Consider the following 57671-nt stretch of genomic DNA (forward strand, 5'->3'; position numbering starts at 1 on the left):
ACAGCAACTCGGCAAAGATCTTCCGCGCCTTCGGCGATGCCGTGCGCCTGCATGCGGCGGCGAAGGCCGGTGCACGCGCGGCGGCGGAATAGCCGAACCCGAGCAGCTCAGTCGCTGGTCGTCGCGTTCAGCGCCAAAAGCGGGGCGGCCGGTGCATAGGATTCGTAGCCGTCGCCATCAGCAACACCGAAGGTGACGATCGGATCGATGCCGTTCTCGCTGAACGCGACCGAGCCGTCGGCCTGCTCGCGCCAGAATTTCACACGCTCGATGCCGGGCATCAGCTTGCTGCAGTTCGGAGCAATTGTCAGCAGCGACAGGCCGTCCGAAACCTCGGCGCCGCGCTTGATTGCGCAGGCCGCTTCGTCGCCATTGGCTGTCAGCCGATAGCTGTTGGAGAGGCCGGCTTGCTCGACCGCGCTTTGGCCGTTGCCGTCGTGCAGGGACTGAACGCCCCCGTATAAGGCGACTGACGCAATCAACCCGGCTAACAGCTTCACTCCGCCTCTCCACATCCTGGCATGCCGTGCCATGCCGGTCTCCAAACCACGCGCCGATTTGGACAACATGCATAACGAAGTATGCAGAATGATGGTTAAGCAGGCGTTAATAAATGTGGCCGGCCTTCCGCTCAGGCGCGTGGCTTGACGTTGATCGTCTCCGGCACCGGGGTCAGCGGCCGGTGCTCGCCGAACCAGGAGATGAGATTGTCGACGCACAGATCCGCCATGGCCCGGCGGGTGTGGTCGGACGCAGATCCGACATGCGGCAGAAGGGAGGTGTTGGGCGCATCGAGCAGCGCTTTGGGCACATTCGGTTCGTCGGCAAAGACATCGAGCCCGGCAGCAGCGATGGTGCCATTGGAGAGTGCGCCAGCCAGAGCCGCCTCATCAACCGTGCTGCCGCGGCCGATATTGACGAAGACGCCGTCGGGACCAAGCGCCGCCAGGACCGCCGCGTTGATGGCTTTCTCCGTCGCGGCCCCGCCCGGCGCGATACAAATCAGCGTGTCGACCGCTTCGGCCAGACCCTTAAGCGTCGCATGGTACTCGTAGGACAGGCCATCGACCTGGCGGCGGTTGTGATAGGCGATCGGCAGGCCGAAAGCCTCGAGGCGACGGGCGACGGCGAGGCCGATGCGGCCCATGCCGAAGATGCCGACGCGGCGGCCGCGCAAGGTGAGCCGGCTCAGGCGATAGTCACCCTTCTTCACCCAGTCGCCGTCGCGCAGCCATTTCTCCGCAGCGTACATTTCGCGCACCGTGTTGATCAACAGCCCGATGGTGGTGTCGGCAACCTCCTCGGTCAGCACGTCGGGCGTGTTGGTGACCATGACGCCGCGGGTCGCGGCATGACGAGCGTCGACGGAGTCATAGCCGACGCCGAAATTGGCGATGATCTCGAGATTCGGCAGCGCGTCGATCATGGCCGCGCTGATGCCGCCGAAGGAGGCGATGCCGCGCACGCTCTCGCGCATCTCGCCGGTGACGAGCGACGGATCGGCGCGCTCGATCCGCACGCGCTTGAACGCCTGGTCGATCCGGCCGATGGCATGGTCGTTGAAACGGCCCGGCACCAGGACGGCGACCGGCGACTTCGCTTCTGTCTGTGTCATTGACGCTCCACCGGCTTGCCGGTGGACTGGCGTACGTGCAGCTCCGGCTTGATCAATTCCTGCGACGGCCGCACGGCCTGCCCGTTCAGCTTGTCGAGCAGCGCGCTGGCGGCGCGGCGGCCGACCTCGCGCTGGCCATTCCAGACCGTGGTCAAGGCCGGCGTTGCTATCGCAGCCTCCTCCAGGTCGTCGTAACCAGTGACGGAGATATCCACGCCCGGCACCAGACCGGCGCGCGCGATGCCGTTCATCAGTCCGATCGCAACCAGATCATTCCAGCAGCAGGCGGCGGTCGGCTTGTCCTTCAGCGCCAAGAACTGTCCTGCAGCCTCGAAACCGGCCTGCTTGGTGCGCGGTCCAGGAATGCGCCAGGACGGCTTCACCTCCAGCCCGGCCGCTTCCATGGCGTTGACATAGCCCTGGTAGCGGTCGCGGCCGGTCGAGGTCTGGTCCGTGCCGCCGATCATGGCGATGCGTTTGTGGCCGAGCGAGATGAGATGGTTGGTCGCGAGTGCGGTGCCATAGGCATCGTCGCCGCGGAAGACCGGCACGTCGGCGCCGGTGACGGTGCGCGCGATCAGCACCGCCGGGAGGCCGTTTTCCTCGGCCATGATGATGTCCTCGGCCGGCGTGCCTATGGCCGGCGACATGATGACGCCGTCGGCGCCGAGCTGCAGCAGCGTGTCGATGAAGGTGCGCTGCTTTTCCAGCTGGTCATAATGGTTGGACAGGATGAAGGTCTGGCGGCTGCGGTCGAGCTCGCTTTCTATCGAGCGCAGAATCTCGGCGAAGAACGGGTTCATGATGTCGTGCACGACGACGCCGACAATGCCGGAGCGTGAGGTGCGGAGCGACGCGGCCCGTCGGTTGTAGATATAGCCGATGGCGCGCGCGTGCTCCTTGATACGCTCGCGCGTCGAGCCCGCGACCAGCGGGCTGTCGCGCAGCGCCAGCGACACCGTTGCCGTGGATACGCCAAGCGCATCCGCGATCGTCGAAAGCTTGATCTTCTGTGCCAGCCTTGGTCCCCGAGGCCTTTAAACTGTTTAAATGGGCTTATGCCATCGATTGAGGGCAAATCAAAGTTTTTTTGCCAAGCCCTCGGCTTCCGTGTCCAAGGAAGCGGAATTGCGCAGGCGAAGCCTGTGCTCGCGGTGGATGATGTAGAGGCCGCTGGCGACGATGATGGCCGCCCCGAGCAGGGTCCAGCGGTCGGGAAACTGGTGGAAGATCAGCCAGCCGGAGATGATCATCCAAATCATCTGCGAATAAGGGTAAGGCGCGAGCGCCGTCGTCGTCGCCAGGCGATAGGCCTGGACCAGGAGCCAATGGCCGCCGGCGCCGAAGACGCCGAGCATCAAAAGGATCACCCAGTGCCAGCCGTCCTGCGGCAGGGACAATGAGAAGGGCAGCATGGGCAGGAGCAGCACCGCCGGCGCCAGCGCCGAGAACAGGATCAGGCTTTCGGATGTCTCCGTCGACGACATGCGCCGGGTCATGATGACGTAAAAAGAGTTCGACAGCATCGAGCCCAGCGCGAAGAGATGGCCCATGCCGAACACGCCGACGCCGGGCCGGGTGATGATGAGGACGCCGACGAAGCCGGTGAGGATCGCCAGCCAGCGCCGCCAGCCCGCCCACTCGCCGAGCAGCGGGCCGGCCAATGCGGTGATCACCATCGGGCCGAAGAAATAGATCGAGGTGGTCTCGGCGAGCTGCAGCGTCCTGAGCGCCAGGATGTTGAACATGGTCGAGCCGAAAAGCAGGCATCCGCGCAGGATGTGCGCCGGCAGATTGTTGGCGCGGAAGCGCGACGGCTCGCGCCAGCCGCGCAGGAAAACGCCGACAAGCAGGACATGCACGACGAAGCGAGCCCAGGCGACGATCAGCGCCGAGACGCCGGCGAGCACTAGATATTTGCTTGAGGTGTCGAGAAAGGTGAAGCAGACATAGACGCAGAGCATCAACAGCATCGCCGCGGGCGGCGTCGCGCTGTCGTCGTAATTTTTGGGAACGCTCAAAATCGGGCCGGAGGAGAGGTAGACGCCGTCCTTTTGCGGCAATCGCCGCCGGCCGGCAAGCCAAAAGCGACTGGCCAACAAGACGTGCCGACAGGCTTAGAGCGCAGTGCCTTGGCGGTCACCAGAACGTTCCTTGTTCGTCCGCCCGAGCGGAGCAAGGAGCGAAGCGACGCGCGCAGACCCCAGGCTGACGAAGCAGGGAGGTCGCGGCCAATCTCGAACGTGCGCGACGTCGTCCGGACGAATGGTCAATCAGCCACCAAGAGCATCCTCCCCGCCACTCAAGCATGCATGCGGGCGCCCTTGGTAATCTTGTCGACCAGCTTCTTTTCGGCGCGCAGCGCGATGCCGACGATCTTGGCGTCGTCCGGCGCGAATTCGGCGAAGACGGCGCGGTTGGCCAGGTCATGGCCGGTGGAGAACATCTCCTCGACATAGGCCGATGTCGTCACGCCGCGCTCCAGGGCCCGGCGGTGGATCGCGGCAAGCGTCGGCTCGTCCGCCGACAGCACGATCACGGGCTGGACCGAGAGCGGATTGAAGAGATTGCCGGCGCGGTCGCGATAGGGCTCGCCGATGATTTGAGGAGATTGCGCGACGATGCCGCTGGTCAGGAAAGCGGTAACGTTGAGCTTCTGCCAGACGGCGAGATCTTCCTTGAGCACGATTGCAAATTTCGTATCGAACACCAAAATGTTTCTCCCGGATGTGGATGAGGGACCATGGCGCACGATCTAGGCAATGAGGCGCTGGGAGGTCTTGAACGTTCGTGCGCTGAGGACGACCGGATCGTTTCGGCGCCCGGCGCCACGGGCCTCGAGCGCATCGAGGCGCGTTTCCACGGCAATGCCTTCGAATTGCACCGCCACGACACCTACGCCATCGGCGTGACACTCGACGGCGTGCAGCGCTTCCACTATCGCGGCGCGCTTCGGCACAGTCTGCCGGGCCAGGCAATCGTGCTGCATCCCGACGAACTGCATGACGGCGGCGCCGGCACCGAGCACGGCTTACGCTACAGGATTCTCTATCTCGAGCCGTCGCTGCTGCTCGACTGCCTTCACGGTTCGCCGCTCCCTTTCGTTAAGGATGCTGTGGTGAGCGACCCTCAGTTGCGCGGCACGCTGCTGTCGGCGCTAACACCGCTCACCGAGGAGCTCGACGACCTGTTCTTGGCGGATTTCATCGCGCAGCTGGCGCAGCAATTGAAACGCCATGCCGGACAGCCGGCAAAATCAGCGGGAAAGATCGCGTGGCGGGCTGCCGCGCTGGCCCGCGACTATCTCGAAGAAAACGCTGAACGGCCGGTGCGTTCCGACGAGCTGGAGGCGGTTACCGGCCTCGACCGCTACGCGCTGTCGCGCCATTTCCGCGCGACCTATTCGACAAGCCCGCATCGCTTCCTGTTGATGCGCCGGCTGCAGCGAGCGCGGCGCATGATCGAAGCGGGAGAGCCGCTTGCCGAGACCGCTGTTGCGGCCGGCTTCAGCGACCAAAGCCATTTCAACCGGCATTTCAAGAAGGCGTTCGGGCTGACCCCGGGACGCTGGGCGACGCTGGTGCGCGACGCTTAGCGTCGTCGCCCTTTCCGCTAAGCTGCCGATGCTTGGTGGTGCCTGAGGCGACGATGCTGTGCATCGCGCTTGGGTCGCTCGAGACGACGCTTACGCGTCGCTCGTGGTCACCAACGCCCAGCGGCTAAGCGACGATGCTGCGCATCGCGCTCGCGCGTCGCTTGAGACGACGCTGCGCGTCGCTCGTTAATCATCCAGCTCGGCGTCGTCGTCGATGAGGATCAGGTCCTCGTTCGACAGGTTGGCCTCGATGCGGGCGAGCAGCTTGAAGAGCGCCTTCTGGTCTTTCTTGTCGAGACCCCTCAGCGCCTGCTTCTCGGTCTTCTTGACCGATTTCTCGATGGCGCGGATAGTTTCGCGGCCGGAGCCGGTGAGGAAAATATGGGCCTGGCGGGCATCGGCGTTGGAGGCGCGCTTTTCGAGAAAACCCTGCGCCTGCAGCCTGTTGATGGTTTTTGTGATCGTCGGCGGACGTACGCCGAGCTTGTCGGCGAGATTGCCGGGTGTCTGGCCGTCTTCGCGGTCGAGCGCCAGCATGATCTGGTCCTGGCCGGCGTAGAAGCCATGTGCCAGAAGCCGCGCAGCAAGCGCCGTGCGCGCCAGCCGCGCTGCCGAATGCAGCCGGCTCATAGTCGCTGTTCTGTCCGCCTTGGCCATGGTCATTCCCTCTTCGGCCGAACCGGCGAGGGCAGCATAGAGGCTGTCCGGCGGCTGGCAAATGACGATTTAACGAGTCCGGCCTGCAAACACTTTGCCGGCAAGCATTGCGGTGCCCGCGCAGGTGATGCCAGATGTTTATTTCAGTTAGATGACAAACGACTTTTGGCCCGCCGGCATTCACAGCGGAACATCCCGGAGGGGCTCTGATGCCGTGCGGCTGCCCTGTTCCTTTAACCCACTGCGGCTGCCCCGATCGGGACCGGCTGGCCCATCGGTTTGGCGCGTGCAAAAGCGCGGCTCACGTCCTATATGAGGGCCGACAAATCCTTCGAGCACAGATTTTTCGAGGCAGGCCATGAGCGATGCACAGACGCAGATCCCCGTAACCGTTCTCACCGGCTATCTCGGCGCGGGCAAGACGACGCTGCTCAACCGCATCCTGTCGGAGAACCACGGCAAGCGTTACGCGGTCATCGTCAACGAGTTCGGCGAGATCGGCATCGACAACGATCTGATCGTCGAATCCGACGAGGAAATCTATGAGATGAACAATGGCTGCGTGTGCTGCACGGTGCGCGGCGACCTGATCCGCGTCGTCGAGGGCCTGATGCGGCGGCCCGGCCGTTTCGATGCCATCGTGGTCGAGACCACTGGCCTGGCCGACCCGGTGCCGGTGGCGCAGACCTTCTTCATGGACGACGATGTGCGCTCCAAAACCAAGCTCGACGCGGTGGTGGCGCTGGTTGACGCCAAGCACCTGCCGCTGCGCCTGAAGGACTCGAAGGAGGCCGAGGACCAGATCGCCTTCGCCGATGTGGTGGTGCTGAACAAGACCGATCTCGTCACTCCCGAAGAGCTCGAAAAGGTCGAGGCGACGATCCGCGCCATCAACCCGGCGGCCAGGATCCATCGCACCCAGCGCGCCGGTGTGGCGCTCGGCGAAGTGCTCGACCGCGGCGCCTTCGACCTGTCACGCGCGCTGGAGAACGATCCGCATTTCCTCGAGGCGCACGACCACGATCACGACCATGAATGCGGCCCGGATTGCGATCACGACCACCACCATCACCACGACGGGCACTATCACCATCATCACGACCATCCTTCCGACATCCACGATGTCACGGTGAAGTCGGTCTCGCTGCGCGGCGGCGAGATGGATCCGAAGAAGTTCTTCCCATGGATCGAGAAGGTGACCCAGATGGAAGGGCCGAACATCCTCAGGCTTAAGGGCATCATCGCGCTGAAGGGCGACGAGGACCGCTATGTGCTGCAAGGCGTGCACATGATCCTCGAAGGCGACCACCAGCGCGCCTGGAAGGACGGCGAGAAGCGTGAAAGTCGGCTGGTCTTCATCGGCCGCGATCTCGACGCCGAGCGCCTCAGGAAGAGTTTTGAAGCTTGCCAGGCGGCTTGATTTCCGGACTTTCAGGCGTTAGCGCTGCCCCTACTTTCCTTCTCCCCTTGTGGGAGAAGGTGGCCGAGCGAAGCTCGGTCGGATGAGGGGTGTTCCAGCTTGGCGATGACGGCACTCCGTCGAACACCCCTCAACCGTCTTGGCGCTACGCGCCAATCCACCTTCTCCCACAAGGGGAGAAGGGGGAGTCACACCTAGCCGCGCCGGCTGGTGAAATCGAATGGATCATCCCCATGCCGACAGTCGCCCCGCTTGATCTCGAAGGCCATTGCGTCGCCGCCGTCTTCCTCGGCGACGTGCCGCATTTCGCTTTGGCCGACGGCGCGATCCATCGGCTCGACAATGGGCATAAGATCGTACAGGCGAATGATGGGCTGCTCGCCGCCTTCCACGATGCGGCGAACGACCGCCTGATCACCGGCGGCGAGGACGGCAAGGTGTTTGCGGTCAAGGCCGGCGGCGAGGCGAGCGAACTTGCCAGCGCCGGCAGAAAATGGATCACCAGCGTTGCGGCGGGCCCTCAGGGTGCGGTCGCCTATGCCTCGGGCAAGACGACGTTCGTCCGTTTCGCCGACGGCAAGATCAAGGAATTCGCCCATTCGCGCTCGGTGGAAGGGCTCGCCTTCTCGCCCAAGGGCATGCGCTTCGGCGTTGCCCGCTACAACGGCGCGACGCTGCATTTTCCTGCGGCGGAGGGCAAGCCGGTCGAGCTCGAATGGGCCGGCGCCCATACCGGGATCAGCTTTTCGCCGGACGGCGCTTTCCTGATTACCACCATGCAGGAAAACGCGCTGCATGGCTGGAAGCTGGCGGACGGAAAGCACATGCGCATGAGCGGCTATCCGGGCAAGGTCAAAAGCCTGTCCTGGAGCGTGAAGGGCAAATGGCTGGCGAGCTCCGGCGCGCCGGCGGCGATCGTGTGGCCTTTCGCCAGCAAGGACGGGCCGATGGGCAAGGCGCCGCTGGAGCTCGGCACGCGCGGCAATACCATGGTGACCTGCGTTGCCTGCCATCCCAGCCAGGAGGTCACGGCGATCGGCTATGAGGACGGCATGGTGATCGCGGCCCGCTTCGCCGACGCCAAGGAAGTGCTGCTGCGCCGTCCCGGCAAAGGCGCCATCACCTCGATGATGTGGGACAGGGAAGAGCGCCGCATTGTCTTCGGCAGCGCGGCCGGCGATTGCGGCGTGATCGACATCACTGCGTAAGGGATTAGGGGAATAGGGCAGCAAGGGAATAGGGAAAACAGAGACCTCCTGCACTTCCTCCCCCTGCCTACTCCCCTACTCCCCTTAATCCCTACTGCCTGAGCCAACGCCCGCCCCCTGCGCGGCCAATTGCGGTTTTGCCGACCGGTTGGCAGAGTGCCGCGCGAGAAAGAGGGGCTTCATGCATTCAATCGACCGGACATCCATCGGCGGCATCGCCGCCGCCCGCATAGCCGAGCTGCGCGAGGCCGAGGCGGCCGCCTTCCGCAAGGCGCGGCCGAAGTCCGAGGCCAAGGTTGGCAACGGCATGGCCGGCTTCCTCGGCGGCGTGCCGATGCATTGGATGACTGACTGGCCGACGCCTTTCCCGATCCTGGTCGACAGCGCCAAGGGTGCCACGATTACCGATGTCGACGGCAACAAGCTCGACGATTTCTGCCTGGGCGACACCGGCTCGATGCTCGGCCATTCGCCGCCGGCGGTCGCCCGCGCCATCCGCCGGCAAGCAGCACGCGGCTTGACCTATATGCTGCCCAGCGAGGATGCGCTGGCGATCGGTCCGCTCTTGCAGCAGCGCTTCGGCCTGCCGTATTGGCAGATCGCCACCACCGCCACCGATGCCAACCGCTTCGCCTTGCGGGTCGCCCGCGCGGTGACGGGGCGCGAAAAGATCCTGGTCTTCAACGGCTGCTATCACGGCTCGGTCGACGAGACGATGGTGCGACTGATCGACGGCAAGCCGGTCAACCGGGCTGGGCTGGCAGGCGAGTTCCGCGATCTCACACGGGCAACCAAGGTTATCGAATTCAACGATATTGCAGCATTGGAAGCGGCACTTGGCGACCGCGATATCGCCTGCGTGATCACCGAACCGGTGCTGACCAATTCCTGCATGGTGCTGCCGGAACCCGGCTTCCAGGACGCGCTGCGGCGCCTCACCCGGGCCGCCGGCACGCTGCTTTTGATCGACGAGACGCACACCATTTCAACCGGGCCCGGCGGTTACACGCGACGGCACGGGCTGGAGCCGGACCTGTTTGTGCTCGGCAAGCCGGTGGCCGGAGGCGTGCCGGCCAGCATCTGGGGCATGAGCGAGGAGATCGCGACGCGCTACGGCGCTTACAATCGCAGCAAGGAGCCCGGCTATTCCGGCATGGGCACCACGCTGTCGGCCAACCCGCTGCAATTCGCGGCGATGCAGGCGACGCTCGAAGAGGTAATGACCGAGGAAGCCTATGCGCATATGGACCGGCTGGCGCGCCGCCTCGACGCGGGGCTCTCCGCCGTCATCGAGCGAAACAAGCTGCCTTGGCATGTCGCGCGCGTCGGCGCCCGCGTCGAGTTCATCTGCGCGCCCGGGCCGCTCAAGAACGGCGGCGAGGCGGAGAAGGCACATGCGCCGGAACTCGAAGCCGCCGTCCATGTCGCGCTGGTCAATCGCGGCGTGCTGATCGCGCCGTTCCACAATATGATGCTGATCTCGCCGGCGACGACCGCGGCGCAGGTAAGCCGCCTGATCGCGGCTTTCGCCGCGGTTGCCGCCAGGCTTACGGCATGAGACAAGCGGCTATGGACAATCCGAGCACAGTTGCGACCTCCCCTTCGGGCTCGACGCCGGCCGAGGCGAAAGCGTTTCTCGCCGCCCATCCCGACATCGAGGCCTTCGACATCGTGCTCACCGACGCCAACGGCATCGGCCGCGGCAAGATCGTGCGCCGGCACGAGCTGATGAGCATTTTCGAGGGCGGAAGGCATATGCCGATCTCGATCCTCGGCCTCGACATCACCGGTGAGGATGTTCACGAGACCGGGCTGATCTGGGACACCGGCGACGGCGACCTCAGGGCATGGCCGGTTCCAGGCACGCTGGTGCCGCTGCACGGCACCAAGCCGCCGCGCGGCCAGGTGCTGATGGCGATGTATCGTCTCGACGGCCAGCCGATGACCTCCGATCCGCGGCTGGTGCTGGCAAGGCAAGTCGAGATCCTGGCGGCGCGCGGCCTGCATCCGGCCGGCGCCTTCGAACTGGAATTTTTTCTGCTTGCCAATGAGCGCGATGCCGACGGCAAGGTGCAGGCGGCGCGCGCGGTGCTCGACGGGCGCCGCTCGGGCAAAACGGAAGTCTATTCAGTCGACCACCTGCACGGCATGGAGCCGCTGTTTTCCGACATCTACGCCGCCGCCAGGGCGCAAGGCATTCCGGCCGAGACGGTGATTTCCGAATATGCGCCCGGACAGTACGAGCTGACGCTCAACTACCGCAAGGACGTGATGCGGGCGGCCGACGACCTGGTCATGCTGAAGCGGCTGGTGAGGGCGCAGGCGCGCCGGCACGGCGTCACCGCCTGCTTCATGGCCAAGCCGATCGAGGCCTATGCCGGTTCGGGCATGCATTTCCACGTCTCGCTGCAGGACGATGCCGGCCGCAACGTCTTCACCGAAGCTGCCGGCGAGAAATGGTCGCCAAGCCTGCTCAACGCGCTTGGCGGCCTGATCCACACCATGGCGGAATCGATGCTGGTGTTTGCGCCGCATGCCAATTCATGGCGGCGTTTCGTGGCGCAATCCTATGCGCCGGTGGCGCCGACCTGGGGCGTCAACAACCGCTCCGTGGCGTTGCGCGTGCCGGCGGGCGATGCGATGAACCGGCGTATCGAGCACCGGCCGTCCGGCGTCGACGCCAACCCTTATCTTGTGGCGGCGACGGTGCTGGCGGGCATCGTTAACGGCCTCGACGAGGCCCTTGACCCCGGACCGGAAACGACCGGCAACGGTTACGAGCAGACAGCGGAAGCCTCCACCATGCCGACCGATTGGCGCGCCGCGATCGAGGCGGCACGTGGCTCCGAATTCCTGAAATCGGCGCTCGGTCCCGACCTGCACCGGACCTTCGTGGCGATCAAGCAGGCGGAATATCTGCGCGTCGCACGCACCGTCAGCGAACTCGACTACCACCTCTACCTCCACGAGGTCTGAGGACTTGGCCTCGCAGACGGAGTGATCACGTTTCGCCGCGACACTCAAAAGTTATAGCCAGGCGACTTTCTGGAACATATCATGAACGCATGGCTGTGCTTTCCGTCCGCGAGAAACTGGCGATCCTGTCCGACGCCGCTAAATACGACGCCTCCTGCGCATCGTCCGGTTCGGCGAAACGCGATTCGCTGAAATCGGGCGGCATCGGTTCGACCGAGGGCTCGGGCATCTGCCATTCCTACGCGCCGGACGGGCGCTGCATTTCGCTGCTGAAGATCCTGCTCACCAATTTCTGCATTTACGACTGCAGCTATTGCATCAACCGCTCCTCCTCCAATGTGCGGCGAGCCCGCTTCAGCGTCGACGAGGTGGTGCGGCTCACCATGGATTTTTATCGCCGCAACTACATCGAGGGTCTGTTCCTGTCTTCCGGCGTCATCCGCTCGCCGGACAAGACGATGGGCGAGATGGTCGAGGTGGCGCGACGGCTCAGGATCGAGGAGAAATTCGGCGGCTATATTCACCTCAAGACCATTCCCGAAGCGTCAGCCGAACTGATCGAAAAAGCAGGCCGTTATGCCGATCGCCTGTCGATCAATGTCGAGCTGCCGACCGACGAAGGGGTGAAGAAGCTGGCCCCGGAAAAGAAGCCGGAAACGATCCGGCTTTCCATGGCCAAGCTGCGCTGCAAGATCGAAGAGAAGGCCGAACCAACGTTGCAGAGCCGCAAACGCGAGCGCTTTGCGCCGGGCGGCCAGTCGACGCAGATGATTGTCGGCGCCGACAAAACGTCCGACGACGGCATCCTGCGCGCCAGCGCCCGGCTTTATGGCAGCTATCATCTGCGCCGCGTCTATTATTCCGCCTTCAGTCCGATCCCGGATTCGTCTGCGGCGCTGCCGTTGCAGAAGCCGCCCTTGATGCGCGAGCACCGGCTTTACCAGGCGGACTGGCTGATGCGCTTCTACGGCTTCTCGCAGCCTGAAATCCTGGCCGGCAGCAATGACGGCATGCTCGACCTTGCCGTCGATCCCAAACTTGCCTGGGCGCTGCGCAACCGCGGCCGGTTCCCGGTCGACGTCAACCGCGCCGATCGGGAGGCGCTGCTGCGTGTGCCCGGGTTGGGCACCAAGGTGGTCGACAGGATTCTGGAGACGCGCCGCCGTCGCCGGCTGCGTCTCGAAGATGTCGGACGGCTCTGCCATTCGGTGGCCAAGGTACGCCCCTTCATCACTGCGGAAGGCTGGTCACCAGGCGCGCTCACCGACAAGTCGGGCTTGCGCCAGATCATCACCCGATCTTGCGAGCAGCTTTCGCTGTTTTGACCATGGCACGGACCCAGCTCAGCCTCGCATCTCATCTCGCCCGTCTCGAGAGCGAGACCGATTTCGCCGGTTGGCGCGATGCGGCGCGCCGGCTGGCCACGAATGATATCCCGCCGGAAGAGGTGGCGTGGCAGGTGGGCCACGACGATGATGATCGCGGCAACGATTTGCCGGCTTGCCGACAAGATGCGCGGCTTGTCGTGCCGCGCGAGTTCATCGAACGTGCAGAGACGGTCATCTGTCATTCGGACCCCGAGCGTTTCAACTTCCTCTATCGGTTGCTCTGGCGGTTGCGCGTCGAACCGAAGCTGCTGTCGATCGCTTCCGACCCGGATACCCGTAAGCTCGAGTCCATGGAAAAGGCGGTTCGGCGCGACATTCACAAGATGCGCGCCTTCGTGCGCTTCCGGAAGATCGGCGACGGCGCGGAGGAACGTTATGTCGCCTGGTTCGAGCCCGACCATTTCATCGCCGAGCGCAATGCCGATTTCTTTGTGCGCCGCTTCGCCGGCATGCGCTGGACGATTCTCACGCCGCACGCCTCGGCCGACTGGGACGGCGAGCGGCTGGCGATCGGCCCAGGCGCCAGCAAGCGCGACGCGCCGGCGGAAGACGACGCCGAGACGCTGTGGCGGACCTATTTCGAGAATATCTTCAACCCGGCCCGCCTCAAGGTGAAGGCGATGCAGAAGGAGATGCCGAAGAAATATTGGCGGAACCTTCCCGAGGCCTCGCTCATTCCAGACCTGATAGCAGGAGCGGACAGAGCCGCGACAGCCATGATCGCCCGGATGCCGACCTCCCCAGCGCCGCGCCACGCCAAAGTGAAGGCAAAACACTGGCCTTCGCCGGAGCCGGCGGATGTGGTGGAGCCCGAAAGTACGGATATTCCGGCATTGCGCGAAGAGGCGAGCGGTTGCCGGCGTTGCCCGCTCTGGCGCGATGCCACGCAAACCGTGTTCGGCGAGGGACCGGAGAATGCCGACGTGGTGTTTGTCGGAGAGCAGCCCGGCGACCAAGAGGACCTTGCCGGCAAGCCGTTCGTCGGGCCCGCGGGCAAGGTGTTCGACAGCATTTTGGACCAGGCCGAGATCGACCGCCGCAAGGTCTATGTGACCAATGCGGTGAAGCATTTCAAGTTCGAGCCGCGCGGCAAGAGGCGGATCCATTCAAAGCCCAATGCCGGCGAAATTCGTGCCTGCCGCTGGTGGCTCGACAAGGAACTCGACCTCATCAAGCCAAATCTTGCGGTGGCGCTCGGCGCGACAGCGGCGCAGTCGCTGCTCGGCAAGGCGGTGCCGATCACCAGGATGCGCGGCGACGTCATCCAGCGCGAGGACGGCTTGCGCGTCTTTGTCACCATCCATCCGTCCTTCATCCTGCGCATCCGCGAGCATGAGGACAAGGAGGCCGAGAGGGAGCGGTTTCTCACCGATATGAGGAAGGTGAAGCAGTTGATGGCTGCTTGACCGATCTGCGCGCCTGAACGGGACCTTGCGCGGACGGATGCTGTTGTACGAGTCGTGCGACTTGGGAGAATTGGGCGAGATGCCCGTCGCCTCGGAGCGACGCGCGCAGACCTGAGGATCATTCCGTTACCTGCAGGCGTCGCAACGATGCACAATTCTGCTCCGCTGCATTCCATGCCCGAGGTCACGGAATGGATTCCAGGGTCTCCGCGACGGAGCTTCGCTCCTGCTTCGCCCTGGAATGACGACTTCGGCGTTTATTGCGCTACCGGACGAGTATCGCCCTTAGATCATTGACGTTGGTCCCGGTCGGACCGGGCACGAACAGATCGCCGACCGCGTTGAAGGCGGTCCAGGCATTGTTGCCGGCAAGCATAGCCTTAGCATCGACGCCTGCGGCACGCATGCGCGCCACGGTCGTGCCGTCGGCGAAGGCGCCGGCATTGTCCTCGGAGCCGTCGATGCCGTCGGTGTCAGCGGCTAAAGCATGGATGCCGCTGACCCCATCGATACCGATGGCGAAGGCAAGCAGGAATTCGGAATTCCGGCCGCCCTTGCCCTTCGCCCGCAGCGTTACCGTCGTCTCGCCGCCGGAGAGGATCAGCATCGGCTTCTCGAAAGGCCGGTTACGGGTCGCCACCTCGCGGGCAATCGCGGCATGCACGCCGCCGACCTCGCGCGCCTCGCCCTCGATCGAATCCGACAGGATGACGGCCTCGATGCCTTGCCGCTTCGCTGCGGCGGCCGCGGCTTCCAGCGAGACGCCGGCCGAGGCGATGAGATGCACTTGATTGCCGGCAAAGCGCGGATCGTCGGAGCGTGGCGCATCGGCTGCGGCAGACTGGATATGCGCCATGACCGCATCCGGCAGGCTCATGCCGTAGGCGGCGATCGACGCCAGCGCATCCGCGCGGCTGCCGGTGTCGGGGACGGTCGGCCCCGAGGCCACCAGCGCCGGATTGTCGCCGGGAATGTCGGAGACGACCAGCGATACGACCCGGGCCGGATGAGCGGCGCCGGCCAGCCGGCCGCCCTTTATGGTCGAGATGTGCTTGCGGATGGTGTTCATCGCCGCGATCGGCGCGCCGGAAGCGAGCAGCGCCTCGTTGACGGCGATCTCGTCGGCAAGAGTCAGGCCGGGAGCGGGCGACGGCAGCAGCGCCGAGCCGCCGCCCGAGATCAGCGCCACGACCAGATCGTCCGCGCTCAGTCCCCGCACCTTCTCCAACAGCCGACGCGAGGCTTCGAGGCCGGCGGCGTCCGGCACCGGGTGCGCCGCCTCGATGATCTCGATGCGCTCGCATCTGGCGCCATAGCCGTAGCGGGTCACGATCAGCCCATCGATCGGACCATCCCAGACCTTCTCGAAGGCCGCCGCCATCTGCGCCGAGCCCTTGCCGGCGCCGATAACGATGGTGCGGCCCTTCGGCTTTGCCGGCAAATGATTGCGGATCGTCTTTTCCGGATCGGCAGCGGCGACGGCGGCGTTGAAGATCGACGTAAGGAAAGTTTTTGGATCGGTCATTTCTCTTCCGGCGGCAACTTGAGCTTGCTCGCATCGACTCCGAGATGGGCGCAGAGCGCATCGACAACGACACCGTGGTCTTCTCGTTCGGGCAGACCGGAGACGGCGATGACGCCGATCACGCCTGCGCCCTTCACCGCGACGGGAAAGCCGCCGCCGGCCAGCACATAGTCGGCAATGTCGAGTGCTTCGCCGACCTTGAAGGTGCGGTCGGGTCGCTGCTGCTCCAGCACCATGCGATAGGTGCTTCTGAGATAGCGCTTGACGACATTGATCTTGCGCCGCGCCCAGTCGGGGTTGGAGGCGTTGGAGCCCGGCATAGCGGCATAGAATAGGGGACGGTCGAAGGTCCTAATATCGACGATAATCGGCAGGTTTTCGTTGAGCGCCCGCTCCCTGATCGCCGCGCCTATCTGGAAGGCCACGGCCTCGTCGAAGGCCGGAAAGACCAGCGTGGCTTCCTGTTTCTTGATCAGAGCGATGTCGTCGGCGGCAGCCATGGCGTTTCCCCTGTCAATGTCGACGCACGCTTTGGCCGATGGCTGACGCGGGGTCAAGCGACGAGCACGTTTAATCTATGCGACAATCGCGCTCTTGGCCGGCCGACCCGCCACATAGACCTCGCTCACGGCGCGGTCGTCGCCCAGCGTCTGCAGCAGGAAGAGCTCCTCCGCCAGGGTCTCCACCGTCTCCATCCTCAGCCGCATGGCCGGCGTGGCGTTGGCGTCGAGCACGACGATGTCGGCATCCGTGCCTTCTTCCAGCGTGCCGATTTTTTCGGCGACAGCCAGCGCCTCGGCATTGCCGCGCGTCAGCTGCCAGAAGGACTGGAAGGGGTTGAGCTTCTCGCCATTCAGCGCGATGACTTTGTAGCCCTCATCCATGGTCCGCAGCATCGAATAGTTGGTGCCGCCGCCGACATCGCTGGCGGCAGCGATGCTGAGCGGCTTTTCGCGGCGGCGGTAGCGCTGGTAGTCGAACAGGCCGGAGCCAAGGAAGAGATTGGAGGTCGGGCAGAACACCGCAATCGAACCCGATTGCGACAGCGCATCGGCTTCGCGCTCGGATAGATGGATGCAGTGGCCGAAAAGGCTCTTTTTGCCCAGCAGGCCGTAATGCTCATAGACGTCAGTGTAGTCGCGCGACCAGGGGTAGAGCTCCTGGGTGAAGGCGATCTCGGCGTGGTTTTCCGACAGATGCGTCTGCATGTGCAGATCGGGATGCTCACGGCAGAGCGCGCCGGCCATCTCCATCTGCTCGGGCGAGGAGGTGATGGCGAAGCGCGGGGTGATGGCATAGAGCTGGCGGCCCTTGCCGTGCCATTCGGCAATCAGCGCCTTGCTGTCGTCATAGCCGGTCTGCGGTGTGTCCAGCACGCCCTCCGGCGCATTGCGGTCCATCATCACCTTGCCGGCGATGTTGAGCATATTGCGGTCGTGCGATTCGGCGAAGAAGGCTTCGGCCGACGATTTGTGCACCGAGCAATAGGCGACGACCGTCGTCGTGCCCTGGCGCAGCATCTCGTCGAGGAAGAGCCTGGCGATGCGGCGGCCATGCTGCGCGTTCGCGAATTTCGACTCCTCCGGAAAGGTGTATTTGTTCAGCCAGTCGAGCAGCTCGGCGCCGTAGGACGCGATGATCTGCATCTGCGGAACATGCACATGCGCATCGATGAAGCCCGGCAGGATGAGATGCGGGCGATGATCGATCGTCTCGACGCCGGCGCCGGCGCGCTTGGCGATCTCGGCATACGGACCGGCGGCAATGATCTTGCCGTCGTCGATCAGCAGCCCGCCATCCTCCTCGTAGCGCCAGGCGGAATGGTCGTCGATTGCTTCGGGCCAGCGCAGGAAGGAGAGCGTGCGGCCGCGCAGGAGTTTCGAGGTCATGCTTACTTTCCGGCGCCTTCGAACCAGGCCACCAAAAGGGCCCGTTCCTGGTCGGTTATCTGAGTGACGTTGGCGGGCGGCATGGCATGCGCGCGGCCGGCCTGGAGGTAGATCTCCCGGGCATGCTCGGCGATGCGCGCGTCGGTGTCGAGCAACACGCCCTTCGGCGCATGGTAAATTCCTTCATAGGCCGGCTCTTCGGTATGGCACATCGAACAACGGCCGAGCACGGTGTCGCGCACGGCCGGGAAATGCGCCGAGGCAATGTAGACCTGGGCAGCAGCGGATGCCGCGGAGGTCTTGGACTCCCCCGTCAGCACCTTGGGCACGGTCGACAGCCAGATGACGACCATGAACAGCACGGCGGCACCCAGCCAGGTCCAGGTCGGGTTCCCCTTCCTCGCGTGCACGGTGTTGAAATAGTGCCGAATCAGCACGCCGATGATGAAGACCAGCGAGGCGATGACCCAGTTGAATTGGGTGCCGAAGGCCAGCGGGTAGTGGTTCGACAGCATCAGAAACAGCACCGGCAAGGTCAGGTAGTTGTTGTGCAGCGAGCGCTGCTTGGCAATCTTGCCGTATTTCGGGTCCGGCTTGCGGCCGGCGATCAGGTCGGCCACGACGATCTTCTGGTTGGGGATGATGACCATGAAGACATTGGCCGACATGATCGTGGCGGTGATGGCGCCGAGATGCAGGAAGGCGGCGCGGCCGGTGAAGAGGTGCGTCAGCCCCCAGGCGATGAAGACCAGCACGAAGTAGAGCACCAGCATCAGGCCGGTATCGCTTTTGCCGAGCGGCGAGCGGCAGAGCAGGTCATAGACGATCCAGCCGACGCCGATCGTTGCCAGCGACAAGAGGATGCCGACGGGTACCGAGATGTTGAGCACGTTGGGGTCGATCAGGAAGAGGTCGGCGCCGGCATAATAGACCACGCAAAGCATGGCGAAGCCCGACAGCCAGGTGGCGTAGGATTCCCATTTGAACCAGGTCAGGTGCTCCGGCATCTCCGCCGGCGCCACGAGATATTTCTGGATGTGGTAGAAGCCGCCGCCATGCACCTGCCACTCCTCGCCGAAGGCGCCGGCGGGCAGGCCGGGACGCTGGCGCAGCCCGAGATCGAGGGCGACGAAATAGAAGGACGAGCCGATCCAGGCGATGCCGGTGATGACATGCAGCCAGCGGACGGCGAAGCTCAGCCAGTCCCAGAAAATCGCAAAATCCATCATCGAGTCGCCCCTGGGAAATCGTCCCTGCCGATCAGGCGACTTTACGGTCTGGAGCGCAAACGAAAAGAGGCGGGGCGCGCGATGACTTTCAAAAAAAAATGGAAAATACTAGGGTCGTCCCACGCAGCCATTTGAGAGCCACGACCGTCGCATGGCCTATCTCGACAACATCGCCGTCTTCGTCCGCGTCGTCGAGCTCGGCAATCTGTCGGCGGCCGGGCGCGACATGCGCATCTCACCGGCGGTCGCCTCCAACCGCATCAAGGAGTTGGAGAAGCACCTCGGCGTGCGGCTGTTCAACCGCACCACGAGGCAGCTGATGCCGACCGAGCACGGCACCGTGTTCTACACCGGCGCCAAGCAGGTGCTGGACGCGATCACCGAGGCGGAGGCCGCGGTCGCAGCACTCTCCGGCCAGCCGCGCGGCACGATCAAGGTAACGGCGCCGCTCGGCCTCGGCCGGCGGCTGATCGCCTCGGGCATTCCGGATTTCCACGACAAATACCCCGATATCGAGGTGCGGCTGAGACTCTCCGACCACAATGTCGACATCATGAAGGAAGGCATCGACGTCGCCTTCCGGCTTGGCATCATCGAGGATTCCAGCCTTCGGATGCGCGGCATCATGGAATGCGAGCGCGTGCTGGTGGCGGCGCCGAAATACCTCGAGGCGCGCGGCGAGCCGGTCGAGCCGCAGGAACTGATCGGCAAGAAACATGATTGCCTGATGCTGCGCTATTCCGGCACGCGCGAATATGTCTGGACGCTGCAGACGCCGAGCGGTCCGCAGAAATTCGAGGTGCATGGACCCTACGATACGGACGATGGCGATGTGCTGACAGGCTGGGCGCTGTCGGGGCGCGGCATCATCAACAAGCCGCGCTTCGAGGTCGAGCCGTTCATCCGCGATCAGCGGCTGAGAGTGATCCTGGCAACGACGCCGCCGACGCCGGTGCAGTTCGCTGCCGTCTATCCGCACAAGAAGCTGCAGGATCCGAAGGTGCGCCTGCTGCTCGACTTCATGGCCGATCGCTGCCAGCGGCTGATCAAGGACATACTTGCCGGTAGGTAGGGCTGGCGGGCACGCGCCTTCGCGTGGGTGACCACACTCAGTCTTCGTCCATCAGGCGGGCTGTGCCGGATACCCGGATCGAGCTGCCCGGGGTGGGCGGAATATCGGCATGCAGCCGCGAGCGCATGCCCATATCCTCGCCCTGAGCGATATCGATCGCGCCGCCATGCGCCCAGCCAATGTCGCGCAGATAGCCGGCAAAGGCGGCGGCGGCAGCGCCGGTCGCCGGATCCTCGTAGACGCCGCCGGAAGCGAAGGGATTGCGCGTGTGGAAGAGACGCGGCGTTTCGGCATAGGCGAGCAGGATCGTTACCAGTCCCTCGCGCCGCATCAGGGCCCGGCCCTGTTTCAGGTCATAGGCCATGGCGGCGAGCGCCTTGCGCGACTTCAAGGCCAGCACCAGATGGTCGGCGCCGCCATGAATCAGCGCCGGCGGAATGGCGGGATCGAGATCGCCCGGCTGGTAACCGAACATGGCCAGGGTCTCGCCGGCCAGCTCCGACGGGGCCGGCCGGCTGCGCGTCGGCGGCGACTGCAGGGCGGCGGCAAAGTTGGCGCCGTCGCGAAACCCTTCGACGGTGATGGCGGCCTGATTCAGGAGCAGCTTGAAAATTCCGTCACCGAACTTTCTAACGAGGGCCGCGCCCAGCGCGATGGTGGCATGGCCGCAGAACGGCACTTCCGATTCGGGCGAAAAGTAGCGGACACGCCAGCCGTCGCCTTCACGTGCGGCAAAGGCGGTCTCGGAAAAGCCGACCTCTGCAGCGACGCGCTGCATGTCTGCGGCGTCGGGCAGAACCTCGCCAATCACCACGCCGGCCGGGTTGCCGCCGCTGTTGCCGTCCGAAAATGCCGCTATGCGCAAGACATCCATGTCGCTCGTCCCGTGTTCGTCATTCGTGTTCGCCAGGCGTGCAGAAAACACGGTTCAATCCGGTTTGGGAAACGAAGAAAGCGACGAGCAGCTGTGAGCATCAGTCATACCTTCGCCAGCTGTGCGCCCCTCGATCCGACGCGGAACGAAACCCGCTCCGTCGCCGTTCTGGCGATTGGCGGCTGCACGGCCGCCCTTCGAGACCAAGTCCCCAGCTTTCACAGCGACCCAGCGCCACAGGAGCCGACCATGGACGCCATTGTCACCAAGAACGACCTCAAATCCGACGCCAAGAAGGAATCGATCGATCTTCTCAATGCCAGGCTTGCCGATGCCATCGACCTGGCGCTGGTCACCAAGCAGGCGCACTGGAACGTCAAGGGCCCGCAGTTCATCGCCATCCATGAGATGCTCGACGAGTTCCGCGAGGAGATCGACGGCCATGTCGACATCATCGCAGAACGCGCCGTGCAGCTTGGCGGCACCGCGCACGGCACCTCGCAGGAGGTGTCGAGGGCAACGAAGCTCCAGCCCTATCCGACCGACATCCACAAGACCAAGGATCATCTGGCGGCGCTGATCGACCGCTATGCCACCGCTGCCAGGCTGGCGCGTGAGGCGATCGACGAGGCGGACGACGCCGGCGATGCCGACACCGCCGACATTTTTACCGCCTACTCGCGTTCGCTCGACAAGTTGCTGTGGTTCCTCGAAGCGCATACGCAGGAAAAGGAATAGCCGGCTAGGCTCCTCCCCGGCTGAATCAGCCGGCCATCGCCTTTGCGGGCGCGGCCGAGGCCTGGACCGCATGCGACACCAGCGCCGTCATGATCTCGGCGGCGGCGAGCGCGGCGATCACCGGCGGGCGCTTGTCCTTCACGGCATTGCCGCCGATCGGCGAGACGAGACGGTTGAACTGGGCCTCGCTGCCCTCGTCGGACTTCAGGAACCAGTTCTTGAACGTCGCCTTCTTGGTCTTCGAGCCGATCATGCCGACATAGGCGGCGTCGTCGCGCTTCAGCGCCTCGGCGACGATCAGGAAATCCAGCGCATGGTCATGGGTGAGGATGGCGAAGGCCGATCCCGCACGGGCTTCGCGCACCACCGCTTCGGGCATCGGCGTCAGCCGCGTCTCAACCGTTTCCGGCATGCCTTCCAGCGCATCGGCCCGCGTCTCGACGACCTCCACATGAATGGGCAGCAGCGCCAACGACGCGGCCAGCGCCTGGCCGACATGGCCGCCGCCAAAGACATAGACATGCGGCAGATGCGCCTCCTCGGCCTCGGCCTTGGCTACCAGTTCCTGTTCGATCTTAGCGTCAACCAAGCGGATCAGAACCTCGACTCGGCCGCCGCAGCATTGGCCGATTTCAGGACCCAGTGGAACATCCAGGGTCGCGCAGGTTTCGTCGACCTCGATGCGGGCTTCCCTCCCCCTCCAGGGCAGGGTGGCGGCGGAGCCGCCAGGTTGGGTCACCGGGGCAGTGCTCGGCGCTCGCTTGCCTTCTGAGAGCACCCCCTCTGGCCGCTTCGCGGCCATCTCGCCCTCAAGGGAGGAGAAAAGCATCTGCCGCGCCTTGTCGATCGCCATGAATTCAAGCTGGCCGCCGCCGATGGTGCCGAAAATCGCCGATGGTGAGACGAGCATGAAGGCGCCGGCTTCGCGCGGGGTCGAGCCCTTGGTGGCCGCGACCTCGACGAGCGCGGCCCGGCCGGCCTGGCCGAGAAACGCCTTCAGGCTTTGCACTTTCGAGTTCATCGTCTGCATTTCCACCCAGGAAATATAGCGTTTCGCACCTCGAATTGCACGTTTTGGCCGGTTCAGGCCGGCTTTGCGGCTTCCCGCTTCAGCCTTTCGATCGCCATCAGCACCCGTTCCGGCGTCGCCGGGGCATCGAGGCGCGGGCAGATCCTGTGATCGGCGACACTCGCCACCGCGTCGGAGAGTGCATGCAGCACCGACATGCCGTGTGGCAGCGGCGGCTCGCCGACCGCCTTGGAGCGATGGATGGTCGGCTCGTAGGCCGATGACCAGTCGGTCAGCTTGACGTTGAAGATTTTTGGCCGGTCGGAAGCGAGCGGGATCTTGTAGGTCGACGGCGCATGCGTGCGCAGCCGGCCGCCGTTGTCCCACCAAAGCTCTTCCGTCGTCAGCCAGCCCATGCCCTGGATGAAGCCGCCCTCGACCTGGCCGAGGTCGATCGCGCTGTTCAGCGAGCGGCCGGCATCGTGCAGGATGTCGGTGCGCTCGACGACATATTCGCCCGTCAGCGTATCGACCGAGACTTCCGAGCAGGCCGCGCCATAGGCGTAGTAGTAGAAGGCATGGCCGCGGCCCTTGCTGCGGTCCCAATGGATCTTCGGCGTTTTGTAGAAGCCAGCCGCCGAGAGCTGGACGCGGTTCATGTAGGCTTGCTTGACCAGATCGCTGAAGGCGATTTCCTGGTTGCCGATGCGCACCCGGTTGGGCAGGAACACGACCTGGTCGAGCGGCACCTGGTATTTTTCGGCCGCGAAATCCGTCAGCCGCTTGCGGATCTGCCGAGCGGCATCCTGCGCCGCCATGCCGTTAAGGTCGGCGCCGGAAGATGCCGCCGTCGGCGAGGTGTTCGGCACCTTGGCTGTGGTGGTGGCGGTGATCTTGACCCGGTCGAGATCGATCTGGAATTCCTCGGCGACGACCTGCGCCACCTTGAGATGAAGGCCCTGGCCCATTTCGGTGCCGCCATGGTTCATATGCACCGAGCCGTCGGCATAGACATGCACCAGGGCGCCGGCCTGGTTGGCCTCGGTCTTTGTGAAGGAAATGCCGAACTTGACCGGCGTCAGCGCCAGGCCGCGCTTGATAAAGCGGCTGTTGTTGTTGAAGGCGCTGATCTCGCGCCGCCGCCGCGCATAATTGGCGCTTTCCTCCAGCTCCGCGACGATGCGGTGGATGATGTTGTCCTCGACCTTCTGGTGATAGGGCGTGAGGCAGCGTTCGCCGATCGCATCCATCGGGTCATAGAAATTGAGCTTGCGGATTTCGAGCGGATCCTTGCCGACCGCGAAGGCCACTTCGTCGATGACGCGCTCCGCGCCGACCATGCCTTGCGGGCCGCCAAAGCCGCGGAAAGCGGTGTTCGAGACCGTGTTGGTGAAAAGCGGCGCCGATTTCGCGTGCACCGCCGGATAGAAGTAAGCGTTGTCGCAATGGAAGAGCGCCCGGTCGCCGACCGGACCGGACAGGTCGGCGGAGAAGCCGCAGCGCAGGGCATAGGTGAAATCGACGCCGAGGATGTTGCCCTCGTCGTCGAAGCCGACCTCGTAGTCGATGGCAAAATCATGCCGCTTGCCTGTGGCGGTCATGTCCTCGTCGCGGTCGAGCCTGATCTTCACCGCGCGCCCCAGCTTCTTGGCCGCGATGGCGGCTATGGCCGCGCATTGGTTGGCCTGCGTCTCCTTGCCGCCGAAGCCGCCGCCCATGCGGCGCACTTCCACCGTCACCGCATGGCTCGGCACGCCGAGCGCATGCGCAACCAGATGCTGCGTCTCGCTCGGCCCCTGCGTCGAGCAATAGACGATCACCTCGTCGTCCTCACCGGGGATCGCCAGCGAGACCTGGCCCTCGAGGTAGAAATGGTCCTGGCCGCCAAGCCACATGCGGTTCTTGATGCGGCGGGGTGCCGCCGCAATCGCCGCGGCCGCATCGCCGCGCTTCAGGATCAGCGGCGTGGTGACCTGCTTGTCCTTGACCGGGTCGAGGTCCCAGATGTCGATCACAGCCGGAAGCTCGTCATATTCGATCCTAGCCAGGCGTGCCGCGCGGCGCGCCGCCTCGCGTGTCTCAGCTACCACGGCGAAGATCGGCTGGCCGTAGAATAGCACCTTGTGCTCGGCGAGCACCGGATCGTCATGCATGTTGCTCGGCGAGACGTCGTTCTCGCCGGGCACGTCGGCACAGGTCAGCACATCGACGACGCCTGGCGCTGCGCGCACCGCCGACAGATCGATGCTCTTCAGCATGCCGTGCGCGACCTTGGCGAGGCCAAGGCCGACATGCATCGTGCCGGCAGGCTCAGGCATGTCGTCGATATAGACGGCGGCGCCGCTGACATGCTTGTGCGCGGAATCGTGCCGCTGCTCGGTGGCGACGCCGCCGACGATTTTTTCGGCCTTGAGGTTGGGAGTGGCGTGCTTGTTCATCAGGCCGCCTCGGTGCGGGTCACTTGAAACGGCGCCCCGGTGCCGGTGGTTTCGACATAAAAGCGCAGCAAAAGATTCTTCGCCGCCAGCGCCCGATACTCGGCGGTTGCACGCATATCGGTAATTGGCGTGAAGTCGCTGGCGTATTCGGCCATCGCGGACTCGACACTCGCTTCGGTCCAGACTTTGCCGATAAGGGCGGTTTCAACCGCAGTCGCCCGCTTCGGCGTCGGCGCCATGCCGCCATAGGCGATACGGATATCCGCCACGGTGCCGTCCTTGGCCTCGGTCAGATAAAAGGCGCCGAGGGTAGCAGTAATGTCCTCGTCGCGGCGCTTGGTGACCTTGTAGACGGCAAATTTCGTGCCCTCTGCCGGCACGGGCACATGGACGGCCTCGACGAATTCGCCGGGCTGCCGATCCTGCTTGCCATAGGCAATGAAGAAGGTTTCGAGCGGGATCGTGCGTCGGGCTTTGCCCTTGCGGAGCGTTAGCCGCGCGCCGAGCGCGATCAGCGGCGGCGGCGTGTCGCCGATCGGAGAGCCGTTGGCGATGTTGCCGCCGATGGTGCCCATGTTGCGCACCTGCTCGCCGCCGATGCGGTCGACCAGCGGTCCCAAGGCCGGGATACGCCTGGAAAGCGTGGCGAAGGCTTCGCTGTAAGTCACGCCGGCGCCGATCGTAATCACGCCATCGGTCTCCGAGATCGTGCGCAAGCCGTCGAGGCCACCGATGAAGATAGCCGGCGAGATGTCGCGCATATGCTTGGTGACCCACAGCCCGACATCGGTCGAGCCGGCAACGATGGTGGCGCCAGGCTCCTTCTCGAGCACCATGGCGAAATCGTCGACGTCAGCCGGCACGATCAGCCGCTGCGTACCCGAACCGACCTCGACCCTGGCGCCGTCGCGCAGCGCTCCCAGCCGTGCGGTGATATCCTTGCGCTCCACTGCCAGCGGGTCCTTCGCCGCCTTGCCGTAGCTTGATATGGCGCGCGCCGCGCGCATGATCGCCTCGTAGCCGGTACAGCGGCAGAGATTGCCCTGCAGCGCCTTTTCGATCGCCGCGTCGGACGGATTGGGCGTCTTCATCCAGAGCGCATAGAGTGACATGACGAAACCGGGCGTGCAGAAGCCGCATTGCGAGCCATGGAAATCGACCATCGCCTGCTGCACGGGGTGAAGCTGTTCGCCATTGCCGCGCAGGTGCTCAACGGTGACGACATGCGTGCCGTCGAGCGAGCCCATGAAGCGGATGCAAGCATTGACGCTTTCATAGACCAGGCCCTCGACCGACAGCTTGCCGACCAGCACCGTGCAGGCGCCGCAATCGCCCTCGGCGCAGCCTTCCTTGGTGCCGCGCAGCGAGCGGTTCAACCGCAGCCAGTCGAGCAGGGTCGCGTCGGGGGCGATGTCGTTCAGCGCGACATCGTCGCCGTTCAGGATGAAGCGTATCTGGTTACGGGTCTTGTCGGCCATGTCTCAGCTCCCGCGATAGGTCGAGTAGCCGTAGGGCGAGATCAAGAGCGGCACATGATAATGCCGCTCCTCCGCCATGCCGAAGCGGATCGGCACGGTGTCGAGGAAAGCCGGCTCCGGCAGGCTGGCGCCCTGCCCGCGCAGATAATCGCCGGCAGCGAAGACCAGCTCGTACTCGCCGGTGCGGAAGTCGGCGCCAGCAAGCAACGGCGCGTCGCAGCGGCCGTCATCATTGGTGGTGACGGTCTTCAAATGCGTGCGGGCCTGGCCTTCGAGGCGGAAAAGCCCGATCGAAAGGCCCTTTGCCGGCCTGCCGGTCGCGGTATCGAGGACATGGGTCGTCAGACGCCCGCCATCGGCTTTCGACGTTTCTGCCACTGGCCGCCTCCCATCCCAAGTAGTCGAACGTTTTCAGGTCAATTGTGCGCCAATTAAAGGCGATGCATAAGCCCCGGTCGAGCGGAGTGCGGCAAAAAGCACTTTCAAAAATTTTCGGGGGAATGCACGAGCACTCCTTTCGATATCTTCATCTCAACAGTCGGGCAGGAGCGATCATGCGTTACGAACGGGACATGCGCGGTTACGGAGCCAATCCGCCAGACCCGAAATGGCCCGGCGGCGCCTATGTCGCGGTGCAGTTCGTCGTCAATTACGAAGAAGGCGGCGAGAACTGCGTGCTGCACGGCGACAAGGCTTCCGAAGCCTTCCTCTCCGAGATCGTCGGCGCCGCCCCCTGGCTCGGCCAGCGCCACTGGAACATGGAATCGATCTATGAATACGGCGCCCGCGCCGGCTTCTGGCGGCTCTACCGGCTGTTCACGCAAGCTGAGGTGCCGGTGACCTGCTACGGCGTCGCCACGGCGCTGGCACGCTCCCCCGATCAGGTCGCGGCGATGCAGGAGGCCGGCTGGGAGATCGCCTCGCACGGGCTGAAATGGATCGACTACCGCGACCATAGCGCGGAGGACGAGCGACGCGACCTCGAAGAGACGATCCGTCTGCATTACGAAGTGACCGGCGCGCGGCCGACCGGCTGGTACACCGGCCGCACTTCGCTCAACACGGTGCGACTCGTCGCCGAGGAAGGCGGCTTCGATTACGTCTCCGACACATATGACGACGAATTGCCCTACTGGTTCGACCGGGGTGGTCTGGAGAAGCCGCAGCTCATCATCCCCTACACGCTCGACGCCAACGACATGCGCTTTGCCACGCCGCAGGGCTTCAATTCGGGCGACCAGTTCTTCGCCTATCTGAAGGACAGTTTCGACACGCTCTATGCGGAGGGCAAGGCGGGGCGGCCGCGCATGATGAACATCGGCCTGCATTGCCGGCTGGTCGGCCGTCCGGGCCGCGTGGCGGCGCTGAAGCGCTTCGTCGACTATGTGAAGTCGCATGACAGGGTGTGGCTGACCCGGCGCATCGATATCGCAAAACACTGGCGCGAGACGCACCCCTACCAGGCGCCGGCGCTGCGCCCGTCTCGGATGGAATTCGAGGAATTCGTGCATGCCTTCGGCGGGGTGTTCGAGCATTCGCCGTGGATCGCCGAGCGGGCCTACGAACTGGAGCTCGGCCCGGCCCATGACAGCGCCGGCGGCCTGCACAACGCGCTCTGCCGCGTCTTCCGCGCGGCGACCGAAGCCGAGCGACTTTCCGTGCTCAACGCCCATCCCGACCTCGCCGGCAAGCTGGCGGCGGCCAAGCGGCTGACGGCGGAATCGGCCAAGGAACAGGCCTCCGCCGGGCTCGACGCGCTGACCGACAAGGAGCGCGAGCTGTTTTCGAAGCTCAACGCCGCCTATGTCACGACCTTCGGCTTTCCCTTCATCATCGCGGTCAAGGGCAAGACCAAGGACCAGATCCTGGCGGAGTTCGAGGCGCGCATCGGCAACAGCCGCAGCAATGAATTCGAGATCGCGTGCAAACAAGTCGAGCGCATCGCGCTGCTTCGGCTGAAAGACATGCTTCCAAAATAGGCTTCAACACATGGACAGGATGAACATGGCCGAGCGAACCTATTACGCGCCGCATGGCGGCCATCCCGGTCAGCACGAGCTGTTGACCGGCCGCGCCGTCTTCACCGAAGCCTATGCGGTGATCCCCAAGGGCGTGATGCAGGACATCGTCACCAGCCCGCTGCCGTTCTGGGACAAGACAAGGGCCTGGATCATCGCAAGACCGCTTTCGGGCTTCGCCGAGACCTTTTCGCAGTACATCGTCGAGGTCCTGCCCGGCGGCGGCAGCGACCGGCCTGAGCTCGACCCCGAAGCCGAGGGCGTGCTGTTCGTGGTCGAGGGCGAGCTTACGGTCTCGCTTGCCGGCAAGAACCATGTGCTTCGCCCAGGCGGCTTCGCCTTCCTGCCGCCGGGCAGCGGCTGGACGGTGCGCAATGAGAGCAGCGGTGCGGTCCGCTTCCACTGGGTCCGCAAGGCCTATGAGGCGGTCGACGGCCTCGACGTTCCGGAAGCCTTCTTCAGCAGCGACAAGGAGGTCGAGCCGAGCCCGATGCCCGGCACGGGAGGCCACTGGGCGACGACGCGCTTCGTCGACCCGGCCGACATGCGCCACGATATGCATGTCACCATCGTCACGCTCAAACCCGGCGCGGTCATCCCCTTCGCCGAGACCCATGTCATGGAGCATGGGCTCTATGTGCTCGAAGGCAAGGCAGTCTATCGCCTCAATCAGGACTGGGTCGAGGTCGAGGCCGGCGACTTCATGTGGCTGCGCGCCTTTTGCCCGCAGGCCTGCTACGCCGGCGGTCCCGGGAATTTCCGCTACCTGCTATACAAGGACGTCAACCGGCACGCCAAGCTTGGCGGCGCCCTTGGGGCTCGCGCGCGGTGACCCAAATCGTGGCCCAGCCGCTGACACGCGAAAACTTCGCGCCGTTTGGCGACGTGATCGATATGGGCGGCGAGAACCGCTACCCGATCAATGGCGGCAAGGCGATGCGCTACCACGATCTCGCCACTGCCGAGGCCACCGGGCCGAATGCCAAGGTGCTGATCTCGATGGTGCGCAGCACCCCCTACGAGATGCCGCTGAAACTGACCATGGTCGAGCGCCATCCGCTCGGCAGCCAGGCCTTCATTCCGCTGTCGCCGCGGCCATTCCTGGTTGTCGTCTGCCATGACACTCAGGACGGCCCAGGCGAGCCGCACGCCTTCATCACCGCGCCCGGGCAGGGCATCAACTACCGGCGCAACCTCTGGCACGGCGTGCTGACGCCGATCGGCGAGGAACAGGACTTCCTCATCGTCGACCGCGGCGGCGACGGCGCCAACCTCGAAGAGTGCCATTTCTCGCACCCTTACGAGATCCATCTTCCCTGAAAGCTGCCAGTTTTCCCCGATGACAGACATTTCGCTGATCGACCGCCTGCTCGACGTTATCGAGCACGATATCGTGCCGAAGACCGCTGAAGGCGTTGCCCATGGCAACAAACTCTTCGGCGCCGCCATCCTGCGGAAAGACGACCGCTCGCTGGTGATTGCCGAAACCAACAACGAGATCGAAAATCCGCTCTGGCATGGCGAAATGCACTGCCTGAAGCGATTTTACGAAATGCCAAAAGCCGAGCGCGTCGACACCAGGGATGCACTGTTCCTGGCCACGCACGAGCCCTGCTCGCTGTGCCTGTCGGCGATCACCTGGACCGGCTTCGACAATTTCTACTACCTCTTTAGCCACGAGGACTCGCGCGACAGCTTCGCCATCCCGCATGACCTGAAGATTCTCAAAGAGGTCTTCACACTCGATCCCGGCGGCTACAATGCCGAGAACGCCTACTGGAAGAGCTTTTCCATACGCCGGCTGGTGCGCGCTTTGCCCGGGTCGGAACGCAGGCGGCTGGAGGCGCGCATCGGCCAAATCTCCGCCCTTTATGACGCGCTCTCCGGTACATACCAGGCGAGCAAGGCCGATAACGACATTCCGCTGAACTGACGCTTTGATCTGACGCTTATTGACCAGCCGATTTCGCCGGCTGGCCCACGACGCTTCGGCGACGGTTCCATCATGTGCCTTGCATGAAAACCGTCACAGAATTCCCCCGCAAGGTCGTCGAATTTCCCGATATGGGCATCGTCATGCCGGATGGCTGCCGGCTGTCGGCGCGCATATGGATGCCTGAGGATGCCGGCGACAACCCGGTGCCGGCGGTCCTCGAGCATTTGCCCTACCGCAAGCGCGACGGCACCATCTTCCGCGATCAGCTGACGCATCCCTATTTCGCCGGACACGGCTATGCCTCGATCCGCGTCGACATGCGCGGCAACGGCGATTCCGAAGGGCTGATGGACGACGAATATTCCGAGCAGGAATTGCAGGACGCCTGCGACGTCATCGCCTGGGCGGCCGCGCAGCCCTGGTGCAACGGCAATGTCGGCATGATGGGCATATCCTGGGGCGGCTTCAACTGCCTGCAGGTCGCGGCAAAGCAGCCGCCGGCGCTGAAGGCGGTGATCAGCCTGTGCTCGACCGTCGACCGCTATGCCGACGACATCCACTACAAGGGCGGCTGCCTGCTGCTCGAGAATTTCGGCTGGGCCTCGACGATGCTCTCCTACTCGTCGCGGCCGCCGGATCCGGAAATCGCCGGCGGCAACCGCTGGCGCGATCTGTGGCTGAGCCGTCTGGAGAACCAGGCTTTTCTCGCGCCGCTATGGCTCAGCCACCAGCATCGCGATGCCTACTGGAAACGCGGCTCGATCTGCGAGGACTTTTCGGCCGTTAAGGCGGCAGTGCTGTCGATCGGCGGTTGGCATGACGGCTACCGCAACACGATCTCCAATCTTGTCACCAACATCCAGGCGCCGGTGAAGGGCATCGTCGGCCCCTGGATCCACAAATATCCGCATTACGCGGCACCCAATCCGGCCATCGGTTTCCTGCAGGAGGCGCTGCGCTGGTGGGACCGCTGGCTGAAGGGCGCGGCGACCGGCGTCGAGGCCGACCCGGACTACCGCGCCTATGTGATGGATAGCGTGCGTCCGGCCCGCTGGCATCCCGAACGGCCAGGCCGCTGGATTGCGGAACAGCAATGGCCCTCGCCCAACATCAAGATCAAGGCAACCGGGCTCATTCCCGAGGGCGTCGGGCCGGCAATCGTCGCCTCGCCGCAAAGTTGCGGGCTTGCCGGCGGCGAGTATTTTCCCTTCACCTTCGGTCCGGAACTGCCGGGCGACCAGCGCTCCGACGACGCGCTTTCGGTATGCTTCGACCAGGTCGAACTCGAGGAGGCGATCGACATCGTCGGCGCGCCTGAAGTCGAAGTACGGGTTGCCTCGGACCGCCGCCAGGCCAACCTCGCGGTGCGTCTCTGCGACGTGCATCCGGACGGCGCCTCGGAGCTGATCTCCTATGGCGTGCTCAACCTCACCCACCGCAACTCGCACGAGTTCCCGGAAGCGCTGGTGCCAGGCGAGACGGTCTCGGCACGCGTCGTGCTCGACCAGTGCGCCTATCGGGTGCCGGCCGGCCACCGGCTGCGGGTCGCCGTCTCGACCGCCTACTGGCCGATGATCTGGCCTTCGCCGGAGCCGGCGACGCTCGAACTGTCGGCCGCGACGCTCAAGCTGCCGCTGCGCCCGCCGGCGACGGCCGACGAGGTGTCGTTCCTCGAACCGGAAGGGGCTACGCCCTGGGCGACCGAGACGATCAGGCCGACCAATTCCGAGCGGCATATCCACCGCAACGAAAAGACCGGCGTCGTCACGCTTGCCGTAACGGACGATTTCGGCGAGGTGCGCGACCTGGAGCACGGGCTGGTCCACGGCAGCATGGTCAGGGAGACATGGGCGATCCAACCCGACGATCCCCTGTCGGCGACGGGCAGCACGCATTGGACGCAGACATTGTCGCGAAATGAATGGTCGGTGCGGACCGAGACCTTCGCCGAGATGCGCTCGGACGCGCAAGACTTCATCCTCAGCGCCAGAATCGAGGCCTATGAGGGCGAAAAACTGGTGTTCGAGCGCGATTTCAAACGACGCTCTCGTGTGAGCGCTGACAAGATTGGTCCAAATGCGACGCGCCATTTACGCCACGGCATGTCGCATTCGGTCTTGCTTACAGCTTTCCGTTGCGCTCATTATCCCTCACAAGAACAAGAACCGACCACTTGGTCGTACCATCAGAGTGAGGAACCCATAATGACAAACGAACTCGACTATCTCAGCCGGCGCGTCGCTGCCGGAAAGCTCAGCCGCCGCGACTTCCTTGGCCGCGCCGCCGCGCTCGGCGTCACCGCGCCCTTCGCCAACTCGCTGCTTTCGAGCGCTGCCCGGGCTGCCGGCCCCGTCAAGGGCGGCACGCTGAAGGCCGGCCTAGTGGGCGGTGAATCCACCAACAGCCTCGACCCGGCCCTGATGATGACCCAGGTGCCCTTCGCCTTCGGCAAGTGCTGGGGCGAAATGATCGTCGAGCTGTCGCCCGACGGCAAGCTCGAGAACCGCATCGCCGAGGAAATCGGCTCTTCCGACGACGCCAAGGTCTGGACGCTCAAGATCCGCGACGGCATCGAATTCCACAACGGCAAGACGGTGACCGCCCAGGACGTGGCCGCCACGCTGGAGCGCCATTCGGACGAGAAGTCGAAGTCCGGCGCGCTCGGCTACATGAAGGGCATCGAGACCATCAAGGTCAACGGCAAGGAAGTGGTGCTGACCCTCAAGGAAGCCAACGCCGACCTTCCCTATCTGCTCAGCGACTATCACCTGATCGTCCAGCCGAATGGCGGCAAGGACAAACCCGACGCCGGCATCAGCGCCGGCCCTTACAAGGTCAAGGTCAACGAGCCCGGCGTGCGCCATGTCGGCGAACGCTTCGCCAACTACTGGCAGGGCGACAAGATGGGCCATGCCGACCAGGTCGAAGTCGTCGTCATCAACGACGCGACGGCGCGCACGGCGGCCCTGCAGGGCGGTCAGGTCAACATGATCAACCGCGTCGAGCCGAAGATCGTCGACCTGATCAAGCGCGTGCGGGGCGTCACCATCCGCAACCACTCCGGTCCCGGCCACTACGTGTTCATCATGCATTGCAACACGGCGCCGTTCGACAACAACGACCTCAGGATGGCGCTGAAGCTGGCGATCAACCGCGAAGAGATGCTGAACAAGGTTCTGCGCGGCTACGGCTCGCTCGGCAACGACTTCCCGATCAACGCCTCCTACCCGCTGTTCACAGAGATCGAGCAGCGCAAATACGATCCCGACAAGGCCAAGTTCCACTACAAGAAGTCGGGTCACGACGGCGCCGTGCTGCTCAGGACGTCGGACGTCGCCTTCCCCGGCGCGGTCGATGCCGCGCAGCTCTATCAGCAGAGCGCGGCCAAGGCCGGCATCAAGCTGGAAATCAAGCGCGAGCCCGGCGACGGCTACTGGAACGAAGTCTGGAACAAGCAGCCCTTCTGCGCTTCCTATTGGGGCGGCCGCTCGACGCAGGACCAAATGTACTCGACCGCCTACCTGTCGAGCGCCGACTGGAACGACACGCGGTTCAAGCGGCCGGACTTCGACAAGATGGTGCTGGCGGCGCGCGCCGAGCTCGACGAGGCCAAGCGCAAGCAGATGTACCATGACATGGCTGTGATGGTGCGTGACGAGGGCGGCTTGATCCTGCCGATGTTCAACCAGTTCATCGACGCAACTGGTCCCAAGGTCGGTGGCTGGGTGGACGATCCGCATCAGGAGCTGATGAACGGCTACGCCTTGGCGAAGTGCTGGATGGAAGCCTAAGGTCCGGCCTTGCGGAGATGTCCTCACCCGTCGTGAAACTGGTGGCCCAGCGCGTTGCGCTGGGCATCCTCCTTCTGCTGGCCGTTTCGGTCCTGATCTTCGCCGGCACGCAGATCCTGCCCGGCGACGTCGCCCAAGCCATCCTCGGACAATCGGCGACGCCGGAGTCGCTCGCCAATCTGCGCGAACAGCTCGGACTCAATCAGCCTGCCTATATCCGCTACTTCCACTGGCTGGGCGGCGTGCTCACCGGCGATCTCGGCACGGCGATGTCGAGCGGCCAGGACATCGCGACATCGATCAAGGAACGGCTGTGGAACACCTTGTTCCTGGCCTTCTGGGCGGCAATCGTGGCCATTCCGCTGGCGATCACGCTTGGCCTGATCGCGGTGCGCTACCGCAATGGCTGGGTCGACAAGATGATCTCCGGCGTGGCGCTCGCCTCGACCTCGTTCCCGGAATTCTTCATCGGCTACCTGCTGGTCTTCTACTTCGCGGTCGAGCATCAATGGTTTCCCGCCATCTCGACCGTCTATGACGGAATGTCGTTAGGCGAGCGCTTGCAGGCGATCGCGCTGCCGGCGGCGGCGCTGACGCTGGTGGTGCTGGCCCACATGATGCGCATGACGCGAGCGGCCATCCTCAACGTCATGCAATCGGCCTATGTCGAGACGGCGGAACTCAAGGGGCTTTCGGCTTTCGCGGTCATCCGCAAGCATGCCTTCCCGAACGCGATCGCGCCGATCATCAATGTCGTCATGCTGAACCTCGCCTATCTCGTGGTCGGCGTCGTCGTGGTCGAGGTGATCTTCGTCTATCCGGGCATGGGGCAATATCTCGTCGACCATGTCACCAAGCGTGACGTTCCCGTCGTCCAGGCGGTCGGCCTGATCTTTGCGGCCGTCTATATCGCCCTCAACATCATCGCGGACATTGCGGCGATCGTCGCCAATCCGCGGCTCAGGCATCCGAAGTAGGGGGCGCCGGTATGCTCGATATCAGACGCACTCCTGTCGCGGCGCTGATCGGCATTGTGCTGACGACGCTGTTCGTGCTGGCGGCGGTCTTGGCGCCATGGATCGCCCCGCACGGCAATGCCGAGATCGTCAGCGACGTCCCTTGGGAACCGATGTCATCGGTGCACCTGTTGGGCACCGACAATCTCGGCCGCGATCTCCTGTCCCGCATGATCTATGGCGCCCGCATCACGCTGTTCATCGCCGTGCTGGCCACCGCGCTGTCCTTTTCGCTCGGCGCCATTCTGGGCTTTTCGGCGGCGGTGTTCGGCGGCTGGTTCGACACAATGCTGTCGCGCCTCGTCGACCTGCTGATGTCCATCCCGACGCTGATCATGGGCCTGGTCGTCCTGTCGGTGCTGCCGTCCAACCTGGTGACGCTGATCCTGGTGATGGGCATCCTCGATTCGACCCGCGTCTACCGCTTGTCGCGCGCGGTGGCGGTCGACATCAACGTCATGGACTATGTCGAGGCCGCGAAACTGCGCGGCGAAGGCAGCGGCTGGATCATTTTCCGCGAGATTCTGCCGAACGCGCTGTCGCCCCTGGTCTCGGAACTCGGCCTGCGCTTCATCTATGCGGTGCTTTTCCTGTCGACGCTCTCCTTCCTCGGCCTCGGAGTGCAGCCGCCGGACGCCGACTGGGGCGGCATGGTGAAGGAGAACAAGGACGGCATCGTCTTCGGCATCCCGGCGGCGCTCATCCCGGCGGCAGCGATCGCGGCTCTGGCGATCTCGGTCAATCTTGTCGCCGACTGGGTGCTCAACCGCACGACCAGCCTGAAGGGAGGGCGCGGGTGATGGCTGACAGCAAAGCAAATTCCGGCCGACTCCTCGACATCCGCAATCTGCGCATCGAGGCGACCGTCTACCCGCCCGGCGAGGCGCCGAAGACCATCACCCTTGTCCATGATGTCTCGCTGACGCTGGAGAAGGGCAAGGTGCTCGGCTTGATCGGCGAATCCGGCGCCGGCAAGTCGACGATCGGCCTGTCCTCCATGGGCTATGGCCGGGGCGGCGTGCGCATTACCGGCGGCGAGGTGATCCTCAACGGCCGCGATATACTGAAGGGCGGCAAGGAGGGCTTGCGCAAGCTGCGCGGCCGCGAAGTGTGCTATGTCGCCCAGTCGGCGGCGGCGGCCTTCAATCCGGCGCACCGGCTGATGGACCAGGTGGTGGAGGCGACGCTTCTGCACGGCACGGCAACCCGGGCCGAGGCCGAAAAGCGAGCCGTCGCGCTGTTCAAGAAGCTCAGCCTGCCCAATCCGGAAACGATCGGTGAGCGCTTCCCCCACCAGGTCTCCGGCGGCCAGTTGCAGCGCGTCATGACGGCGATGGCGCTTTGCTCCGAGCCCGACCTGATCGTCTTCGACGAGCCGACCACGGCGCTCGACGTGACGACGCAGATCGATGTGCTGGCGGCGATCAAGGACGCCATCCGCGATACCCATGTGGCGGCTTTATACATCACCCACGACCTCGCCGTGGTGGCGCAGGTAGCGGACGAGATCATGGTGCTGCGCCATGGCCGGCTGGTCGAATGGGGCGGTACTCGCCAGATCATCAAGGAGCCGCGCCAGGAATATACCAACGCGCTGGTCTCGGTGCATGAGATCGAGCACAACGAACAGCAGCCCGGCACCACACCGATGCTCTCGGTGAAGAACGTGACGGCCGCCTATGGCGGCGGTCTCGTCAAGGTGCTGAAGAACGTCTCGGTCGACATCTACCCGGGCCAGACGCTGGCCGTCGTCGGCGAGAGCGGTTCCGGCAAATCGACGCTGGCGCGCGCCATCACCGGCCTCCTGCCGCCCGAGCAGGGCAGCGTCTTCTTCGACGGCCGAACGCTTGGCAACAGGCTCGCCGACCGGCCGAAGGAGGATCTGCGCCAGTTGCAGATGATCTACCAGATGGCCGATGTCGCGATGAACCCGCGCCAGACCGTGGGAACGATCATCGGCCGGCCGCTCGAGTTCTATTTCGGCATAAGAGGCCGCGAGCGCGACAAGCGCGTCGCCGAGCTGCTCGACCAGATCGAGATGGGAAAGGGCTTCATCGACCGCTATCCGGCCGAGCTTTCGGGCGGCCAGAAGCAGCGCGTCTGCATCGCCCGTTCGCTGGCCGCCAAGCCGAAGCTGATCATCTGCGACGAGGTGACCTCGGCGCTCGATCCGCTGGTCGCCCACGGCATCCTCAAGCTGCTGCTCAACCTGCAGCAGATCGAGAAAGTGGCTTATCTCTTCATCACCCACGACCTCGCGACAGTGAAGTCGATCGCCGATTCGATCGCGGTCATGTATCGCGGCGAGGTCGTCCGCTACGGCTCCAAGAGCAAGGTGCTGGCGCCGCCCTTCGATGCCTATACCGACCTTCTCTTGTCCTCCGTCCCCGAAATGGAGATCGGCTGGCTGGAGAAGGCGATTGCCGGCCGGCGCATGGAAAGCGCCGGCAACTAAGCTGGCTAGCTCTTCGCTGCACTTCTCGGACTTGGCCGGACCGGTCAAGCCCGCCGATCTCTCCCGCCAGACCGCATGGAATTGCCCGTGGCGCTTAAATCCAAATTGCTGCTCATCATCCTTGACGGCGTGCCCTACCGGAACTGGCGCCGGCTCATGGGCAATCTCGAAGGCTGGGTACAGTCTGGTGAGGCGCAAGTGTGGAGAATGCGCTCCGTGCTGCCGTCAACATCGGCCTGCTGCTACGCCTCGATCCATACCGGGGTCACGCCGCAGGTTCATGGCATCCTCTCCAACGAGAACCGGTTCCGGGTCAGGCAGCCCGATATCTTCTCGGAGGTCAGCAAGGCCGGCGGCAGGACCGGGGCGGTGACGCATTCCTACTGGTCGGAATTCTTCCGCTCCTATCCATTCGATCTCGTCGAGGACATGGAATTCGACGAGCCTGGCGGGCCGATCACGCATGGCCGCTTCCACACCATGACCGGCTACAATCTCAAGAACCAGATGACGCCGAGCGATGTCGACCTGTTCGCGACATTGACCATGCTCACCCGCCGCCACGGCATCGACTACGGCGTCCTGCACAGCTGCACGCTGGACTCGATGGGCCATCGCTTCGGCCACGACTGCCACGAGATGGATCATGCCTGCTACGCGATGGACGGTATGCTCGCCGCCTTCCTGCCCGGCTGGCGCGAAGCCGGCTATGAAGTCATCGTCACCGCCGATCACGGCCAGACGGACCGCGGCCATCACGGCGGGCATGACGACGAGATGCAGGATTTCGCGCTCTACTATTTCGGGCCGGCGAAGGGTCCAGAAGCCGACGCGCTGCTCGACCAGCTGCAGCTCGCGCCGACGGTGCTGAGCCGGCTCGGCGTGGAGGTGCCGGCGACGATGAAGGGGAAGGTGTTTTTGATTTAGCTTCCCCTTCTCCCCTTGTGGGAGAAGGTGTCGCCAAAGGCGACGGATGAGGGGTGTTCCAGTGAACGCCAACGCCTCACTCCGCTGGAACACCCCTCAACCGTCTCGGCGCTCCGCGCCGATCCACCTTCTCCCACAAGGGGAGAAGGGGGCGCCACCTCTGGCAACCTCTCAGCTCTTCGGTTAGCTTCCGAAAATTCCTTGGCGGAGGATGAACCTTTTTGGACCGACCAGCGACAGAGCCACGAGGAGCCAGGCGGCTCGACCGGCCATGAACGCGGCGACCGAAACCGATCGCGCGCTTGTAGACCGGGTCGCGAAGGGCGACCGGGCCGCCGTGCGGCTCCTGTTCATGCGTCACCACGCGCGGATCTACCGTTTCGTGGCGCGCCAGACGGGATCGGACATGATGGCCGACGATATCACCAACGAGGTCTTTCTCGAGCTGTGGCGCCAAGCGCCGGGCTTCGAAGGCCGCTCCGAAGTCTCGACCTGGCTGCTCGGCATCGCCCGCTTCAAGGCACTGTCCTTGCTGCGCAAGAAGAAGGAAGACTGGATCGACGACGATGACGCGGCGCAGGTTCCCGACAGCGCCGACACGCCGGAAGTGGTCACCATGAAGGAAGACAAGGCCGCCGCCTTGCGCCGCTTTGTCGATGCCTTGCCGGAGGAACACCGCACGGTGATCGACCTTGCCTATTACCATGGCCAGTCGGTGACCGAGATCGGCGAGGTGCTCAACATCCCGGTTGCCACTGTCAAGACCAGGATGTTCTACGCCCGCAAGAAACTCGGTGAGGCCCTCAAGGCGGCCGGTTACGACAGGGGGTGGCCATGAGCGCCGCTGAAAAGATGTCGCGCCGCGACGAGATGGAAACACTGCTGCCGTTCTACCTCAACGGTTCGCTGGAAGGCGCAGAACTCGAAGCCGTCGAGGAATGGCTGGCCTCCGATCCTGCGGCGATGGCCGCGCTCGGCGAGGCGGAAGCCGAATTCTCCGGCACCGCCGCCGCCAACGAGGCGATCCGACCGCCGGCCGACGCGCTCTCCCGCTTTGCAAGGGCGCTCGACGCCGAGGCCGGTCCGGCGCGCGCGCCCGCCGGCCAGTCATGGCTGGCGAAGGTCTTCGGCCGGGTCACGGCAATCCCCTCGGGCGTCGCCTGGGCGGCGGCCGCGGCGCTGCTTGCGCTGGTCGTGGCGCAGTCTTTCGAGCGGCCGGGCGGCAAGGGCAACGACTTTGAAATCGCCGGCGCTCAGGATGATCTGGCAAACCTGCCCTTCGCCCTGGTCAAGTTCAAGCCGGATGCCAGGATGTCGGACATCGCCGCCTTCCTTGGGCAGAACGGGCTGAAGATCGCCGGCGGGCCGACCGCCGACGATGTGTTTCACGTGACAATCCCGGCCAGCACGGCGGCCGACTACGACAAGCTCGTCGGCCTTATTGCCGCCCAGCCTTTCGCGGAAGCTGTGGTGCAGGGAAGGAAACCGGTCGATGGCGGCTAAGGCGGTCGTTCTTCATGCGGCAATCCTCGCGGCGACATTTGTAGGCGCTCCCGCCGTGGCGCAGACCAACGATCCGAACCTCTCGCAAAAGCAGATCGACTGCCTCAACCGGACGACGGCGGCCGGCGCTGACTGCGACGAGGACGGCGTCAGGAATGGCGGCGGGAAATCCGGCGCGGGCAATGCCGCCGTTGGCGCTGTGTTCCTGCCGGCGCTGATCGTCGACCTGTTCCCGAATCCGCCGGCACGGCCGACGCCTGCGCCAACGCAGCCGGCGCCTCCAAAGAGTCCAACAAGCACAGCGGCGCCCGCTCCGCCGCCAAGCGGCCCCATCACATCGCCTACCGGGCTCAATGTCGTCGCGCCGCCGCGTGCGGTCAGTGGCGAGTTCGTGCCCGACGAGGTGCTGGTGACGGTCGCCGGCGATGCCGGCGCGGTGCAGCAGATCGCCACCACCTTCGGCCTTCAGGTGCGCTCGCAGCGCCAGTCGCGGCTGCTCGGCACAACGCTGGTGCGCTACGGCATTCCGGACGGACGGCCGGTCGGCGTCGTGCTGGCGCAGCTTGCCGCCGACGGGCGCACGCAGCGGCGTGAGCCCAACCACATCTATTCGCTGCAGCAGGCCGCCGGCATCGTGAACTATGCCTTCGAGCGCATCGCGCTCGATTCGAAACAGGCGAGCGGCGAGAACGTGCGCGTCGCCGTCATCGACACCGGCATCGACGATACCAACCCAGCGCTGAAAGGCGTGATCGCCGGCCAGTTCGACGCCATGCCGAACGTGCCGATCAAGAAGCGCGACCACGGCACCTCCGTCGACGGGCTGATCGCCGGCGTCGGCGCGCTGGAAGGCATGGCGCCGGGCGCCAAGATCTATCACGCACGGGCCTTCGAGGGCGGCAAGTCGAGTATGGACGTCATCCTGTCGGCGCTCGACTGGGCGGCTGAACAGGACGTGCGCATCATCAATATGAGCTTCGTCGGGCCGAAGAACGACCTCCTCGGCACCGCCTGCCGCAATGCGCGCGCGCTCGGCATGGTGCTGGTCGCAGCGGCCGGCAACAACGGGCCGAAAGCGCCTTATGGCTATCCGGCAGCCTTCGACGGGGTCATCGCGGTCACCGCGACCGACGCCAAGGACGGGCTGATGCCGCAAGCCAATCGCGGCGCCTATGTCTTCCTCTCGGCGCCGGGCGTTGAGATGGTTGCGCCGAGCGGCACCGGCTCGGACGTGGTGACCGGCACCTCCTTCGCCGCCGCGATCGTCTCAGGCGCGATCGCCAACCTGATCCATGCCGCGCCCGACCGCTCGGCCGATGAGATCGAGAAGGCGCTGGCGGCCACGGCCAAGGATCTCGGCCCGAAGGGGCGGGACAATGACTTCGGCTATGGGCTGTTGGATATAAAAGCAGCTGGGGCTGCGAAGAAATAGGCTCCCGAAAATCTGTGGCGCCGGCGGGACAGCACCCCCCTCTGGCCTGCCGGCCATCTCCCCCGCAAGGGGGGAGATCAGCAGTTTCAGCGGCGACCCCGCTCCTCAAAGTCGAGTATTGGCGAATACGGCTGCGACGTCCAATCTCCCCCTTGCGGGGGAGATGTCCGGCAGGACAGAGGGGGTGCGACGGAACTCAACGCGTCTCGTCTGTCGGAACACGATCCCTACACCGGCGCGCCGGCCACCGATCCCCGCACGACCAGATCGACCGGCCAGACCTCGCCGCGCGCGCCCTCTTCCAGCCCTGATATGCGCGCCGCCAGCCGCTCGGCAACACGCGCGCCGGCAAGGCGGATCGAGGAGCGGGTGGTCGAGAGCGGCACCGGGAAATTCTCCGGCCGCAGCCAGGGAAAGACGTCGTCATGGGCGACCAGCGACAGATCGCCCGGAATGGTCAGGCCGAGATCGCGCACGGCGCGGACGACGCCGAGCGCCATGATGAGACTGGAGCAGACGATCGCCGTCGGGGCTCCGCTTTCTTCGAGCAGGCGGCGGGCGGCGCGATAGCCATTTTCCTCGGTCATGGTCGTGGAACAGATGTGGCGCTCGCCCAGTGTCAGTCCGCTGGCGGCAAGCGCCCGGCGCACGCCGCGCTCGCGATGGATGGCGAAGGTCTCGCGGTCATCGCCGTTGATCAGCGCCAGCCGCTTGTGGCCGAGCTGGACGAGAAGCCTGGCCGCTTCGTGGAAGGCGCCCTCGTTGTCGATATCGAGATAGGGATAGTCGAACTCAAAGCCCTCGCTGCGGCCATGGACGATGAAGGGGATGCCCAGTGTGTTGACCAGCGCCAGCCGCCGGTCGGCCGGGCGTGGCGAGGAAATGTAGACGGCGTCGACCTGCCGGTTGGCGACGATGCGCCGATAGGTCGTCTCCTGGTCGTCGGCGTCGGCCGGCGAGAGCACCAGATCGAGCTCGTGCGAGCGGGCATAGTCGCCGAGACCCGAAAGAAACTCGACGAAATGCGGATCGATGTCGACGGCGTTGCCGGTCGGCAGCACATAGCCGATCATTCCCGATTTGCCGGTGGCCAGCCGCCTCGCGCTGGGGTTCGGCCGGTAGCCGTGGCGCTTAGCGGCATCCATCACGCGACGCCGCGTCTCCTCGCTGACCTCCGGGTAGCCGTTCAGCGCCCGGCTTACCGTGGTTTGCGAAAGCGACAGCATGTGCGAGAGTTGCTTGAGGTTCATCGAGGCCTCCAGCCTCAAAGCGCTTTCAATTTGAATCGATCCGAGGATCGCTGGCACCGTCGTCGGAACGTCATGACCTTAGGGGCCGCCACAGGCAGTTTGAAGCCGAAATTGCTGCTGCAGCGCCGAAAAAGCTTGCTGCATTGCACTTTTTCCTTCACTCGCAAGCGGGTTTAAATCGATTAGCACGGCCGACCTCTTGACTCCCGCATGATTCAATGGCGAGATCAGATTTAGCCAAAGCGCTTTGGAAGACTCTTCGAAAGGTTGCGGTTGCCTTCTCGCTGAGTCACAGTTCCGTGGGCGTCGGCGGACGAGATGGAGGTTTCGTCCGAACTGTCTCAACACTGGGAGGACTGCCATGAAGAAAATGCTTCTCTTGGGTGCTGCGTTCGCTGCGCTCACCCTTGGCCTGCCGGCACATGCCGAACTGAAATTCAAGCCGGGCGAGGATTCGAAGTTTCATTGGGCGAATTACGACGATCTCAAGAAGGTCGACCTCAAGGGCGAAACGCTGACCATCTTCGGTCCGTGGCGCGGCGAGGACGAGACGCTCGTGCGTTCGGTGCTCGACTATTTCTCCGAGGCGACGGGAGCGGAGGTCAAATACTCCTCGTCCGAGAATTATGAGCAGCAGATCGTCATCGACACACAGGCCGGCAGCCCGCCCAACATCGCCATCCTGCCACAGCCGGGACTGATCCAGGATCTCGCTTCCAAGGGTGTGCTGACCCCGCTGGGCGACGACGTCGCCGCCTGGATCAAGGAAAATTATGCCGCCGGCGACTCCTGGGCCAAGCTCGGCACCTATACGGGCAAGGACGGCAAGCCGGGCTTCTATGCCTTTCCCTACAAGATCGACGTGAAAGGTCTGGTCTGGTACTCGCCAGATAATTTCGAGGAGGCAGGCTACAAAGTTCCGAAGACTCAGGAGGAACTGGCCGATCTCGAAAAGAAGATCATTGCCGACGGCGGCAAGCCCTGGTGCATCGGCCTGGGTTCTGGCGGCGCCACCGGCTGGCCGGCGACCGACTGGGTCGAGGACATCATGCTGCGCACCCAGCCGCCGGAAGTCTACGACAAATGGGTGAAGAACGAGATTCCCTTCACCGATCCGGCCGTGGTCAACGCCCTCGACATCTTCGGCAAGATCGCAACCGACGACAAGATGGTCGACGGCGGTGCCAAGGCAGTCGCCGCAACCGACTTCCGCGACAGCCCGAAGGGCCTCTTTACGGTGCCGCCGAAGTGCTACATGCACCATCAGGCATCGTTCATTCCTTCGTTCTTCCCGGAGAATGTGAAGCTCGGCCAGGATGCGGACTTCTTCCCCTACCCGCCCTATGCCTCGAAGCCGGAACTGGGCACGCCGCTGGAAGTGGCCGGAACGCTGGTGATGATCACCAAGGATTCCAAGGCTTCGCGTGAGTTCATCAAGTTCCTCGAGATGCCGCTCGCGCATGAATTGTGGATGGCGCAGAAGAGCTTCGTCACGCCCTTCAAAGGAGCCAACAAGGACGCCTATGGCAGCGACGCGCTGAAGAAGCAGGGCGAGATCCTGGTCGGGGCCACCACGGTGCGTTTCGACGGCTCGGACCTGATGCCCGGCAAGGTCGGCGCAGGCTCCTTCTGGACCGGCATGATCGACCTGGTCGGCGGCAAGTCCGCCCAGGACGTCGCCGCCGATATCCAGAAGAGCTGGGATGCCATCAAGTAAGCAGAGAGGCCGCCGCGCGCGACCCGAGACTTTCCTCATCCTCCTACTGGATCCGGGCTACGGCCCGGGTCCGACCGGCAACGCACGCCGGAAGCCTTCGCGTTCCGAATAACTGAAAGTCGGCGCATGCGGCTGCCAGCCTTGGCCGGCCGGTCATGCCCAGGGAGAGGGACCCATGGCGGCTCAGATTTTCTCGGCCATATTCGTCATCATCATCGGCGTCGGCGGCTGTGTCGCGTATTTCTGGGGCGCCAACAAGCTGCTCGATTTCATCTTTCCGTCGCGCGGCGTCTCCGGCAGCGCCGCCGTCGACAATCTGCGCCGGCAAGGGCTGGTGCGGCCATGGCTGTTCGTCGGGCCGGCGATGATCATCCTGACCATCTATCTGATCTATCCGGTGATCGAGACGCTGCGGCTCTCTTTTCTCGACCGCGGCGGCGAGCATTTCGTCGGCCTCGCCAACTACCAATGGGCGTTCAGCGACCAGGATTTCCGCAACTCGATTTTCAACAACATCCTATGGCTGGCGGTGGTGCCGGCGGCCTGCACCTTCCTCGGCCTGATCATCGCCGTGCTCACCGACAAGATCTGGTGGGGGACGATCGCCAAGAGCCTGATCTTCTTGCCGCTGGCGATCTCTTTCGTCGGCGCCAGCGTGATCTGGAAATTCATCTACGAGTATCGCGGCGAGGGGCAGGTGCAGATCGGCCTGCTCAACGCCATCATCCAGTATTTCGGCGGCCAGCCGCAGGTCTGGATATCGCTGCCGTTCTGGAACAATTTCTTCCTGATGGTGATCCTGATCTGGATCCAGACAGGGTTCGCCATGGTGATCCTGTCGTCGGCCTTGCGCGGCATTCCGGAAGAGACGCTGGAGGCGGCCGTCATCGACGGCGCCAACCCGTTCCAGATCTTCTGGAAGATCATGGTGCCGCAGATCTGGGGGACGATCGCAGTTGTCTGGACCACCATCACCATCCTGGTGCTGAAAGTGTTCGACATCGTGCTGACCATGACCAACGGCCAATGGAACAGCCAGGTGCTCGCCAATCTGATGTTCGACTGGATGTTCCGCGGCGGCGGCGATTTCGGCCGCGGTGCCACGATCGCCATCATCATCATGATCGCGGTCATCCCGATCATGGTCTGGAACATTCGCCAGGCCAACAAAGAGACGGGAGGACACTGAGATGGCTGCGACCCGCGGAAAGTCCTTTGTCGGCCGATTCGGCGTTCATCTCGCCGTGCTGGTCTTCGTCGTCATCTGGACCATCCCGACACTCGGCATCCTCGTGTCGTCGCTGCGCGACAAGGACCAGATCATCGCGTCGGGTTGGTGGAACTCCTTCTCAAGCTCCAGCCAGACCGAGGCTGGGCGTCTGCCGGCTGCGTCCGCACAAACCCAGAAGGACGGCAAATACGTCATCGAAGGCAACGTCTTCGGCGACGGCGCCAAGCGTGCGATCAGCGCCTTCGGCACCAAGGCGGCGGCGCCGACACAATACAAGGCCGGCACGGCTGCCGATCTCGGCGATGGGGTGTCGCTGCAGGTCAACGCCGACGGCACGTTCGTGCTGTCTTCGCCGAAGCCCTTCGAAGGCGATCGCGGCCAGCGTGTCTATTATGCCTCCTCGGCGCCGCCGAAATTCACCACGGAAAACTACGAGAACGTGCTTCTGTCGCAAGGTATCGGCCGCTCCTTCATGAACTCGCTGACCGTGACCATTCCGGCGACGGTGATCCCGATCCTGATCGCGGCCTTCGCCGCCTATGCGTTGGCCTGGATGCGCTTTCCCGGAAGGGCGCTGCTGATTGCGGTGATCATCGGCCTGCTCGTGGTGCCGCTGCAGATGTCGCTGATCCCGCTGCTCAAGCTCTACAACGGCGTCGGGACCTTCTTCGGTGTGCCGTCGAAAACCTATCTCGGCATCTGGCTGGCGCATACCGGCTTCGGCCTGCCCTTCGCCATCTACCTGCTTAGAAGCTATATCGCCGGCCTGCCGCGCGAGATCATGGAATCGGCACGGATCGACGGCGCCAGCGATTTCGAGATCTTCGTCAAGATCGTGCTGCCGCTGTCATTCCCGGTGCTTGCCTCCTTCGCCATCTTTCAATTCCTGTGGGTGTGGAACGATCTGTTGGTGGCGATGGTTTTCCTCGGCACGGCGCCCGACCAGATCGTGCTGACGGCGCAACTCAACGCGCTGCTCGGCTCGAGAGGCGGCAATTGGGAAATCCTCACGACATCGGCCTTCATCACCATCATCGTGCCGCTGATCGTGTTCTTCTCACTGCAGCGCTATTTCGTCCGCGGGCTGCTTGCCGGCTCGGTGAAAGGAGGTTGAGACAATGCAATCGGCTTTGAAGACGAGTTCGAGACCGGACCCCGCCGTAGACCGCGACTGGTGGCGGGGCGCGGTGATCTACCAGATCTATCCGCGCTCTTATCAGGACTCGAACGGCGACGGCATCGGCGACCTGCAAGGCATTGTCCGGCGGCTGCCCTACATCGCCTGGCTCGGCGTCGACGCCATCTGGATCTCGCCCTTCTTCAAATCGCCGATGAAGGATTTCGGCTACGACGTGTCGGACTATTGCGACGTCGATCCGATGTTCGGCACGCTGGCCGACTTCGACGCGCTGGTGGCGGAAGCCCATCGGTTGGGCCTCAAGGTGATGATCGACGAGGTGCTGTCGCACACCGCCGACATCCACCCCTGGTTCAATGAAAGCCGCTCCAGCCGGACCAATCCGAAAGCCGACTGGTATGTGTGGGCGGACTCCAAGCCCGACGGCACGCCGCCCAACAACTGGCTGTCGATCTTCGGCGGCTCGGCCTGGCAATGGGATACAAGCCGCCAGCAATATTACATGCATAATTTCCTGGCCGAGCAGCCCGATCTCAACTTCCACAACGCCGAGGTCCAGGACGCGCTGCTCAACATCACCCGCTTCTGGCTGGAGCGCGGCGTCGACGGCTTTCGGCTCGACACCATCAATTTCTACTTCCACAGCCTGGGGCTGGAGGACAACCCGCCGCTGCCGCCGGAAGAGCGCAACGACCAGACGGCGCCGGCCGTGAACCCCTACAATTACCAGGACCATATCTACGACAAGAGCCGGCCGGAGAATCTCGGTTTCCTTGAGCGCTTCCGCGCGCTGCTCGACGAATATCCGGCGCAAGCCGCCGTCGGCGAGGTCGGGGATTCGCAGCGCGGGCTGGAAGTGGTGGCCGCCTACACCGCCGACGGCAGGCGCGTTCACATGTGCTATTCCTTCGACTTCCTGGCACCGGAGAAGATCAGCGCCGCCAAGGTGCGGGCGGTACTGGAGGCTTTCGGCCGGGTCGCCAGCGACGGCTGGTCGTGCTGGGCCTTCTCCAATCATGACGTGATGCGCGTGGCCTCGCGCTGGGCCGCCAACGAAGCCGATCCGAGCGCCTATCTCAAGGTGATCTCGGCGCTTTTGATGTCGCTTCGCGGCTCGGTCTGCATCTATCAGGGCGAAGAGCTCGGCCTCGGCGAGGCGGAACTGAAATTCGAGGACCTGCAAGACCCCTACGGCATCCGTTTCTGGCCGGAATTCAAGGGCCGCGACGGCTGCCGCACGCCGATGGTGTGGGATGCGGCGGCCAAGAATGGCGGCTTCTCGACCGCCAAGCCCTGGCTGCCGGTGCCCGGCAAGCATCTGGCGCAAGCCGTGAATGTGCAGCAGGGCGATCCGGGCTCGCTGCTCGAGCATTACCGGCGCTTTCTCGCCTTCCGGCGTCAGCATCCGGCGCTGGGCAAGGGCGAAATCGACTTTATCGAAAGCGATGGCGACACCGTCGCCTTCACGCGCCGCGAAGGCAACGAGCGCATCGCCTGCGTCTTCAACCTCGGCAGCAAGCCGGCCGAAGTTGATCTCGGCAAGGGCTCGCTGCAGCCCTTGCCGGGACACGGCTTTTCGGGACAAGGTGGCACCGGGCCCATCCGCCTTGGCGGCTATGGTGCCTGGTTCGGGCGGATCGACTGAGTTGAGAACAGACAATCACTGGAGAGGAAACCATGGCCGATGTCACGCTGAACCAGGTGAAGAAATCATACGGCAACCTCAACATTCTCCACGGCATCGACCTCGACATCAAATCGGGCGAGTTCATCGTGTTCGTGGGGCCGTCGGGCTGCGGCAAGTCGACCTTGCTGAGGTCGATTGCCGGTCTCGAGGAAATCACCTCCGGCGTGCTCCAGATCGACGGCGAAGTTGTGAACGACGTGCCGCCTTCGAAGCGGGGCATCGCCATGGTGTTCCAGTCCTATGCGCTCTATCCGCATATGACCGTTTACGACAACATGGCCTTCTCGATGAAGATCGGTAAGGAAAGCAAGGCCGAGATCGACAAGCGCGTGCGCCAGGCGGCCGAGATCCTGCAGCTCACCAAGTATCTCGACCGCCTGCCCAAGGCGATGTCGGGCGGCCAGCGCCAGCGCGTCGCCATCGGCCGTGCCATTGTGCGCAATCCGAAGGTGTTCCTCTTCGACGAGCCGCTGTCGAATCTCGATGCGGCACTGCGCGTCGCCACCCGCATCGAGATCGCCAAGCTGAAAGAATCGATGCCGAACACGACGATGATCTACGTCACGCACGACCAGGTCGAGGCGATGACGCTGGCGGACCGCATCGTGGTGCTGAAGGAAGGCGTCGTCGAGCAGGTCGGCACGCCGATGGAGCTCTACAAGCGGCCGGGCAATCTCTTCGTCGCGCAGTTCATCGGATCGCCGGCCATGAACATATTGCCGGCGAAGATCGAGAAGGCCGGCAATCCGACCGTGGTCAGCCATGTCGGCGACCGCAAGGCGACGGTGCCGATCACAACGCCCGCTTCGGCGAACGGCGCGGCGGTGAGCTTCGGCGTGCGGCCCGAGGATCTCGCGATCGCGACCGGGACGGATTACCTGTTCGAAGGCAAGGTGGATTATATCGAGCAGCTCGGCGAGGTTCAGCTCGTCTATGTCGACATCGGCCGCGCCGATCTGCCGCTGGTGGCCAAACTGCCGGGAAATGTCGAGGTCAAGCGCGGCGAGACGCTGCGGCTCAATGCCGGCGCCGGGGATCTGCACATCTTCGACGCGGAGGGGCATTCCTTCACGCTGCATCGCGACGAGGCGAAGGCGGCCTGACGCGCGGTGCTGCCGTTTCGGCCAAGAGGCGCGTGACGGTCCGGCTAAAGAAAGAGCGGCGAGGTTTGCCCTCGCCGCTCCTTTTTCGTCAACTGCTTGCGGCTGTTAGCGGCCGAACAGATTGCGGTCGCTGCCCTGCGGGGCCGACTTGTGCACGTCATTCGACGAGTTCAGCAGCTTATAGACCGGCGAGTCGGTGCCCACCGACGAAGTGCGGGTCGTGTCGACGGCAGGGGCCTGCTGGCTGGCGCCAGCCGAGCCGTAATTGTCGCTGCCTGCGAAAGCTGCGCCGGAGAGGGCCAGAACGGCCGTTGCGGCAAGAACGATCTTCTTCATTTCAATACTCCTGAATTCTTAACCTGATGTCGTTTCCAAAACTGGGGTACACTTTTGGGCGACATGCCTTGGGACGCGGCGGGTGAACCCAGCGTCTGTCTCCTGTCGGCCATGGCCCCTCATGGATCATTGCCAGGTTCGGCAGTTTAGTTGTTGCCGAAGAGGTTGTGGTCCGCGCCCTGGGTGACGGGCTTCTGAGCGGCCGCTTCCGACCTGTGGGTCGAGGCCGTGCGAGAAGTGTCGACCGCGGCCGCCGGCTGATTGGCGGCGTTGGAACCGTAGTTGTCGCTACCAGCGAAGGCGCTGCCGGAAATGGCCAGAAGGGCGGCGGCAGTGAGAACAATCTTTTTCATTTTTGGTACTCCAGTATGTTTTTTTCGTCCGTCTAGCGGCGTGTCTTGGGAGTGAAAATCGCGTCGTTCGGACAGCCCCGATGTGGGTGAGCCGGCTGCCGGATTCCAATCACGAAGTTGTTTCGGCTGGCCCATGAATCCCCATCTTGAAATTGTACCAATCGCCCGCCACGATCGGTTTTTACACTGTTGAATCAGTTGGTTATCGCATTTATCCATTTGGCTCACCAAGTGTATACGCGCGCCGAGTGTTCACCCGTCCTGCACGCACCGTCAACAGAAACGAACTGTTCGGTTCGATTTTAGAATCTCCTAATAGTCACTTTCCGATACCGCTTAACCATCTTGGACCTGCCGGGTCGATTCGGAAGCCTTGGCGTCCACGGGGTCAAAGGCGTCGGCAACTCTGGGCGCAGCGTCGTCTGAAGACCTTCTCTCCGATCTGGAAGGATCGCGCCGGCCGGGCGCCGAGCCTGCTCGCGCGTCAGCGTCAGCACCAGATCGAAGCCGTCGCGACGATCGTCGTCGCGGAAGTCGACCTCGTTTGCGGGCAACCGAAATCTTGTCGGCGGAGCCTGCCGAAGAGGCCGGCAGGCTCCTTGGAAGTTTTCTCAGCCTGCGGCGAAAGGCACGGCGACGAATATCTGCGCGTCGCCGCGATCGACCAGCAGCAGCACCGACTTCCTGCCGGACTTGCCGGCCTCGGCGATCGCCTGGTTCGCTTGCCTTGCGTTTTTCACCGGCGTGCGGTCGACGGCGACGATGACATCGCCGGGTTCGATGCCGGCCGCGGAGGCCGCCTTGTCCGGGTTGACGCGCTCGACCACGGCGCCGCGCTGGTTGTCGGCCAGGTTGAGCTGCTCCCGGATGTCCGGCGTGAGGTCCGTAAGGCCAAGGCCGAGCGAGGGCACGCGCAGGCCCTGTTCGGCAGATGGCTTGCCGCCTTCGTCATTCGAGGCGGTCTTCTGGTCTTCGGCATTGCGGCCGACATCGGCCGAGATCTGCATCGCCTTGCCGTTGCGCCAGACACTCAGCGTTTCCTTGCTGCCGGGGGAGACGTCGGCGACGGCGCGCGACAGATCCTTGGGGTCCTTGATCTCCTGGCCGGCGAAGCCGGTGATGACGTCGCCGGTCTCGATGCCGGCCTTGGCCGCCGGCGAACCGTCGGTGACCGCCGCGACCAGCGCGCCGCCCGGATGGTCGAGGCCGATGGCGCTAGCGACGTCCTGCGTGACCGGCTGGATCTGCACGCCAAGATAGCCGTATTCGATGTCACCGCCCTTCATAAGCTTGTCGACCACTTTTTGTGCCTGGTCCGAAGGAATGGCGAAGCCGACGCCGACGCTGCCGCCATTGGGCGAATAGATCGCCGTGTTGATGCCGACCACATCGCCCTTCACATCGACAAGCGGGCCGCCGGAATTGCCGTGGTTGATCGGCGCGTCGATCTGGATGAAATCGTCGAACGGCCCGCTGTGCAGGTCGCGGCCGCGCGCCGAGACGATGCCGGCGGTGACCGTGGTGCCGATGCCGAACGGATTGCCGATCGCCAGCACCTGATCGCCGGTCATCAGCTTGTCGGAATCGCCCCATTTGACGGTCGGCAGCGGCTTGCTCGCCTTGACCTTGAGCACCGCCAGATCGTTCTTTGCGTCGTGGCCGACGAGCTTGGCGGGAAGCTCGGTGCCGTCGTCGAGCGTCACCTTGATCGAGGTTGCGCCGTCGATGACATGGTTGTTGGTGACGATGGTGCCATCGGACCCGACGATGAAGCCGGAGCCCAAAGCCTCCTGCCGCGGCGCCTGCTGCGGCGGCGTCTTGGGCATCGGGATGCCCTGGTCGCCGAAGAACTGCTGGAAATACTGGTCGAAGGGCGAATTGCCGTCGAAAGGCGAGCCGTCATCCGTCGCGCCGGGCTGGGCTTTCATCACGGTCGTCACGGTCACGACTGCCGGCTTGGTGGTGGCGACAACCGGCGCGAACGAGCCGTTCGGGGCGGTAATGCCGGCGACCGGCGTCTGTGTCGTCGCGACCACGTTGCTCAGGCCGGCATTGCCGGGATTTTGCGCAAAGGAAACAACGACGGGGGAGATGATCAGCGCAGCGCCCAGCAGGGCCGCGACGCGATGTCTGCGAAGAATGCTAAATGGTGACATGGTCGTTTCTGTCCGGGCGAGAGTTGATCCGGCGCCGCGGACGGCTCTCTCCAAGGACGCGCCCGTCGGCGTGTCGACGGCCGGGATTGCCCGTCTCGCCATGCATGGCAGCCGGCCGGATCGACAGCCACGCATTTAGGGCGTGGAATGGTCCGAATTAGGGTTTTGGCGCGACCTTACAAAGATTTAATTCAGAGAACGCTCACGAAGCGCTCTCGGCGGCGTAGGTAGGAAGACGCCATCTCTCCCATCCTCGCGCGGCCGAAACTCGGGCCATGGCCGCCATGGCCGATACGTATCGGCAGTTCGAGCAGCCGCTGCATGGTGCGGCAATAGGCGGCGCGGTCCGAATCCGGCAGGTCGTCGATCAGCATGCCGTCATAGATGGCGTCGCCGGCGAAGAACAGGCCGTCGGCCTCATTGAACAGCGCGATCGAATCCGGCGAATGTCCGGGCAGATGCAGCACGCGGAATTTCCGGTCGCCGAGGTCGACGATGTCGCCCTCGTCGAGCATTCGCGTCAACGGTGCGGAAGGGATGCGATAGTCAGCCGCCTTCCAGCCGGGCGCCGGCAATTTGGATACCGCATCGTCGAGATTGTGGAACATGTTGGCGTAGGTGACGGCATCATCCATGCCATCGAACTCCCCCGCGCTGACCTTCGGCCCCATCCTCAGCGGGAATTCGTGCAGCGAGCCGACATGGTCGAGATGAATGTGGGTGGCGACGACGATCAGCGGCTTGCCGGCCGGGGTGTCGATCTCGGGCGCCAGCGGGCAGATGCCCATGCCGGTGTCGACCAGCAGGTCGGCGTCCCGGCCCTTGAAATGCCAAATATTGGCGCGCACGAAATCGTGCACGAATGGCTCGGTCAGCATCGTCGTTCTGGCATCGACAACGGATTTGCCGAACCAGTCGCCCACCACAAGGTCGCCCATCAGACGAACGGCTTTCCGACCTTGTATTTTTCCGGCACCAGCCGCTTCAGATAGGCCATGCCGGCCTCGGACAACTGGTTGACGTCCGGCTTCATGAAATTGTCCGGCATGTGGCGGGTCTTGCCGGCCACAGCCTCGAGCGGCACCTTCTTCAGCACGGTCTTGGTACCGTCATATTGCAGCGCCACCGAGCCGCCACCCTCCCCGGCGACGGCGACCGCGAACGCGCCGGCTTCGAAGGCTTCCTTGGCGTCCACGGGGCTGATCGCGCCGACATAGCCGCGCGGCATATAGCCCAGGGCATCGACGCGCGCCCGCTTGCCCGGCAGGCCTTCCGCCAAAGCGCGTTCGAGCGCCGCCGGCAGATCGCTGCCCGACAATTTGACGTTGCCGTGCTGGTCGCGCTCGAGCTTTTCCGGAGGCACCAGGCTCTCGACCAACGCCTTGCCGTCGGCGGTGCTGACGCCTTCCGAGACGGCGACGATGCAGCGCTTGTGGCGGTCGAGCGTCCTGCGGACATCATCGATGAAACGTTCGGCGGAGAAGGCGCGCTCCGGTACATAGACCAGATGCGGACCGCTATCCGGATCGAGCTGCCAGGCGGCGGCCGCGGCAGTCAGGAAGCCGGCGTGCCGGCCCATGACGATGCCGACATAAATGCCGGGCAACGCGCGGAAATCCAAATCGACCGACAGGAAAGCGCCGGCGACGAATTCGGCCGCCGAGATGAAGCCCGGCGTATGGTCGTTCTCCTCGAGATCGTTGTCGATGGTTTTCGGCGCATGCACGAAGGCGATCGCGCCGCCGGCGGCGTCGGTCAGGATCTGCTGGGTGCCCGAAGTGTCGTTGCCGCCGATATAGATGAAGGCATCGGCGCCGGCCTTCTTGAGGCCGTTGAGGATGACCTCGCAATAGGCCGCGTCGGGCTTGTCGCGGGTCGAGCCAAGGGCGGCGCTCGGGGTGCCGGCGATCAGCCGCAGCCGATCTTCGGGGATGGCTGAGAGGTCGACATAGTTGCCGTCGCGGATGCCGCGCACGCCATGGATCGAGCCGAGCACCTTGGCGCCGGGATGCCGCTTGCGGATCTCCAGCGTGGCGCCGACGACCGTCTGATTGATGACGGCGGTCGGGCCGCCGCCCTGCGCGATGACAAAGGTTCCGGCCATGATCGTTCTCTCCCGAGGCGAAGCTTTTCAGAGCACCTTCGCCTGTCTTGCGGCATCACGCAACGGGAGAAAGGAGGCGCATGATCCCGAACAAATAGCGGCCGTGCTGACCGCCGAAAAAATCAGACGACGACGACTGGGTTCTTCTTCGATACCCTGTTGTAGAGGTCGATGATGTCTTGGTTGATCAGCCGCACGCAGCCCGACGACATCGCCTGGCCGATGGTCCACCATTCGGGCGAGCCGTGGATGCGGTAACCGGTGTCCTTGCCGTTCTGGTAGATGTAAAGCGCGCGGGCGCCCAGCGGATTGGTCAGGCCGCCGGGCTGGCCGCCCTGCCATTTCACCAGTTCCGGCTTGCGCTTGACCATCTCCGGCGGCGGCGTCCAGACCGGCCATTCCTTGCCGTACTGGATGTTGGCGCGGCCCGACCAGCGGAAGCCGTCCTTACCGATGCCGACGCCGTAGCGGATGGCGTCGCCGCCGGGCTGGACGAGATAAAGCATGCGCTCCTGCAAATGCACGACGATGGTGCCGGGCGCTTCGCCAGTCTTGTCGACGACGATCTGGCGACGGAACTCCGGCTTAACCTTCTGGTAGGGCACCGCCGGGACCTGGAAGCCGTTGTCGGTCAAGGCAGCATACATCACGTCGGGACCAGTGATGTTCTTGTCGACGCTGATCGCCGGTCGGATCGGCACCGATCCGGTGGTGGTGTCGTCTATCTGCAATTGCGGCAGGTCGAGCGTGTCGGTGGTGCTGCAGCCGGCCATGCCGAGCAGCGCCATGGCGCCCATACCTGAAAGCATGGCGCGGCGGGAAAGCGGAACTTCGGTTTCGACGGTTTCGCCGCTCGAAGGCGGCGTCAGACTTTGCGGCAACTCGCGCATACACCAAACCCTACGCTGTCGGCGGGAAGCACGGTCCGGCCGAATGGCTGCAATTTTCGTCAGTCATGGTTGAAAAAGGGTGAAAGAACTTTGCCCGCACTTAACCCTGACAGGGCGTTGTCCGGGCCAGGCGCCAGGGCAGGCCGGCGCCGAAGATTTTCTCCAACGCCTCTTTACAATCTCGCATACCCCAGGATTTATCCTGTTCTTTGCGCTCAAGGAGTAGGGAAAATGTCCTTCGAAAACTGGGCTGCCTTTGCCGCTGCCTCCGCCATCCTCCTCGTCATCCCGGGCCCGACGATCCTCTTGGTCGTCTCCTATGCGCTCGGCCAGGGCTGGCGTACGGCGCTGCCGATGGCAGTCGGCGTCGCGCTCGGCGATTTCACCGCCATGACGCTTTCGATGCTCGGCATCGGCGCGCTGCTTGCGGCTTCGGCCACTGTGTTCACCGTGCTCAAGGTGATCGGCGCCGGCTACCTCATCTATCTCGGCATAAAACTGTTCCGCGCCGGCGGCGCGCTGAAGGCCGAACCGCGCACCGACGCCGTGTCGGCGGCAAGGATGATGGCGCATGCCTGGCTGGTCACGGCGCTCAACCCGAAGAGCATCACGTTCTTCGTCGCCTTCCTGCCGCAGTTTCTCGACCGGCATGCCGATTTCTGGACGCAGATGCTGATCTTCGAAGCGACCTTCCTGGCGCTCGCATTCAGCAATGCCTTCGGCTATGCGCTGATTGCTTCACGAGCGCGCGCCATCGTGCGCAACCCAAGGGCGATCCGTATCTTCAACCGCACCGGCGGGACATTGCTTGTCGGCGCCGGCATCGCCACGGTGGCGATGCGTTCGGGGAATTGAGGAGAAGTCCGGTTCGACACAGTCGAAGCCCTCGCCGGTTGGCGGGCCGACGGTCGATGTTCTAGGATCGCATCGGTTCGACCGGACGAGCAGGCATTAAAGGACGCGGCATGGCGCTGAAGGACGCATTCGGCCTGACGCATTCAGGCGCGACCGAAGCCGGGCTTTCGTCCTACGCCAGAGCCGTCCGCGAGCTGCAGTGCTTCATCGGCGACCCGGTCGGCTCCGTCGATAGCGCGATCGCCGATGAGCCCAGCTTCCTGATGGCGCATGTGTTCAAAGGCTACCTGTTCGGCCTCGCCACCGAGCGGGAGGCGACGGCGGTTGCGCAAACCTGTCATGCGGCGGCGCTGGCGCTCGCCGGCACCGCGCGCGAGCGCGCGCATGTCGCGGCGCTCGGCCATCTTGCCAGCGGCCGCTGGCATGACGCCGCCCGCATCCTCGAGGACGTCGCCATCGACAACCCGCTCGATGCGGTGGCGCTGCAGGTTGGCCACCAGATCGACTTCTTCATCGGCAATGCGCGCATGCTGCGCGACCGCATCGGTCGGGCGTTGCCGGCTTGGGAGAAGGACATGCCGGGCTACCATGCCGTTCTCGGCATGCAGGCTTTCGGGCTGGAGGAAATGGGCGACTATGCGCGCGCCGAAGCCTTCGGCCGGCAGGCCATCGAGATCGAGCCGCGCGACGGCTGGGCGCAGCACGCGGTCGCGCATGTCATGGAAATGCAAAGCCGGCAAAGGGAGGGCATCGCCTGGATGGGCGCCAATCCGGAGGCGTGGACGAAGGACAGCTTCCTCAAAATCCATAATTGGTGGCATCTGGCGCTGTTCCACTACGATCTCGGCGAGACAAACGAGGTGCTCCAGCTCTATGACGGGCCGATCTACGGCGACCGCTCGACGCTGGCGCTCAACATGGTTGACGCCTCGGCGATCCTGTGGCGACTTTATCTCCACGGCGTCGATGTCGGCGACCGCTGGGCGGCGCTTGCGGCGAACTGGGCGCCAAAGGCGGCCGCCGGCAATTACGCCTTCAACGATGCCCATGCGATGATGGCCTTTGTCGGCGCCGGGCTGCACGCGCCGGCCCAGACCCTGCTCGAAGCGCAGCGCGAAGCAATGCGCGGCGATGACGATAACGCCGCATTCACGCGCGACGTCGGCCACCCTCTGACCTTGGCGATCAAAGCATTCGGCGAGGGCAACTACGGAGAAGTGGTGCGCCTGATCCGGCCAATCCGCTGGATCGCGCAC

General features: G+C 64.2%; 51 protein-coding genes and 1 pseudogene (2 of these 52 running past the window's edge). 30 read left to right on the forward strand and 22 right to left on the reverse strand.

Going from position 1 to position 57671, the window contains the following annotated elements:
- Nucleotides 1–92, forward strand: the final stretch of a protein-coding gene (locus EJ078_RS13140) for a gamma-glutamyl-gamma-aminobutyrate hydrolase family protein (RefSeq protein ID WP_067003338.1). The gene continues 682 nt to the left of window position 1, outside the view; the window shows 92 of its 774 coding nt (coding positions 683–774); the start codon falls outside the window, past its left edge; the stop codon is at nucleotides 90–92.
- A gap of 15 nt (nucleotides 93–107) precedes the next feature.
- On the opposite strand, the gene EJ078_RS13145 is transcribed toward EJ078_RS13140, so the two are convergent.
- The 5 genes from EJ078_RS13145 to EJ078_RS13165 form a co-directional block, all read right to left on the reverse strand.
- Nucleotides 108–500, reverse strand: a complete 393-nt coding sequence (locus EJ078_RS13145; protein WP_067003333.1) for a hypothetical protein — start codon at nucleotides 498–500, stop codon at nucleotides 108–110.
- 131 nt (nucleotides 501–631) lie between these two features.
- Complete coding sequence (locus EJ078_RS13150) at nucleotides 632–1615, reverse strand: 2-hydroxyacid dehydrogenase (RefSeq protein WP_067324146.1); 984 nt, start codon at nucleotides 1613–1615, stop codon at nucleotides 632–634.
- Nucleotides 1612–2634 carry a LacI family DNA-binding transcriptional regulator gene (locus tag EJ078_RS13155; protein WP_067324144.1) on the reverse strand — a complete coding sequence of 341 codons (1023 nt, stop codon included), beginning with the start codon at nucleotides 2632–2634 and terminating at the stop codon, nucleotides 1612–1614. The genes EJ078_RS13150 and EJ078_RS13155 overlap by 4 nt, the downstream gene beginning before the upstream one ends.
- Nucleotides 2635–2694: 60 nt before the next feature.
- A complete protein-coding gene (locus EJ078_RS13160; protein ID WP_189413708.1) occupies nucleotides 2695–3579 on the reverse strand; it encodes a DMT family transporter in 885 nt (294 codons plus the stop codon).
- Nucleotides 3580–3917: 338 nt separating this feature from the next.
- Complete coding sequence (locus EJ078_RS13165) at nucleotides 3918–4325, reverse strand: DUF2000 family protein (RefSeq protein ID WP_127217547.1); 408 nt, start codon at nucleotides 4323–4325, stop codon at nucleotides 3918–3920.
- A 33-nt stretch (nucleotides 4326–4358) separates the two neighbouring features.
- Between EJ078_RS13165 and EJ078_RS13170 the strand changes: the two genes are divergently transcribed.
- Nucleotides 4359–5210, forward strand: coding sequence for an AraC family transcriptional regulator (locus EJ078_RS13170; protein ID WP_208721550.1), 852 nt, complete (start codon nucleotides 4359–4361; stop codon nucleotides 5208–5210).
- 186 nt (nucleotides 5211–5396) lie between these two features.
- Here EJ078_RS13170 and EJ078_RS13175 read toward each other — a convergent pair whose 3' ends face one another.
- Nucleotides 5397–5867, reverse strand: a complete 471-nt coding sequence (locus EJ078_RS13175) for a MarR family transcriptional regulator (RefSeq protein WP_067003705.1) — start codon at nucleotides 5865–5867, stop codon at nucleotides 5397–5399.
- A 358-nt stretch (nucleotides 5868–6225) separates the two neighbouring features.
- Between EJ078_RS13175 and EJ078_RS13180 the strand changes: the two genes are divergently transcribed.
- The 6 genes from EJ078_RS13180 (at nucleotide 6226) to EJ078_RS13205 (ending at nucleotide 14265) form a co-directional block, all read left to right on the forward strand.
- Nucleotides 6226–7287: a GTP-binding protein gene (locus tag EJ078_RS13180; RefSeq protein ID WP_127216798.1), complete on the forward strand. Its 1062-nt coding sequence runs from the start codon at nucleotides 6226–6228 to the stop codon at nucleotides 7285–7287.
- Nucleotides 7288–7520: 233 nt separating this feature from the next.
- Nucleotides 7521–8495: a WD40 repeat domain-containing protein gene (locus EJ078_RS13185; RefSeq protein WP_208721552.1), complete on the forward strand. Its 975-nt coding sequence runs from the start codon at nucleotides 7521–7523 to the stop codon at nucleotides 8493–8495.
- Between the two features lie 181 nt (nucleotides 8496–8676).
- Nucleotides 8677–10053 (forward strand): aspartate aminotransferase family protein, encoded by a 1377-nt coding sequence (locus EJ078_RS13190; protein WP_127216800.1) that lies wholly within the window; start codon nucleotides 8677–8679, stop codon nucleotides 10051–10053.
- Between the two features lie 11 nt (nucleotides 10054–10064).
- On the forward strand, nucleotides 10065–11471 hold the full coding sequence (locus EJ078_RS13195) for a glutamine synthetase family protein (protein ID WP_127216802.1): 1407 nt from the start codon (nucleotides 10065–10067) through the stop codon (nucleotides 11469–11471).
- 89 nt (nucleotides 11472–11560) lie between these two features.
- Nucleotides 11561–12796, forward strand: coding sequence for a putative DNA modification/repair radical SAM protein (locus EJ078_RS13200; RefSeq protein ID WP_127847067.1), 1236 nt, complete (start codon nucleotides 11561–11563; stop codon nucleotides 12794–12796).
- A gap of 2 nt (nucleotides 12797–12798) precedes the next feature.
- Nucleotides 12799–14265, forward strand: a complete 1467-nt coding sequence (locus EJ078_RS13205) for a UdgX family uracil-DNA binding protein (RefSeq protein WP_127214747.1) — start codon at nucleotides 12799–12801, stop codon at nucleotides 14263–14265.
- A gap of 265 nt (nucleotides 14266–14530) precedes the next feature.
- On the opposite strand, the gene EJ078_RS13210 is transcribed toward EJ078_RS13205, so the two are convergent.
- The 4 genes from EJ078_RS13210 to EJ078_RS13225 form a co-directional block, all read right to left on the reverse strand.
- Nucleotides 14531–15790, reverse strand: a complete 1260-nt coding sequence (locus tag EJ078_RS13210; RefSeq protein ID WP_127403607.1) for a glycerate kinase — start codon at nucleotides 15788–15790, stop codon at nucleotides 14531–14533.
- Complete coding sequence (locus EJ078_RS13215; RefSeq protein WP_127214751.1) at nucleotides 15787–16290, reverse strand: heme-degrading domain-containing protein; 504 nt, start codon at nucleotides 16288–16290, stop codon at nucleotides 15787–15789. Before EJ078_RS13215 ends, EJ078_RS13210 begins: the two co-directional genes overlap by 4 nt.
- Nucleotides 16291–16365: 75 nt before the next feature.
- Nucleotides 16366–17679 (reverse strand): guanine deaminase, encoded by a 1314-nt coding sequence (guaD, locus tag EJ078_RS13220; protein WP_127214753.1) that lies wholly within the window; start codon nucleotides 17677–17679, stop codon nucleotides 16366–16368.
- Nucleotides 17680–17681: 2 nt separating this feature from the next.
- Complete coding sequence (locus EJ078_RS13225) at nucleotides 17682–18908, reverse strand: urate hydroxylase PuuD (protein WP_127214755.1); 1227 nt, start codon at nucleotides 18906–18908, stop codon at nucleotides 17682–17684.
- Between the two features lie 151 nt (nucleotides 18909–19059).
- Between EJ078_RS13225 and EJ078_RS13230 the strand changes: the two genes are divergently transcribed.
- Nucleotides 19060–19980 carry a LysR family transcriptional regulator gene (locus EJ078_RS13230; protein ID WP_127214757.1) on the forward strand — a complete coding sequence of 307 codons (921 nt, stop codon included), beginning with the start codon at nucleotides 19060–19062 and terminating at the stop codon, nucleotides 19978–19980.
- Between the two features lie 37 nt (nucleotides 19981–20017).
- Here the strand turns inward: EJ078_RS13230 and EJ078_RS13235 are convergent, their stop codons facing one another.
- Nucleotides 20018–20854 (reverse strand): PhzF family phenazine biosynthesis protein, encoded by an 837-nt coding sequence (locus tag EJ078_RS13235; protein ID WP_127214759.1) that lies wholly within the window; start codon nucleotides 20852–20854, stop codon nucleotides 20018–20020.
- A gap of 249 nt (nucleotides 20855–21103) precedes the next feature.
- On the opposite strand from EJ078_RS13235, the gene dps reads away from it, so the two are divergent.
- On the forward strand, nucleotides 21104–21592 hold the full coding sequence (gene dps / locus EJ078_RS13240) for a DNA starvation/stationary phase protection protein Dps (RefSeq protein WP_067324121.1): 489 nt from the start codon (nucleotides 21104–21106) through the stop codon (nucleotides 21590–21592).
- Between the two features lie 25 nt (nucleotides 21593–21617).
- On the opposite strand, the gene xdhC is transcribed toward dps, so the two are convergent.
- From xdhC to uraH, 4 genes are all read right to left on the reverse strand, one after another.
- Complete coding sequence (gene xdhC / locus EJ078_RS13245; protein WP_127214761.1) at nucleotides 21618–22613, reverse strand: xanthine dehydrogenase accessory protein XdhC; 996 nt, start codon at nucleotides 22611–22613, stop codon at nucleotides 21618–21620.
- 62 nt (nucleotides 22614–22675) lie between these two features.
- Complete coding sequence (gene xdhB, locus EJ078_RS13250; protein ID WP_127214763.1) at nucleotides 22676–25039, reverse strand: xanthine dehydrogenase molybdopterin binding subunit; 2364 nt, start codon at nucleotides 25037–25039, stop codon at nucleotides 22676–22678.
- Nucleotides 25039–26517: a xanthine dehydrogenase small subunit gene (gene xdhA / locus EJ078_RS13255; protein ID WP_127214765.1), complete on the reverse strand. Its 1479-nt coding sequence runs from the start codon at nucleotides 26515–26517 to the stop codon at nucleotides 25039–25041. Before xdhA ends, xdhB begins: the two co-directional genes overlap by 1 nt.
- Nucleotides 26518–26520: 3 nt before the next feature.
- On the reverse strand, nucleotides 26521–26895 hold the full coding sequence (uraH, locus tag EJ078_RS13260; protein ID WP_066995957.1) for a hydroxyisourate hydrolase: 375 nt from the start codon (nucleotides 26893–26895) through the stop codon (nucleotides 26521–26523).
- Between the two features lie 176 nt (nucleotides 26896–27071).
- Between uraH and puuE the strand changes: the two genes are divergently transcribed.
- From puuE to EJ078_RS13325, 13 genes and pseudogenes are all read left to right on the forward strand, one after another.
- Nucleotides 27072–28496 (forward strand): allantoinase PuuE, encoded by a 1425-nt coding sequence (gene puuE / locus EJ078_RS13265; protein WP_127214767.1) that lies wholly within the window; start codon nucleotides 27072–27074, stop codon nucleotides 28494–28496.
- Nucleotides 28497–28521: 25 nt separating this feature from the next.
- Nucleotides 28522–29367: a bifunctional allantoicase/(S)-ureidoglycine aminohydrolase gene (locus EJ078_RS13270; RefSeq protein WP_245459211.1), complete on the forward strand. Its 846-nt coding sequence runs from the start codon at nucleotides 28522–28524 to the stop codon at nucleotides 29365–29367.
- On the forward strand, nucleotides 29364–29855 hold the full coding sequence (locus EJ078_RS13275) for an ureidoglycolate lyase (RefSeq protein ID WP_127214769.1): 492 nt from the start codon (nucleotides 29364–29366) through the stop codon (nucleotides 29853–29855). The genes EJ078_RS13270 and EJ078_RS13275 overlap by 4 nt, the downstream gene beginning before the upstream one ends.
- Nucleotides 29856–29874: 19 nt before the next feature.
- Nucleotides 29875–30468 carry a nucleoside deaminase gene (locus EJ078_RS13280; RefSeq protein WP_095799150.1) on the forward strand — a complete coding sequence of 198 codons (594 nt, stop codon included), beginning with the start codon at nucleotides 29875–29877 and terminating at the stop codon, nucleotides 30466–30468.
- Nucleotides 30469–30551: 83 nt separating this feature from the next.
- Nucleotides 30552–32510, forward strand: a pseudogene (locus EJ078_RS13285) (CocE/NonD family hydrolase); the annotation flags it as partial.
- A 165-nt stretch (nucleotides 32511–32675) separates the two neighbouring features.
- A complete protein-coding gene (locus EJ078_RS13290) occupies nucleotides 32676–34262 on the forward strand; it encodes an ABC transporter substrate-binding protein (protein ID WP_067324106.1) in 1587 nt (528 codons plus the stop codon).
- Between the two features lie 17 nt (nucleotides 34263–34279).
- On the forward strand, nucleotides 34280–35239 hold the full coding sequence (locus tag EJ078_RS13295) for an ABC transporter permease (RefSeq protein ID WP_067324105.1): 960 nt from the start codon (nucleotides 34280–34282) through the stop codon (nucleotides 35237–35239).
- A gap of 11 nt (nucleotides 35240–35250) precedes the next feature.
- Nucleotides 35251–36078: an ABC transporter permease gene (locus tag EJ078_RS13300; protein WP_066995982.1), complete on the forward strand. Its 828-nt coding sequence runs from the start codon at nucleotides 35251–35253 to the stop codon at nucleotides 36076–36078.
- A complete protein-coding gene (locus EJ078_RS13305) occupies nucleotides 36078–37733 on the forward strand; it encodes an ABC transporter ATP-binding protein (RefSeq protein WP_067324103.1) in 1656 nt (551 codons plus the stop codon). Before EJ078_RS13300 ends, EJ078_RS13305 begins: the two co-directional genes overlap by 1 nt.
- An 87-nt stretch (nucleotides 37734–37820) precedes the next feature.
- A complete protein-coding gene (locus EJ078_RS13310; protein ID WP_082953873.1) occupies nucleotides 37821–38660 on the forward strand; it encodes an alkaline phosphatase family protein in 840 nt (279 codons plus the stop codon).
- Nucleotides 38661–38931: 271 nt separating this feature from the next.
- Nucleotides 38932–39498, forward strand: coding sequence for a sigma-70 family RNA polymerase sigma factor (locus EJ078_RS13315; protein WP_095824373.1), 567 nt, complete (start codon nucleotides 38932–38934; stop codon nucleotides 39496–39498).
- Nucleotides 39495–40163, forward strand: coding sequence for an anti-sigma factor (locus EJ078_RS13320; protein WP_127403606.1), 669 nt, complete (start codon nucleotides 39495–39497; stop codon nucleotides 40161–40163). Before EJ078_RS13315 ends, EJ078_RS13320 begins: the two co-directional genes overlap by 4 nt.
- Nucleotides 40153–41595 (forward strand): S8 family serine peptidase, encoded by a 1443-nt coding sequence (locus EJ078_RS13325; protein ID WP_127217089.1) that lies wholly within the window; start codon nucleotides 40153–40155, stop codon nucleotides 41593–41595. Before EJ078_RS13320 ends, EJ078_RS13325 begins: the two co-directional genes overlap by 11 nt.
- Nucleotides 41596–41822: 227 nt before the next feature.
- Here EJ078_RS13325 and EJ078_RS13330 read toward each other — a convergent pair whose 3' ends face one another.
- Nucleotides 41823–42845 carry a substrate-binding domain-containing protein gene (locus EJ078_RS13330; RefSeq protein ID WP_067324096.1) on the reverse strand — a complete coding sequence of 341 codons (1023 nt, stop codon included), beginning with the start codon at nucleotides 42843–42845 and terminating at the stop codon, nucleotides 41823–41825.
- A gap of 361 nt (nucleotides 42846–43206) precedes the next feature.
- Here EJ078_RS13330 and EJ078_RS13335 point away from each other — a divergent pair, with 361 nt between their 5' ends.
- From EJ078_RS13335 to ugpC, 5 genes are all read left to right on the forward strand, one after another.
- A complete protein-coding gene (locus EJ078_RS13335) occupies nucleotides 43207–44562 on the forward strand; it encodes an ABC transporter substrate-binding protein (RefSeq protein WP_066996009.1) in 1356 nt (451 codons plus the stop codon).
- 175 nt (nucleotides 44563–44737) lie between these two features.
- Entirely contained in the window at nucleotides 44738–45751 is a 1014-nt protein-coding gene (locus EJ078_RS13340; RefSeq protein WP_127323632.1) for a sugar ABC transporter permease, read from the forward strand.
- 1 nt (nucleotide 45752) lies between these two features.
- Nucleotides 45753–46907, forward strand: a complete 1155-nt coding sequence (locus tag EJ078_RS13345) for a carbohydrate ABC transporter permease (RefSeq protein WP_067324093.1) — start codon at nucleotides 45753–45755, stop codon at nucleotides 46905–46907.
- Nucleotides 46908–46911: 4 nt separating this feature from the next.
- The gene (locus EJ078_RS13350; RefSeq protein WP_128294480.1) at nucleotides 46912–48576 is read left to right on the forward strand and encodes an alpha-glucosidase; all 1665 of its coding nucleotides are present in this window, start codon (nucleotides 46912–46914) and stop codon (nucleotides 48574–48576) included.
- 32 nt (nucleotides 48577–48608) lie between these two features.
- Nucleotides 48609–49721, forward strand: a complete 1113-nt coding sequence (gene ugpC, locus EJ078_RS13355; protein ID WP_066996021.1) for a sn-glycerol-3-phosphate ABC transporter ATP-binding protein UgpC — start codon at nucleotides 48609–48611, stop codon at nucleotides 49719–49721.
- Nucleotides 49722–49826: 105 nt separating this feature from the next.
- Here ugpC and EJ078_RS13360 read toward each other — a convergent pair whose 3' ends face one another.
- The 6 genes from EJ078_RS13360 to EJ078_RS13385 all read right to left on the reverse strand — a co-directional run bounded on the left by EJ078_RS13360 (nucleotide 49827) and on the right by EJ078_RS13385 (nucleotide 55560).
- Nucleotides 49827–50057 (reverse strand): DUF680 domain-containing protein, encoded by a 231-nt coding sequence (locus tag EJ078_RS13360; protein WP_066996024.1) that lies wholly within the window; start codon nucleotides 50055–50057, stop codon nucleotides 49827–49829.
- Between the two features lie 146 nt (nucleotides 50058–50203).
- A complete protein-coding gene (locus EJ078_RS13365; RefSeq protein WP_066996029.1) occupies nucleotides 50204–50410 on the reverse strand; it encodes a DUF680 domain-containing protein in 207 nt (68 codons plus the stop codon).
- 611 nt (nucleotides 50411–51021) lie between these two features.
- Entirely contained in the window at nucleotides 51022–52566 is a 1545-nt protein-coding gene (locus tag EJ078_RS13370; protein ID WP_127847068.1) for a DegQ family serine endoprotease, read from the reverse strand.
- 191 nt (nucleotides 52567–52757) lie between these two features.
- A complete protein-coding gene (locus tag EJ078_RS13375; RefSeq protein WP_164750477.1) occupies nucleotides 52758–53504 on the reverse strand; it encodes an MBL fold metallo-hydrolase in 747 nt (248 codons plus the stop codon).
- A complete protein-coding gene (locus EJ078_RS13380) occupies nucleotides 53504–54670 on the reverse strand; it encodes a diphosphate--fructose-6-phosphate 1-phosphotransferase (protein WP_066996041.1) in 1167 nt (388 codons plus the stop codon). Before EJ078_RS13380 ends, EJ078_RS13375 begins: the two co-directional genes overlap by 1 nt.
- Nucleotides 54671–54792: 122 nt before the next feature.
- Nucleotides 54793–55560: a L,D-transpeptidase gene (locus EJ078_RS13385; RefSeq protein ID WP_095776964.1), complete on the reverse strand. Its 768-nt coding sequence runs from the start codon at nucleotides 55558–55560 to the stop codon at nucleotides 54793–54795.
- A 231-nt stretch (nucleotides 55561–55791) separates the two neighbouring features.
- Here EJ078_RS13385 and EJ078_RS13390 point away from each other — a divergent pair, with 231 nt between their 5' ends.
- Nucleotides 55792–56415 (forward strand): LysE family translocator, encoded by a 624-nt coding sequence (locus tag EJ078_RS13390; RefSeq protein WP_066996047.1) that lies wholly within the window; start codon nucleotides 55792–55794, stop codon nucleotides 56413–56415.
- A gap of 110 nt (nucleotides 56416–56525) precedes the next feature.
- Nucleotides 56526–57671 carry the 5' portion of a tetratricopeptide repeat protein gene (locus EJ078_RS13395; RefSeq protein WP_127215604.1) on the forward strand. Its footprint extends 180 nt past the window's final position, so the window shows 1146 of its 1326 coding nt (coding positions 1–1146); its start codon is at nucleotides 56526–56528; its stop codon lies off the right edge, out of view.

Origin of the sequence: Mesorhizobium sp. M1A.F.Ca.IN.022.06.1.1, from assembly GCF_003952605.1 — a bacterium.
Taxonomy (GTDB): domain Bacteria; phylum Pseudomonadota; class Alphaproteobacteria; order Rhizobiales; family Rhizobiaceae; genus Mesorhizobium.

Coding starts and splice junctions, on each gene's coding strand:
- EJ078_RS13150 (WP_067324146.1), bottom strand. CDS start 1,615: ATGACACAGACAGAAGCGAAGTCGCCGGTCGCCGTCCTGGTGCCGGGC.
- EJ078_RS13160 (WP_189413708.1), bottom strand. CDS start 3,579: ATGCTCTGCGTCTATGTCTGCTTCACCTTTCTCGACACCTCAAGCAAA.
- EJ078_RS13170 (WP_208721550.1), top strand. CDS start 4,359: ATGGCGCACGATCTAGGCAATGAGGCGCTGGGAGGTCTTGAACGTTCG.
- EJ078_RS13175 (WP_067003705.1), bottom strand. CDS start 5,867: ATGGCCAAGGCGGACAGAACAGCGACTATGAGCCGGCTGCATTCGGCA.
- EJ078_RS13180 (WP_127216798.1), top strand. CDS start 6,226: ATGAGCGATGCACAGACGCAGATCCCCGTAACCGTTCTCACCGGCTAT.
- EJ078_RS13185 (WP_208721552.1), top strand. CDS start 7,521: ATGCCGACAGTCGCCCCGCTTGATCTCGAAGGCCATTGCGTCGCCGCC.
- EJ078_RS13190 (WP_127216800.1), top strand. CDS start 8,677: ATGCATTCAATCGACCGGACATCCATCGGCGGCATCGCCGCCGCCCGC.
- EJ078_RS13195 (WP_127216802.1), top strand. CDS start 10,065: ATGGACAATCCGAGCACAGTTGCGACCTCCCCTTCGGGCTCGACGCCG.
- EJ078_RS13200 (WP_127847067.1), top strand. CDS start 11,561: ATGGCTGTGCTTTCCGTCCGCGAGAAACTGGCGATCCTGTCCGACGCC.
- EJ078_RS13205 (WP_127214747.1), top strand. CDS start 12,799: ATGGCACGGACCCAGCTCAGCCTCGCATCTCATCTCGCCCGTCTCGAG.
- EJ078_RS13210 (WP_127403607.1), bottom strand. CDS start 15,790: ATGACCGATCCAAAAACTTTCCTTACGTCGATCTTCAACGCCGCCGTC.
- EJ078_RS13215 (WP_127214751.1), bottom strand. CDS start 16,290: ATGGCTGCCGCCGACGACATCGCTCTGATCAAGAAACAGGAAGCCACG.
- guaD (WP_127214753.1), bottom strand. CDS start 17,679: ATGACCTCGAAACTCCTGCGCGGCCGCACGCTCTCCTTCCTGCGCTGG.
- EJ078_RS13225 (WP_127214755.1), bottom strand. CDS start 18,908: ATGATGGATTTTGCGATTTTCTGGGACTGGCTGAGCTTCGCCGTCCGC.
- EJ078_RS13230 (WP_127214757.1), top strand. CDS start 19,060: ATGGCCTATCTCGACAACATCGCCGTCTTCGTCCGCGTCGTCGAGCTC.
- EJ078_RS13235 (WP_127214759.1), bottom strand. CDS start 20,854: ATGGATGTCTTGCGCATAGCGGCATTTTCGGACGGCAACAGCGGCGGC.
- dps (WP_067324121.1), top strand. CDS start 21,104: ATGGACGCCATTGTCACCAAGAACGACCTCAAATCCGACGCCAAGAAG.
- xdhC (WP_127214761.1), bottom strand. CDS start 22,613: ATGAACTCGAAAGTGCAAAGCCTGAAGGCGTTTCTCGGCCAGGCCGGC.
- xdhB (WP_127214763.1), bottom strand. CDS start 25,039: ATGAACAAGCACGCCACTCCCAACCTCAAGGCCGAAAAAATCGTCGGC.
- xdhA (WP_127214765.1), bottom strand. CDS start 26,517: ATGGCCGACAAGACCCGTAACCAGATACGCTTCATCCTGAACGGCGAC.
- puuE (WP_127214767.1), top strand. CDS start 27,072: ATGCGTTACGAACGGGACATGCGCGGTTACGGAGCCAATCCGCCAGAC.
- EJ078_RS13270 (WP_245459211.1), top strand. CDS start 28,522: ATGGCCGAGCGAACCTATTACGCGCCGCATGGCGGCCATCCCGGTCAG.
- EJ078_RS13280 (WP_095799150.1), top strand. CDS start 29,875: ATGACAGACATTTCGCTGATCGACCGCCTGCTCGACGTTATCGAGCAC.
- EJ078_RS13290 (WP_067324106.1), top strand. CDS start 32,676: ATGACAAACGAACTCGACTATCTCAGCCGGCGCGTCGCTGCCGGAAAG.
- EJ078_RS13295 (WP_067324105.1), top strand. CDS start 34,280: ATGTCCTCACCCGTCGTGAAACTGGTGGCCCAGCGCGTTGCGCTGGGC.
- EJ078_RS13300 (WP_066995982.1), top strand. CDS start 35,251: ATGCTCGATATCAGACGCACTCCTGTCGCGGCGCTGATCGGCATTGTG.
- EJ078_RS13305 (WP_067324103.1), top strand. CDS start 36,078: ATGGCTGACAGCAAAGCAAATTCCGGCCGACTCCTCGACATCCGCAAT.
- EJ078_RS13315 (WP_095824373.1), top strand. CDS start 38,932: ATGAACGCGGCGACCGAAACCGATCGCGCGCTTGTAGACCGGGTCGCG.
- EJ078_RS13320 (WP_127403606.1), top strand. CDS start 39,495: ATGAGCGCCGCTGAAAAGATGTCGCGCCGCGACGAGATGGAAACACTG.
- EJ078_RS13325 (WP_127217089.1), top strand. CDS start 40,153: ATGGCGGCTAAGGCGGTCGTTCTTCATGCGGCAATCCTCGCGGCGACA.
- EJ078_RS13330 (WP_067324096.1), bottom strand. CDS start 42,845: ATGAACCTCAAGCAACTCTCGCACATGCTGTCGCTTTCGCAAACCACG.
- EJ078_RS13335 (WP_066996009.1), top strand. CDS start 43,207: ATGAAGAAAATGCTTCTCTTGGGTGCTGCGTTCGCTGCGCTCACCCTT.
- EJ078_RS13340 (WP_127323632.1), top strand. CDS start 44,738: ATGGCGGCTCAGATTTTCTCGGCCATATTCGTCATCATCATCGGCGTC.
- EJ078_RS13345 (WP_067324093.1), top strand. CDS start 45,753: ATGGCTGCGACCCGCGGAAAGTCCTTTGTCGGCCGATTCGGCGTTCAT.
- EJ078_RS13350 (WP_128294480.1), top strand. CDS start 46,912: ATGCAATCGGCTTTGAAGACGAGTTCGAGACCGGACCCCGCCGTAGAC.
- ugpC (WP_066996021.1), top strand. CDS start 48,609: ATGGCCGATGTCACGCTGAACCAGGTGAAGAAATCATACGGCAACCTC.
- EJ078_RS13360 (WP_066996024.1), bottom strand. CDS start 50,057: ATGAAGAAGATCGTTCTTGCCGCAACGGCCGTTCTGGCCCTCTCCGGC.
- EJ078_RS13365 (WP_066996029.1), bottom strand. CDS start 50,410: ATGAAAAAGATTGTTCTCACTGCCGCCGCCCTTCTGGCCATTTCCGGC.
- EJ078_RS13370 (WP_127847068.1), bottom strand. CDS start 52,566: ATGTCACCATTTAGCATTCTTCGCAGACATCGCGTCGCGGCCCTGCTG.
- EJ078_RS13375 (WP_164750477.1), bottom strand. CDS start 53,504: ATGGGCGACCTTGTGGTGGGCGACTGGTTCGGCAAATCCGTTGTCGAT.
- EJ078_RS13380 (WP_066996041.1), bottom strand. CDS start 54,670: ATGGCCGGAACCTTTGTCATCGCGCAGGGCGGCGGCCCGACCGCCGTC.
- EJ078_RS13385 (WP_095776964.1), bottom strand. CDS start 55,560: ATGCGCGAGTTGCCGCAAAGTCTGACGCCGCCTTCGAGCGGCGAAACC.
- EJ078_RS13390 (WP_066996047.1), top strand. CDS start 55,792: ATGTCCTTCGAAAACTGGGCTGCCTTTGCCGCTGCCTCCGCCATCCTC.